The sequence below is a fragment of the Pseudomonas sp. OF001 genome (assembly GCF_904426495.1).
GTDB lineage: Bacteria > Pseudomonadota > Gammaproteobacteria > Pseudomonadales > Pseudomonadaceae > Geopseudomonas.
This window is the reverse complement of sequence record NZ_CAJGBM010000063.1, coordinates 55,066-110,540: the sequence shown is the minus strand read 5'-3', so window position 1 is coordinate 110,540 and position 55,475 is coordinate 55,066. Positions and strand designations below refer to the sequence as shown.

Annotated in this window: 54 protein-coding genes and 1 riboswitch (2 of these 55 only partly in view); of the genes, 45 read left to right on the top strand and 9 right to left on the bottom strand. The window is 68.8% G+C overall.

Going from position 1 to position 55,475, the window contains the following annotated elements:
* From RA210_RS19995 to RA210_RS19985, 3 genes are all read right to left on the bottom strand, one after another.
* Positions 1-1,225: the 5' portion of an ABC transporter permease gene (locus RA210_RS19995; protein ID WP_201487797.1), read on the bottom strand. 38 nt of this gene lie to the left of the window's left edge; only the first 1,225 of its 1,263 coding nucleotides appear in the window; it begins with the start codon at positions 1,223-1,225; its stop codon lies beyond the left edge, outside the window.
* A 3-nt stretch (positions 1,226-1,228) separates the two neighbouring features.
* Positions 1,229-1,933, bottom strand: a complete 705-nt coding sequence (locus RA210_RS19990; protein WP_201487796.1) for an ATP-binding cassette domain-containing protein — start codon at positions 1,931-1,933, stop codon at positions 1,229-1,231.
* Positions 1,934-2,003: 70 nt separating this feature from the next.
* Complete coding sequence (locus tag RA210_RS19985) at positions 2,004-2,552, bottom strand: DUF2796 domain-containing protein (RefSeq protein ID WP_201487795.1); 549 nt, start codon at positions 2,550-2,552, stop codon at positions 2,004-2,006.
* A gap of 128 nt (positions 2,553-2,680) precedes the next feature.
* On the opposite strand from RA210_RS19985, the gene RA210_RS19980 reads away from it, so the two are divergent.
* On the top strand, positions 2,681-3,043 hold the full coding sequence (locus RA210_RS19980) for a hypothetical protein (RefSeq protein WP_201487794.1): 363 nt from the start codon (positions 2,681-2,683) through the stop codon (positions 3,041-3,043).
* Here the strand turns inward: RA210_RS19980 and trxA are convergent.
* The 3 genes from trxA to RA210_RS19965 all read right to left on the bottom strand — a co-directional run bounded on the left by trxA (position 3,037) and on the right by RA210_RS19965 (position 5,295).
* On the bottom strand, positions 3,037-3,906 hold the full coding sequence (gene trxA, locus RA210_RS19975; protein ID WP_201487793.1) for a thioredoxin: 870 nt from the start codon (positions 3,904-3,906) through the stop codon (positions 3,037-3,039). The two genes, RA210_RS19980 and trxA, sit on opposite strands and share 7 nt — an antisense overlap.
* A gap of 100 nt (positions 3,907-4,006) precedes the next feature.
* Entirely contained in the window at positions 4,007-4,558 is a 552-nt protein-coding gene (gene thpR / locus RA210_RS19970) for an RNA 2',3'-cyclic phosphodiesterase (protein ID WP_201487792.1), read from the bottom strand.
* A 62-nt stretch (positions 4,559-4,620) separates the two neighbouring features.
* Positions 4,621-5,295 (bottom strand): class I SAM-dependent methyltransferase, encoded by a 675-nt coding sequence (locus tag RA210_RS19965; protein ID WP_201487791.1) that lies wholly within the window; start codon positions 5,293-5,295, stop codon positions 4,621-4,623.
* Between the two features lie 111 nt (positions 5,296-5,406).
* Between RA210_RS19965 and nrdR the strand changes: the two genes are divergently transcribed.
* The 11 genes from nrdR (at position 5,407) to RA210_RS19910 (ending at position 14,890) form a co-directional block, all read left to right on the top strand.
* Positions 5,407-5,871, top strand: coding sequence for a transcriptional regulator NrdR (gene nrdR, locus RA210_RS19960; protein WP_136491299.1), 465 nt, complete (start codon positions 5,407-5,409; stop codon positions 5,869-5,871).
* Positions 5,872-5,875: 4 nt separating this feature from the next.
* Positions 5,876-7,000, top strand: coding sequence for a bifunctional diaminohydroxyphosphoribosylaminopyrimidine deaminase/5-amino-6-(5-phosphoribosylamino)uracil reductase RibD (gene ribD / locus RA210_RS19955; RefSeq protein ID WP_201487790.1), 1,125 nt, complete (start codon positions 5,876-5,878; stop codon positions 6,998-7,000).
* An 85-nt stretch (positions 7,001-7,085) separates the two neighbouring features.
* A riboswitch (FMN riboswitch) is annotated at positions 7,086-7,243 on the top strand.
* Between the two features lie 121 nt (positions 7,244-7,364).
* Positions 7,365-8,027: a riboflavin synthase gene (locus tag RA210_RS19950; RefSeq protein WP_201487789.1), complete on the top strand. Its 663-nt coding sequence runs from the start codon at positions 7,365-7,367 to the stop codon at positions 8,025-8,027.
* Between the two features lie 36 nt (positions 8,028-8,063).
* On the top strand, positions 8,064-9,155 hold the full coding sequence (gene ribBA / locus RA210_RS19945) for a bifunctional 3,4-dihydroxy-2-butanone-4-phosphate synthase/GTP cyclohydrolase II (protein WP_136491301.1): 1,092 nt from the start codon (positions 8,064-8,066) through the stop codon (positions 9,153-9,155).
* Between the two features lie 65 nt (positions 9,156-9,220).
* A complete protein-coding gene (gene ribH / locus RA210_RS19940; protein ID WP_090306466.1) occupies positions 9,221-9,697 on the top strand; it encodes a 6,7-dimethyl-8-ribityllumazine synthase in 477 nt (158 codons plus the stop codon).
* 50 nt (positions 9,698-9,747) lie between these two features.
* On the top strand, positions 9,748-10,170 hold the full coding sequence (gene nusB / locus RA210_RS19935; protein WP_231975820.1) for a transcription antitermination factor NusB: 423 nt from the start codon (positions 9,748-9,750) through the stop codon (positions 10,168-10,170).
* Between the two features lie 10 nt (positions 10,171-10,180).
* Entirely contained in the window at positions 10,181-11,161 is a 981-nt protein-coding gene (gene thiL / locus RA210_RS19930; protein WP_201487788.1) for a thiamine-phosphate kinase, read from the top strand.
* Positions 11,148-11,642 carry a phosphatidylglycerophosphatase A family protein gene (locus tag RA210_RS19925; protein WP_201487787.1) on the top strand — a complete coding sequence of 165 codons (495 nt, stop codon included), beginning with the start codon at positions 11,148-11,150 and terminating at the stop codon, positions 11,640-11,642. The genes thiL and RA210_RS19925 overlap by 14 nt, the downstream gene beginning before the upstream one ends.
* Positions 11,643-11,696: 54 nt before the next feature.
* Positions 11,697-12,341 carry a retropepsin-like aspartic protease family protein gene (locus RA210_RS19920; protein ID WP_136488711.1) on the top strand — a complete coding sequence of 215 codons (645 nt, stop codon included), beginning with the start codon at positions 11,697-11,699 and terminating at the stop codon, positions 12,339-12,341.
* A gap of 69 nt (positions 12,342-12,410) precedes the next feature.
* Complete coding sequence (locus tag RA210_RS19915; RefSeq protein ID WP_201487786.1) at positions 12,411-13,976, top strand: thymidine phosphorylase family protein; 1,566 nt, start codon at positions 12,411-12,413, stop codon at positions 13,974-13,976.
* Between the two features lie 11 nt (positions 13,977-13,987).
* A complete protein-coding gene (locus RA210_RS19910) occupies positions 13,988-14,890 on the top strand; it encodes a ribose-phosphate diphosphokinase (RefSeq protein WP_201487785.1) in 903 nt (300 codons plus the stop codon).
* 10 nt (positions 14,891-14,900) lie between these two features.
* Here RA210_RS19910 and RA210_RS19905 read toward each other — a convergent pair whose 3' ends face one another.
* Positions 14,901-15,353, bottom strand: a complete 453-nt coding sequence (locus RA210_RS19905; protein WP_201487784.1) for a methyltransferase family protein — start codon at positions 15,351-15,353, stop codon at positions 14,901-14,903.
* Positions 15,354-15,686: 333 nt separating this feature from the next.
* On the opposite strand from RA210_RS19905, the gene RA210_RS19900 reads away from it, so the two are divergent.
* The gene (locus RA210_RS19900) at positions 15,687-16,739 is read left to right on the top strand and encodes an acyltransferase family protein (protein ID WP_201487783.1); all 1,053 of its coding nucleotides are present in this window, start codon (positions 15,687-15,689) and stop codon (positions 16,737-16,739) included.
* Between the two features lie 63 nt (positions 16,740-16,802).
* Here RA210_RS19900 and RA210_RS19895 read toward each other — a convergent pair whose 3' ends face one another.
* On the bottom strand, positions 16,803-17,369 hold the full coding sequence (locus RA210_RS19895; RefSeq protein ID WP_201487782.1) for a DUF6436 domain-containing protein: 567 nt from the start codon (positions 17,367-17,369) through the stop codon (positions 16,803-16,805).
* A 110-nt stretch (positions 17,370-17,479) separates the two neighbouring features.
* On the opposite strand from RA210_RS19895, the gene RA210_RS19890 reads away from it, so the two are divergent.
* Together RA210_RS19890 and RA210_RS19885 are read left to right on the top strand one after the other, a co-directional pair.
* Positions 17,480-18,412: an alpha/beta hydrolase gene (locus RA210_RS19890; protein WP_136488705.1), complete on the top strand. Its 933-nt coding sequence runs from the start codon at positions 17,480-17,482 to the stop codon at positions 18,410-18,412.
* Positions 18,413-18,500: 88 nt separating this feature from the next.
* Positions 18,501-19,109 carry a DedA family protein gene (locus RA210_RS19885; RefSeq protein WP_201487781.1) on the top strand — a complete coding sequence of 203 codons (609 nt, stop codon included), beginning with the start codon at positions 18,501-18,503 and terminating at the stop codon, positions 19,107-19,109.
* A 62-nt stretch (positions 19,110-19,171) separates the two neighbouring features.
* On the opposite strand, the gene RA210_RS19880 is transcribed toward RA210_RS19885, so the two are convergent.
* Positions 19,172-20,602, bottom strand: a complete 1,431-nt coding sequence (locus tag RA210_RS19880; protein WP_201487780.1) for an RtcB family protein — start codon at positions 20,600-20,602, stop codon at positions 19,172-19,174.
* Positions 20,603-20,945: 343 nt separating this feature from the next.
* Between RA210_RS19880 and mhpB the strand changes: the two genes are divergently transcribed.
* The 30 genes from mhpB to RA210_RS19735 all read left to right on the top strand — a co-directional run.
* Positions 20,946-21,902: a 3-carboxyethylcatechol 2,3-dioxygenase gene (gene mhpB, locus RA210_RS19875; protein ID WP_201487779.1), complete on the top strand. Its 957-nt coding sequence runs from the start codon at positions 20,946-20,948 to the stop codon at positions 21,900-21,902.
* A 38-nt stretch (positions 21,903-21,940) separates the two neighbouring features.
* Positions 21,941-22,810: an alpha/beta fold hydrolase gene (locus tag RA210_RS19870; protein ID WP_201487778.1), complete on the top strand. Its 870-nt coding sequence runs from the start codon at positions 21,941-21,943 to the stop codon at positions 22,808-22,810.
* Between the two features lie 47 nt (positions 22,811-22,857).
* On the top strand, positions 22,858-23,652 hold the full coding sequence (gene mhpD / locus RA210_RS19865; protein ID WP_201487777.1) for a 2-keto-4-pentenoate hydratase: 795 nt from the start codon (positions 22,858-22,860) through the stop codon (positions 23,650-23,652).
* Between the two features lie 32 nt (positions 23,653-23,684).
* Positions 23,685-24,638, top strand: coding sequence for an acetaldehyde dehydrogenase (acetylating) (locus RA210_RS19860; protein WP_201487776.1), 954 nt, complete (start codon positions 23,685-23,687; stop codon positions 24,636-24,638).
* Positions 24,639-24,649: 11 nt separating this feature from the next.
* A complete protein-coding gene (gene dmpG, locus RA210_RS19855) occupies positions 24,650-25,681 on the top strand; it encodes a 4-hydroxy-2-oxovalerate aldolase (protein WP_201487775.1) in 1,032 nt (343 codons plus the stop codon).
* A gap of 497 nt (positions 25,682-26,178) precedes the next feature.
* Entirely contained in the window at positions 26,179-27,168 is a 990-nt protein-coding gene (locus RA210_RS19850) for a YCF48-related protein (RefSeq protein WP_236574823.1), read from the top strand.
* Between the two features lie 37 nt (positions 27,169-27,205).
* On the top strand, positions 27,206-29,581 hold the full coding sequence (locus RA210_RS19845) for an efflux RND transporter permease subunit (protein ID WP_201487773.1): 2,376 nt from the start codon (positions 27,206-27,208) through the stop codon (positions 29,579-29,581).
* Positions 29,582-29,643: 62 nt separating this feature from the next.
* Positions 29,644-31,251 (top strand): DUF1302 family protein, encoded by a 1,608-nt coding sequence (locus RA210_RS19840; protein WP_201487772.1) that lies wholly within the window; start codon positions 29,644-29,646, stop codon positions 31,249-31,251.
* Between the two features lie 20 nt (positions 31,252-31,271).
* Positions 31,272-32,543 (top strand): DUF1329 domain-containing protein, encoded by a 1,272-nt coding sequence (locus tag RA210_RS19835; RefSeq protein ID WP_201487771.1) that lies wholly within the window; start codon positions 31,272-31,274, stop codon positions 32,541-32,543.
* A gap of 107 nt (positions 32,544-32,650) precedes the next feature.
* Positions 32,651-33,757: an alcohol dehydrogenase catalytic domain-containing protein gene (locus tag RA210_RS19830; RefSeq protein ID WP_136488689.1), complete on the top strand. Its 1,107-nt coding sequence runs from the start codon at positions 32,651-32,653 to the stop codon at positions 33,755-33,757.
* A gap of 78 nt (positions 33,758-33,835) precedes the next feature.
* Positions 33,836-34,381 (top strand): cupin domain-containing protein, encoded by a 546-nt coding sequence (locus tag RA210_RS19825; RefSeq protein WP_136488688.1) that lies wholly within the window; start codon positions 33,836-33,838, stop codon positions 34,379-34,381.
* A gap of 324 nt (positions 34,382-34,705) precedes the next feature.
* The gene (locus tag RA210_RS19820) at positions 34,706-35,710 is read left to right on the top strand and encodes an AraC family transcriptional regulator (RefSeq protein ID WP_201487770.1); all 1,005 of its coding nucleotides are present in this window, start codon (positions 34,706-34,708) and stop codon (positions 35,708-35,710) included.
* 161 nt (positions 35,711-35,871) lie between these two features.
* Positions 35,872-37,209 (top strand): Rieske 2Fe-2S domain-containing protein, encoded by a 1,338-nt coding sequence (locus RA210_RS19815; RefSeq protein ID WP_136488686.1) that lies wholly within the window; start codon positions 35,872-35,874, stop codon positions 37,207-37,209.
* Between the two features lie 197 nt (positions 37,210-37,406).
* Entirely contained in the window at positions 37,407-38,165 is a 759-nt protein-coding gene (locus RA210_RS19810) for an SDR family NAD(P)-dependent oxidoreductase (protein ID WP_136488685.1), read from the top strand.
* A 263-nt stretch (positions 38,166-38,428) separates the two neighbouring features.
* On the top strand, positions 38,429-39,553 hold the full coding sequence (locus RA210_RS19805; RefSeq protein WP_201487769.1) for a Re/Si-specific NAD(P)(+) transhydrogenase subunit alpha: 1,125 nt from the start codon (positions 38,429-38,431) through the stop codon (positions 39,551-39,553).
* Positions 39,554-39,589: 36 nt separating this feature from the next.
* Positions 39,590-39,904: an NAD(P) transhydrogenase subunit alpha gene (locus tag RA210_RS19800; protein ID WP_201487768.1), complete on the top strand. Its 315-nt coding sequence runs from the start codon at positions 39,590-39,592 to the stop codon at positions 39,902-39,904.
* 1 nt (position 39,905) lies between these two features.
* A complete protein-coding gene (locus tag RA210_RS19795; RefSeq protein WP_201487767.1) occupies positions 39,906-41,342 on the top strand; it encodes an NAD(P)(+) transhydrogenase (Re/Si-specific) subunit beta in 1,437 nt (478 codons plus the stop codon).
* A gap of 335 nt (positions 41,343-41,677) precedes the next feature.
* On the top strand, positions 41,678-43,015 hold the full coding sequence (locus RA210_RS19790) for a Rieske 2Fe-2S domain-containing protein (protein ID WP_201487766.1): 1,338 nt from the start codon (positions 41,678-41,680) through the stop codon (positions 43,013-43,015).
* A 61-nt stretch (positions 43,016-43,076) separates the two neighbouring features.
* Entirely contained in the window at positions 43,077-43,940 is an 864-nt protein-coding gene (locus RA210_RS19785; RefSeq protein ID WP_201487765.1) for an alpha/beta fold hydrolase, read from the top strand.
* Positions 43,937-45,340, top strand: a complete 1,404-nt coding sequence (locus RA210_RS19780) for an amidase (RefSeq protein ID WP_201487764.1) — start codon at positions 43,937-43,939, stop codon at positions 45,338-45,340. The genes RA210_RS19785 and RA210_RS19780 overlap by 4 nt, the downstream gene beginning before the upstream one ends.
* 67 nt (positions 45,341-45,407) lie before the next feature.
* Positions 45,408-46,214 (top strand): cupin domain-containing protein, encoded by an 807-nt coding sequence (locus tag RA210_RS19775; RefSeq protein WP_236574822.1) that lies wholly within the window; start codon positions 45,408-45,410, stop codon positions 46,212-46,214.
* On the top strand, positions 46,198-46,383 hold the full coding sequence (locus tag RA210_RS21950) for a helix-turn-helix domain-containing protein (protein ID WP_236574821.1): 186 nt from the start codon (positions 46,198-46,200) through the stop codon (positions 46,381-46,383). The genes RA210_RS19775 and RA210_RS21950 overlap by 17 nt, the downstream gene beginning before the upstream one ends.
* A 174-nt stretch (positions 46,384-46,557) precedes the next feature.
* Positions 46,558-47,781 carry a styrene monooxygenase/indole monooxygenase family protein gene (locus tag RA210_RS19770; RefSeq protein WP_201487763.1) on the top strand — a complete coding sequence of 408 codons (1,224 nt, stop codon included), beginning with the start codon at positions 46,558-46,560 and terminating at the stop codon, positions 47,779-47,781.
* An 11-nt stretch (positions 47,782-47,792) separates the two neighbouring features.
* Entirely contained in the window at positions 47,793-48,995 is a 1,203-nt protein-coding gene (locus RA210_RS19765) for an OmpP1/FadL family transporter (protein ID WP_201487762.1), read from the top strand.
* A 15-nt stretch (positions 48,996-49,010) separates the two neighbouring features.
* On the top strand, positions 49,011-49,502 hold the full coding sequence (locus RA210_RS19760; RefSeq protein WP_201487761.1) for a flavin reductase family protein: 492 nt from the start codon (positions 49,011-49,013) through the stop codon (positions 49,500-49,502).
* Positions 49,503-49,968: 466 nt separating this feature from the next.
* Complete coding sequence (locus tag RA210_RS19755; RefSeq protein ID WP_201487760.1) at positions 49,969-50,997, top strand: ring-hydroxylating dioxygenase ferredoxin reductase family protein; 1,029 nt, start codon at positions 49,969-49,971, stop codon at positions 50,995-50,997.
* 10 nt (positions 50,998-51,007) lie between these two features.
* Positions 51,008-52,336 (top strand): M20 family metallopeptidase, encoded by a 1,329-nt coding sequence (locus tag RA210_RS19750; RefSeq protein ID WP_201487759.1) that lies wholly within the window; start codon positions 51,008-51,010, stop codon positions 52,334-52,336.
* A 14-nt stretch (positions 52,337-52,350) separates the two neighbouring features.
* Entirely contained in the window at positions 52,351-53,112 is a 762-nt protein-coding gene (locus RA210_RS19745) for an aspartate/glutamate racemase family protein (protein WP_201487758.1), read from the top strand.
* Positions 53,109-54,557 carry an indoleacetamide hydrolase gene (iaaH, locus tag RA210_RS19740; RefSeq protein WP_201487757.1) on the top strand — a complete coding sequence of 483 codons (1,449 nt, stop codon included), beginning with the start codon at positions 53,109-53,111 and terminating at the stop codon, positions 54,555-54,557. The genes RA210_RS19745 and iaaH overlap by 4 nt, the downstream gene beginning before the upstream one ends.
* 20 nt (positions 54,558-54,577) lie before the next feature.
* Positions 54,578-55,475 carry the 5' portion of a VOC family protein gene (locus RA210_RS19735; protein WP_201487756.1) on the top strand. It continues 62 nt past the right edge of the window, so the window shows 898 of its 960 coding nt (coding positions 1-898); the start codon lies at positions 54,578-54,580; the stop codon falls past the right edge of the window.

Sequence of the window (55,475 nt, the reverse complement as noted above, 5' to 3'; positions counted from 1 at the left end):
GGTAGGCGCGCCAGGCCGGCAGCAGGCCGAGCAGCAGGGCGGCGGCGAGGCTGGCGGCGAGCAGCAGCCACTCGCGCGGGCTCGGGGCGGCGAGGGGCAGGAACAGGCCGTGGCGCGCCTGCAGGAAGTCCTGGCCGAGGGCGATGGCCAGGTACAGCAGGGCCAGGCCGAGCAGCAGGCCCGCCAGGGTCAGCACCAGGGCCTCGGCCAGCAGCAGGGCGGCGATCTGCCAGGGGCGGGCGCCGACCGAGCGCAGGATGGCCATCTCGCGGCGGCGCTCGTTGAGGCTGGCCAGCAGCGCGGTGAGCATGCCGACCAGGCCGACCAGCACCACGCAGGCCGACACCGCCAGCAGCGCCTGCTCGGCGGTGCCCATCATGCTCCATAGCTCCTGCAGGGCGACTCCGGGCAGGATCGCCAGCAGCGGCTCGCCGCGATACTCGTTGAGCGCCCGCTGCACGGCGAAGGTGGCGATGCGGTTGTCGAGGCCGAGCAGCACGGCGGTGATCGCCTGGGGCCTGAGGTCGAGCCGGCGCGCCCGGTCGGCGTCGATGCGCGCCGCGCCGCGCGCCGGCATGCCGCCCTGCCAGTCGACGTGCAGCGCCTCCATGCCGGCCAGGGAGATGTGCAGGGTGCGATCCACCGGGGTGCCGGTGCGCGCCAGGATGCCGGCCACGCGGAACGGCTTGTCGTCGTGGCGGGTCAGGCTGATCGCGCCGACGCCGTGGGCCAGCACGATCTCGTCGCCGAGCCGGTAGCCGAGGGCGCGCGCCACCTCGGCGCCGAGCACCACCTCGAACAGGTCGGCGAACGGCCGGCCCGCGGCCAACTGCAGGGCGCGGTCCTGGCCGTAGCGGTAGTGCGTGAAGTAGTCGGTCGTGGTGCCGAGCACCCGGTAGCCGCGGTGCGAGTCGCCCAGCGACAGCGGGATGGCCCACTTGACCCGCGGCAGCGCGGCGATCTGCTGGTAGCTGTCCCAGCGGATGTTGTTGGTGGCGTTGCCGATGCGGAACACCGAGTAGAGCAGCAGGTTCACCGAGCCGGAGCGGGCGCCGACGATCAGGTCGGTGCCGCTGATGGTGCTGGCGAAGCTGCTGCGGGTTTCCGTGCGCACCCGCTCGACGGCGAGCAGCAGGCCCACCGACAGGGCGATCACCAGCACGGTGAGCAGGGCGGTGGCGCGGCGGTTGGCCAGGCTGGCCAGGGCCAGGCGCAGCAGGTGCATGGCTCAGTCCTCCCTGTGGCTGGCGCGGTTGAGCTGCTGCAGCGCCAGCTCGCGGTCGAACAGCGGTGCCAGGCTGCGGTCGTGGCTGACGAACAGCAGGCTGGCGCCGGCGGCGCGGCATTCGGCGAACAGCAGCTCGAGGAAGGCCGCGCGGGCGTCGGCGTCCAGCGCCGAGGTCGGTTCGTCGGCGATCACCAGCTCCGGCTGACCGATCAGCGCACGAGCGGCGGCCACCCGCTGCTGCTGGCCGATCGACAGCTGGTCGGCGCGGCGGCCGTGCAGCGTGGCGTCGAGGCCCAGATGCTCGAGCAGGCCGGCGACGGCGGCGGCCACGCTGCCGTGGCGGCGGCGGGTGCGTTCGGCGCGCAGGGCGGAGAAGCGGCAGGGCAGGGCGACGTTGTCGCGCACCGAAAGGAAGGGCAGCAGGTTGAACTGCTGGAAGATGTAGCCGCTGTGGTCGACGCGGAAGCGGTCGCGGGCGCCGGCCGACAGGCGTGCCAGATCCTCGCCGAGCAGGCGCACGCTGCCTCGCTGCGGCAGCTGCACGCCGCCGAGCAGGCCGAGCAGGGTGGTCTTGCCGCTGCCGCTCGGGCCGTGCAGGAACAGGCGTTCGCCGACCTCCAGGCGGAAGGCCGGGATGTCCAGCAGCTCGGCCTGGCCGGGCCAGGCGAAGCCGAGGTCGGTGATGTCGATCAACGCAGGATTCATCGGGGGCCGAAGATGGCGGGCGGAGCGGACTGCTTACCGGCGCGGGTTGCCGCGGTCAAGCTGCGGCCGCTCACAGCGCCAGGCGGCTGGCGCCGGCGCGCATCTCGCCGCCCTGCTGGCCGCGCGGACCGATCAGCTGCACCTGCAGCCGGGTGGTGGCGGGGAATGCGCGGAACAGCGGGGCCGCGTCGAGGGCGTCGAGGGCCGCGGGCGCGTGGCAGTCGAAGCGGTAGCGGGCATGGATTTCGCTGTGCGCGTCGCCATGCTCGTCGTGCGCATGATCCGTGGTGGCGAACAGCGGGCTGTCCAGCTGCTGCGCGGTCAGCCGGCAGTCGGCCGCAGCGGGCAGGTCGAACAGGGCCTGCGCCTGGCCCAGTTGCTCCCGCAGGCGGGCGACCTGGCGGTGCTCCTCGGCGCTGCGCGGGGCATGCTCGAAGCCCAGCAGGTTGGCCGCCGGACTGCGCAGCTCGAGTTCGAGGACGCCGCTCTCCAGCGCCACGTCCAGTTCGCCGACGCCGTGCTCGTGGCGGCCCAGACTGGCCTGCGCGTGGGCATGCTCGTGGTCGCCGGCGACGGCCAGGGGCGACAGGAGGAGAGGCAGGATCAGCAGCAGGTGCATGGCGGGGCTCCGTTGGCCGGAAATGAGTTTGTTACGTTATAACAAGTTTTTCGCCTGGCGGGCCAGCGCCGCTTGGCGGGGACGGGCCGTCATGGGAGCATGCCGCCATCGGCATGAGGAAGCGGGCGATGCGAATTCACGGGCGGATTGGCGACTGGGCGGTGGACCTGACGGTCGAGCTGGACGGCGCGGAATGGGCGCAGTTGCGTGGGGTGCTGCCGGCAGTGGCGGACGAGGCGCCCCCGGCCGGCGCGCCCGCAACTGCTCCGGCCACCGCCGGCGACCGGCTGTGGGCGCTGGCTCAGGAGCTGCTGCGCCGCGCCGGTGCGCTGGACGGGCCGCAGCTGTTCGCCGAACTGAGCGCCCTGGCCGGCGGCGAGGAGGCGGGCAAGCGCCTGCTGGTGCGCCTGCGCCACTGCCCGCAGGTGGCGGTCGAAGCCGCTGGCGACGCGCCGGTCTACCGCTGGACCGGCGCGGCGGCCGATCAGTAGAGGGCCTGGTACAGCTTGCGGCGGTAGCTGATCACCAGCGGGTGCTCGTTGCCGAGCAGGTCGAACACCTGCACCAGGGTCTTGCGCGGCAGGTCGTCGCCATAGCCGCGGTTGCGCACGAACAGGCGCAGCAGGCTGTCCAGGGCGGTTTCGTACTGCTGGCGGGCGAGCTGGTGGATGGCCAGCTGGAAGGCCGCCTCGTCGTCGCCGGCGTCCTGGGCCAGACGGCTCTTCAGCTCTGCGGCCTCGGGCAGGCTGGCGACCTGGCGCAGGAAGGTCAGCTGGGCGCGGGCGCCGGCCAGCTCCTGCCTGTGCTCGTCGCCCTTCACCGCATCCAGCACCGCCTGCGCCTCGTCCAGCGCGCCGCGCTCGGCCAGGCAGCGCGCGTAGAGGATCAGCGCCGCGGCGTTCTGGTTGTCCTCGGTGAGCAGCTGCTGCAGCAGCTGTTCGGCGGCGGCGATCTGTCCGGCGGCGTACTGGGCGCGGGCGCTGTCCAGCAGGTCGGCCTGCGGCGCGGCCGGCTCCTGCACGTGCGGCTCGAGCATGGCGCGGATCGCCGATTCCGGCTGGGCGCCGGCGAAGCCGTCGACCGGCTGGCCGTCCTTGAACAGCACCACGGTGGGCAGGCTGCGGATGCCGAAGCGCATGACGATGTCCTGCTCGACGTCGCAGTTGACCTTGGCCAGCAGCAGCTCGCCCTGGTAGCCCTCGGCGATCTTCGCCAGCAGCGGCATCAGCGCCTTGCACGGCGCGCACCACTCGGCCCAGAAGTCCACCAGCACCGGCTTGTGGAAGGAGTTTTCGATCACCAGCTGCTCGAAGCTGGCGGTGGTGACGTCGAAGATGTACGGGGTTGCGCTCATCGGGACTCTCGCAGCGGGTGCCTGCCGCGCAGGCACGGGAAAAGTGCGTGCATGGTAAGTGGGGGCGCGCGCGGCGGGAAGCAAGGGCGGGGGGCACGGCTCAGTGCGGCGGCCGGAAGCGCGGCAGTCGCAGCCCGGGCACCAGCGGCCAGTTGCCCAGCCCGAGGTAGCGCACGCCGCGCGGCGTGTTCTCCGAGGCGTAGAGGACGAAGCGCTCGACCGGCCAGGCAAAGTCGGGGTGCGCCTCGCGCGGGCGGGCGCCGGCATGCCGCACCAGGGTCAGGTGGGCGCGCAGCGGCCGGCTGTCGAGGGCGATGCCGCTGGCCAGCAGGCGCCGCTGCAGTTCGCCGGCCAGCGCCGGCAGCTCCTCGGGCATCCGGCTCGGCTCCAGCCACAGCAGGCCCTGGCGGCCACCGCCGAGACGGTCGAGGCGCAGCTCGAAGGGCGGCGCCTCGATGGCGGCGGCGAGCAGCTGCAGTTCCTCCAGGCGTGCGCTCGGCTGCTGGCCGAGGAAGGCCAGGGTCAGGTGCAGGTTCTCCTCCGCCACCGGCTTGCCGCCCAGACCCAGGCCGTCGCGCCAGGTACAGATGGCCTCGGCAGTGTCACGCGGGCAGGGCAGGGCGAAGAACAGGCGCAGGGTGTCGGTCGGCATGGCGGCGCTCCCGGGAGGCGGTCCCCTGAGTATCGCCCTGCGCAGCGCGGCCTGCCCGCCGTTCAGCCGCGCTGCGCGTGATACAGGCTGACCTTGCGGAACTCGTGGGGCTCGGCGAGATCCGGCAGGGTGCAGGCGTCCAGCACCGCCAGGCGCCGGTACAGCGGATGCTGGAAGTCGCGCACCCGCGAGTCGGCGACCAGCGCCTCGCGGCCGCGCGACAGGAAGGCGTCCAGCAGCGGCAGGTTGGCGCGGTCGTAGAGCACGTCGGCGACCAGGATCAGGTCGAAGCGGTCCGCCTCGGCGAAGAAGTCCGTCGAGTAGCCCAGTTCCACGCCGTTCAGCGCCGCGTTGGCGCGGCAGGCAGCCAGCGCCAGCGGGTCGAGGTCGCAGGCCACCACCTCGGCGGCGCCGGCCCGCGCCGCGGCGATGCCGGCCACCCCGGAGCCGGCGCCGAAGTCGAGCACACGCCGGCCGCGCACCCACTCCGGCCGTTCGGCCAGCCAGCGCGCCAGCGCCAGGCCGCTCGCCCAGCAGAAGCACCAGTACGGCGGCTCCCCGAGGATGCGCCGGGTCTCCTCGGCGTCGAAGGCGCGGTCCATGTTGGCGGGGTCGATCAGCCACAGGCGCAGATCGCTGCCCGGCAGGTCGCTGCCCGGCAGCGCGGTGGCGGTGAGGCGCGCGGCGCCGAGCAGGGCGCGCAGCGGGTCGAGCAGTTCGGCGGGCGGGACGGGCATGGGCGGCTCCGGGCGGTTGGTCGGGCGCCCTTATAACCCGCCGGCGGCGGCTTGTCTTGGCGATGCCATCGGTTACCATGACCGCCACATCCATCCGCTGGCCGAACCACCATGCACTGTCCCTTCTGCGGCGCCCACGACACCAAGGTCATCGACTCGCGACTGGTCGCCGAGGGCCAGCAGGTGCGCCGGCGCCGCGAGTGCCTGGCCTGCCAGGAGCGCTTCACCACCTTCGAGACCGCCGAACTGGTGATGCCGCGGCTGATCAAGTCCGACGGCACCCGCCAGCCGTTCGACGAGGACAAGCTGCGCGCCGGCATGCAGCGCGCGCTGGAGAAGCGCCCGGTCAGCGTCGAGCGCCTCGAGGAGGCGATCGCCCACATCAAGCACAAGCTGCGCGCCACCGGCGAGCGCGAGGTCAGGTCGCGGGTGGTCGGCGAACTGGTGATGGACGAACTGCGCCGCCTCGACGAGGTGGCCTACATCCGCTTCGCCTCGGTCTACCGCCACTTCCAGGACCTCGACCAGTTCCGCGAGGAAATCGAGCGCCTGTCCCGCGAACCCAGCAAGGGTTGATTCCATGCAAGATGCTGCAAGGGCCTGCGACCAGGCCTACATGGCGCGCGCGCTCGAGCTGGCGCGCCGTGGCCTGTTCTCCACCCATCCCAACCCGCGCGTCGGCTGCGTGATAGTCGCCGCCGGCGGCGAGATCGTCGGCGAAGGCTGGCATGTGCGCGCCGGCGAGCCGCACGCCGAAGTGCACGCCCTGCGCCAGGCCGGCGAGCGCGCGCGCGGCGCCACCGCCTACGTCACCCTCGAGCCGTGCAGCCACCACGGCCGCACTCCGCCGTGCGCCGAGGCGCTGGTAAGGGCCGGCGTCGGCCGCGTGGTGGCGGCCATGCAGGACCCCAATCCGCTGGTGGGCGGGCGCGGCCTGGCGCTGCTGCGCGCGGCCGGCATCGAGGTGGCCAGCGGCGTGCTCGAGCAGGAGGCCCGCGATCTGAATGCCGGCTTCGTCAGGCGCATGGAGCAGGGCCTGCCGCTGGTGCGGGTCAAGCTGGCGATGAGCCTGGACGGCCGCACCGCCATGGCCAGCGGCGAGAGCCAGTGGATCACCGGCGCGCCCGCCCGCGCCGCGGTGCAGCGCCTGCGCGCGCGCTCCAGCGTGATCATCAGCGGCGCCGACACCGTGCTGGCCGACAACGCGCGCCTCACCGTGCGTCCCGACGAACTGGAGGTGGACGCCGAGCAGGCGGCGCTGGCCGCCTCCCGGCCGCCGCTGCGCGTGCTGATCGACGGCCAGCTGCGCGTGCCGCTGTCCGCCGCCTTCTTCCAGGCCGGCCCGGCGATGGTGGCCTGCTGCGACGACGACGGCCGCGCCGACGAATACCGAGCCGCCGGCCATGCGCTGCTGCGCCTGCCGCGCGGTGACGGCCACGTCGACCTGCGCCTGCTGCTCGCCGAGCTGGCCGCCGCCGGCGCCAACGAGGTGCTGGTCGAGGCCGGCCCGCGCCTGGCCGGCGCCTTCGCCCGCGAAGGGCTGGTCGACGAGTACCAGATCTTCATGGCGCCGCAGCTGCTCGGCTCCGGCGCCCGGCCGCTGCTCGACTGGCCGCTGGAGCGCATGGCCGAGGCGCCGCAGCTGGCCATCCGCGACATCCGCGCGGTGGGCCGCGACTGGCGGATCATCGCGGTGCCGGCCTGATCGCCAGCCGGCGTCATCCCCGATCCAGACGTGCTCCGCCGCGGCGAAAATGTGGTACAAAGTCCCGCGCGGCCGCCAACGGCCGCGACGTTCTCAGGGCGGGGTGCAATTCCCCACCGGCGGTGATGGCGCGCAGCGCCCAGCCCGCGAGCGCCTGCCTTGCCCCGACCGGGGACGGCAGGGTCAGCAGATCCGGTGTGATTCCGGAGCCGACGGTGACAGTCCGGATGAGAGAGAGCGGGATTCCTGCCACGGGGCGGCCCGGCCGCACCCGCGCGATCCCTTTCTGTCCAGCGCCCTGTTTTGACCAAAACAGGAGTTCGACCATGCAAGCGAATACCCCCAGCGCGGTGCGGGAGGCCTGATGTTCACTGGAATCATCGAAGCCATCGGCAGCATCCGCGCCATGACCCCCAAGGGCGGCGACGTGCGCGTCTACGTCGCCACCGGCAAGCTCGACCTTGCCGACGTCAAGCTCGGCGACAGCATCGCGGTCAACGGCACCTGCCTGACCGCGGTGGAACTGCCCGGCGACGGCTTCTGGGCCGACGTCAGCCGCGAGACCATCACCCGCACCGCCTTCGTCGACCTCAAGGTCGGCAGCCGGGTCAACCTGGAGAAGGCGCTGACCCCGACCACCCGCCTCGGCGGCCACCTGGTCAGCGGTCACGTCGACGGCGTCGGCGAGATCGTCTCGCGCGCCGATAACGCCCGCGCCATCCAGTTCCGCGTGCGTGCGCCGCGCGAGCTGGCCAGGTACATCGCCCTCAAGGGCTCGATCACCGTCGACGGCGTGAGCCTGACGGTCAACGCGGTGGATGGCGCCGAGTTCGAGCTGACCATCGTCCCGCACACCCTGCAGGAAACCATCATGGCCGACTACCAGGCCGGGCGCCGGGTCAACCTCGAGGTCGACCTGCTGGCGCGCTACCTGGAGCGCCTGCTGCTCGGCGACAAGGCCGCCGAGCCGGCCGTCGCCGGCATCACCGAGGCGTTCCTCGCCGAACACGGCTTCCTCAAGGGCTGAGAGCCCTTCCACCACAGCATTGACAAGGGGGTGCCCGTGGCACTCGACAACATCGCCGATCTGATCGAAGACATCCGCCAGGGCAAGATGGTCATCCTCATGGATGACGAGGACCGCGAGAACGAGGGCGACCTGATCATGGCCGCCGAATGCGTGCGCGCCGAGGACATCAACTTCATGGCCAAGCACGCGCGCGGCCTGATCTGCATGCCGATGGACCGCGCGCGCTGCGAGCGCCTCGGCCTGCCGCTGATGGTGCAGCGCAACGGCTCGGGCTTCGGCACCAAGTTCACCGTGTCCATCGAGGCCGCCGAGGGGGTGACCACCGGCATCTCCGCCGCCGACCGCGCGCGCACCGTGCAGGCCGCCGCCGCCCGCGACGCCAAGGCCGAGGACATCGTCAGCCCCGGCCACATCTTCCCGCTGATGGCCCAGCCCGGCGGCGTGCTGGCGCGCGCCGGCCACACCGAGGCGGCCTGCGACCTGGCGCGCATGGCCGGCTTCGGCGCCAGCGGGGTGATCTGCGAGATCATGAACGACGACGGCAGCATGGCCCGTCGCCCGGAGCTGGAGAAGTTCGCCGCCGAGCACGGCATCAGGATCGGCACCATCGCCGACCTGATCCACTACCGCCTGGTCCACGAGCGCACCGTCGAGCGCGTCTCCGAGCGGGCGCTGGACAGCGAGCTGGGCCAGTTCAAGCTGATCACCTACCGCGACGAGGTCGAGGGGCAGGTGCATCTGGCGCTGCTCAAGGGCGAGATCAAGGCCGACGAGCCGACCCTGGTGCGCGTGCACAACATGGACCCGCTGCGCGACCTGCTGTGCGTCAAGCGCCCGGGGCGCTGGAGCCTGCGCGCGGCCATGCAGACGGTCGCCGAGCAGGGCAGCGGCGTGGTCCTGCTGCTCAACCACGCGATCAGCGGCAACGAGCTGCTCGAGCTGGTCGAGCAGCAGCTCGGCGAGGCCAAGCCGGCCGAGCCGACCACCTACAGCACTGTCGGCGCCGGCTCGCAGATCCTCCGCGACCTGGGCGTGCGCAAGATGCGCCTGCTCAGCTCGCCGGTGAAGTTCAACGCGATATCCGGCTTCGATCTGGAAGTTGTAGAATACGTGACCTGCGACTGAACGCGATCAACGCACATCCTCTCGGGGCGCACTGGCGCCCCGGCTCTTTATCTGGAATCCGTCCCATGACCCTGAAGACCATCGAAGGTACCTTCATCGCCCCCAAAGGCCGTTACGCCCTGGTGGTCGGCCGCTTCAACAGCTTCGTCGTCGAGAGCCTGGTGCAGGGCGCCATCGACGCCCTGGTGCGTCACGGTGTCAGCGAGAGCGAGCTGACCATCATCCGCGCGCCGGGCGCCTTCGAGATCCCGCTGGTCGCCCAGAAGGTCGCCCAGCGCGGCGAGTTCGACGCCATCATCGCCCTCGGCGCGGTGATCCGCGGCGGTACCCCGCACTTCGAGTACGTCGCCGGCGAGTGCACCAAGGGCCTGGCCCAGGTGTCCCTGCAGTTCGGCGTGCCGGTCGCCTTCGGCGTGCTGACCGTCGACTCCATCGAGCAGGCCATCGAGCGCTCCGGCACCAAGGCCGGCAACAAGGGCGCCGAAGCCGCGCTGTCCGCCCTGGAAATGGTCAGCCTGCTGGCACAGCTGGAGGCCAAGTGAGCGAGCACGACAAGCCGGCAGGCAAGCCCGCCAAGCCGAACAAGATCGCCATGCGCCAGAAGGCGCGCAGCCTGGCCCTGCAGGCCCTGTACTCCTGGCAGATGGCCGGCCAGTCGCTCAACGAGATCGAAGCGCAGTTCCGCACCGACAACGACTTCAGCGATGTCGACGGCGCCTACTTCCACGAGATCCTGCATGGCGTGCCGCGCCTGAAGTCCGAACTGGACGAGGCCTTCGCGCCCTGCCTGGATCGTCCGCTGGAAGAGATCGATCCGGTGGAACTGGCGATCCTGCGCCTGTCCACCTACGAGATGCGCAACCGCGTCGACGTGCCCTACCGCGTGGTGATCAACGAAGGCATCGAGCTGGCCAAGGTCTACGGCGCCACCGACGGCCACAAGTTCGTCAACGGCGTGCTCGACAAGCTGGCCCCGCGCCTGCGCGGCGCCGAAGTGCGCGGCAAGCGCAGCTGATCCCTGCCCCATGGCCGGTCTCGGCGAATTCGCACTGATCCGTCAGTTCTTCGCCGCGGCCGCCTGCGCCGCGCCGGCTCCCGGCGTGGTGCGCGGCATCGGCGACGACTGCGCGCTGCTGCAACTGCCTCCCGGCGAGCAACTGGCGGTGTCCACCGACACCCAGGTCGCCGGGGTGCACTTCCCTGAACGTCACGATCCCTTCCTGCTCGCTCAGCGCGTGCTGGCCGCCGCCGCCAGCGACCTCGCCGCCATGGGCGCGGCGCCGCTCGGCTTCACCCTGGCGCTGACCCTGCCCGCCGCCGACCCGGTCTGGCTGGAGGGCTTCGCCCGCGGCCTCGACGCCATAGCGCGTGCCTGCGGTCTGGCCCTGATCGGCGGCGACACCACCCGCGGTCCGCTCAACATCAACGTCACCGTGTTCGGCGCCCTGCCGGCCGGGCAGGCCCTGCTGCGTTCGGGCGCGCGTCCCGGCGATCTCGTGTGCATCGGCGGGCCGACCGGCGAGGCCGCCGCGGCGCTGCCGCTGGTGCTCGGCGAGCGCGAGGCGCACGGCGCGGCGGATGCGCAGTTGCTGGCGCAGTACTGGACGCCGCAACCGCAGCTGGCCCTCGGCCAGGCGCTGCGCGGGCTGGCCAGCGCCGCGCTGGACGTCTCCGACGGCCTGCTCGCCGACTGCGGGCACATCGCCGAGGAGTCCGCGGTGCGCGTGGTCATCGAGGCCGCGCGGCTGCCGCTGAGCGCCGCGCTGCGCGCCGCCGCCGGCAGCGAGGCGCTGCGTCTGGCGCTGAGCGGCGGCGACGACTACGTGCTGGCCTTCACCGTGGCGCCGCACGCGGTGACGGCGCTGCAGGTCGCCGGCCTGTCCTTCCACATCGTCGGCCGGGTCGAGGCGGGCGGCGGCGTGCGCGTGCTCGACGGCGCCGGCCGCGACATCACCCCGGCAGCCGCCGGCTACCAGCACTTCGGAGGCGGCGATGGACAAGCCTGAGCGTCCGGAGCTGGCGCCGGACTCGATCTGGCGCGACCCCTGGCAGTTCATCGCCTTCGGCTTCGGCTCCGGGGCGATGCGCAAGGCGCCGGGCACCTGGGGCACCCTGGTCGGCCTGGCCTTCGTGCCGCTGCTGCAGCTGCTGCCCGACTGGGGCTACGCGCTGATCCTGCTGCTTGGGTCGCTGTTCGGCTGCTGGCTGTGTGGCAAGGTATCCCGCGACCTGGGCGTGCACGACCACGGCGGCATCGTCTGGGACGAGATCGTCGGCATCTGGATCACCTGCTGGCTGGCGCCGCCCGGCTGGCTCTGGCTGCTGGCCGGCTTCGTGCTGTTCCGCCTGCTCGACATCCTCAAGCCCTGGCCGATCAGTTGGGTCGACCGCCACGTGCACGGCGGCACCGGCATCATGCTCGACGACCTGCTCGCCGGCGTCGGCGCCTGGGGGCTGCTGCAGGGGCTGGTCTGGCTGCTCGGCTGAGCCCTCAACCACGTCCCGCCTGCCGGCGGGGCTGCGACGAAAAGGAGTTCTGTCATGCGTTCATTGCTTGCCCTGTGCGCCGGCCTGCTGCTGGCCGGCCCGCTAGCCGCCGCGCCGCAGGTGCAGGTGGTCGGCCTGTTCCCCGGCGCCGCGGTGGTCACCGTCGACGGCCAGCGCCAGCTGCTCAAGGCGGGGCAGAGCGGCCCGGCCGGCGTCACCCTGGTCAGTGCCGATGCCCGCGGCGCGGTGCTGCGCGTCGACGGCGTCGAGCGCAGTTTCGCCCTGACCCGCGAGTACAGCGCCGCCGGCTACGCCGAGCCGCAACGCCAGCAGCTGAGCATCGCCCGCGGCCTGGGCGGCCACTACTGGGTGGCTGGCTCGGTCAACGGCCAGGGCGTGCAGTTCCTCGTCGACACCGGCGCCACCTCGGTGGCGATGAACGAGGCCCAGGCCAGGCGCCTCGGTCTCGACTACCAGACCCGCGGCCAGCCGATGCAGGTCAACACCGCCGGCGGCACCGTGCCGGCCTGGCGCATGAGCCTCGACCGGGTCAAGGTCGGCAGCATCGAGCTGCTCGGTGTCGAGGCGGCCATCGTCGCCGGCGGCTCGCCCAGCGAGGTGCTGCTGGGCATGAGCTTCCTCAACCGGGTCGGCTGGCGCGAGGAGCAGGGCGTGCTGCGCCTGGAGGCCAAGCACTGATCGCCGCCCTTGCCGGCGGCGACCGCGCGGCGGCATAGTCCGGGGATCGTCTGCCCCCGGAAGCGTCCCATGAAGAAGACCCCGGCCCCCTGCGGCGCCGCGAACCTGCAGCTGCGCCGCGTCGCCATCGACACCTACCGCGAGAACGTCGCCTACCTCAACCGCGACTGCGCGGTGTACCGCGCCGAGGGCTTCCAGGCGCTGTCCAAGGTGGAAATCAGCGCCAACGGCCGGCGCATCCTCGCCAGCCTCAACGTGGTCGACGACCCGGCCATCGTCGACTGCGGCGAGCTGGGCCTGTCCCAGGACGCCTTCGCCCAGCTCGGCGTGGCCAACGGCCATCCGGCGACCATCTCCCAGGCCGAGCCGCCGTCGTCGATTCCGGCCCTGCACCGCAAGATCGCCGGCGAGCGGCTGGGGCGCGAGGACTTCCGCGCCATCGTCCGCGACATCGCCGAGCACCGCTACTCGAAGATCGAGCTGACCGCCTTCGTGGTCGCCTGCAACCAGGGCGAACTGGACCGCGAGGAGGTCTACTTCCTCACCGACGCCATGACCGGCGTCGGCCGCCGCCTCGACTGGCACGAGCACCCGGTGGTCGACAAGCACTGCATCGGCGGCATCCCCGGCAACCGCACCTCGATGCTGGTGGTGCCGATCGTCGCCGCCCACGGCATGCTCTGCCCGAAGACCTCGTCGCGGGCGATCACCTCGCCGGCCGGCACCGCCGACACCATGGAGGTGCTGGCCAACGTCGAGCTGCCGTTCGAGCGCCTCGAGGAGATCGTCCGCGAGTACCGCGGCTGCCTGGCCTGGGGCGGCACCAGCGAGCTGTCGCCGGCCGACGACGTGCTGATCGCCGTGGAGCGCCCGCTGTCGATCGACTCGCCGGGGCAGATGGTCGCCTCGATCCTGTCCAAGAAGCTCGCCGCCGGCTCCACCCACCTGGTGCTGGACATCCCGGTCGGGCCGACCGCCAAGGTGCGCTCGATGCCCGAGGCGCAGCGCCTGCGCAAGCTGTTCGAGTTCGTCGCCGGGCGCATGGGCCTGACCATCGACGTGGTGATCACCGACGGTCGCCAGCCGGTGGGCAGCGGCATCGGTCCGGTGCTGGAGGCGCGCGACGTGATGCGCGTGCTGGAGAACGACCCGCGCGCGCCCAACGACCTGCGCCAGAAGGCGCTGCGCCTGGCTGGGCGCATGCTCGAGTTCGATCCCGACGTGCGCGGTGGCGACGGCTACGCCATCGCCCGCGACATCCTCGACTCCGGCCGCGCCCTGGCGCGCATGCAGGCGCTGATCGCCGCCCAGGGCCACAAGCCGTTCGACCACAACGCCCCGGCGCTGGCACCGCTGTCCTTCGAGGTGACCGCGGCGCAGGACGGCGTGGTGGTGGCCATCGACAACCTGCAGCTGGCGCGCATCGCCCGCCTGGCCGGCGCGCCCAAGGTGCAGGGCGCCGGGGTCGACCTGCTGTTCAAGCTCGGCGAACGGGTCGCCGCCGGCGCGCCGCTGTACCGGGTCTACGCCGCCTACTCCGCCGATCTGGAGTTCGCCCGCGAGGCCAGCCGGCGCAGCTCCGGCTTCACCCTCGGCAGCGCCGAGGAACTGTCGCACCTGTTCGTCGAATTCTGAGGAGACCGCCGATGAGCGTACTGCTGCTGCATTTCGCCGACGAGCGCGAGGCTGCCGGTCGCCTGGCCGCCGCGGCCGGCCTTTCCTGCGCCGAGATCGAGCGCCACCGCTTCCCCGACGACGAGCTGCGCCTGCGCCTGCCGCTGACGGACGCCGGGGCGCTGGCCGACACCCTGGTGCTGTACCGCAGCCTCGACCGGCCCAACGAGAAGCTGGTCGAGCTGCTGCTGGTCGCCGGCGAGGCGCGCCGCCTCGGCGCACGCCGCCTGCTGCTGGTGGCGCCCTATCTGGCCTACATGCGCCAGGACATCGCCTTCCACCCCGGCGAGGTGGTCAGCCAGAAGATCGTCGGCGCCTTCCTCGCCGAGCATTTCGACGCGGTGCTCACCGTCGACCCGCACCTGCATCGCATCGCCGCGCTGTCCGAGGCGATCCCCCACGGCGCGGCCGTCAGCCTGTCCGGTGCGCCGCTGCTCGCCGGGCTGATCGCCGAGCGGCTGGAGAATCCGCTGCTGATCGGGCCGGACGCCGAGTCGCGGCAGTGGATCGAGGCCGCCGCCGCTGGCCACGGCTTCGACTACGGCGTGTGCAGCAAGGTGCGCCACGGCGATCACCAGGTCGACATCGCCCTGCCCGGGGTCGAGGTGCGCGGCCGCGCGGTGGTACTGCTCGACGACGTGGCCAGCTCCGGGCGCACCCTGGCGCGTGCTGCCGAGCTGCTTCTCGCCGCCGGCGCCGCCTCGGTGGACGTGGCGGTGACCCACGCGCTGTTCGCCGCCGACGCGCTGGACAGCGTCCGCGCCGCCGGCGTGCGCCACGTGTGGAGCAGCGACTGCATCCGCCACCCGAGCAATGCGGTGAGCGTGGCGCCGCTGCTGGCCGGGGCGCTGGCCCGCCTGGGAGTGCCGGGCTGAGGGCGGAGGGCTACAGCCAGCGGCGCACCCGCGCGCAGTAGTCGCGGTAGGCGGAGCCGAACAGGCGCTCCAGCGCCTGCTCCTCGGGGCGGATCTGCCAGCGCCCGAGGACGGCGACGAACAACGGCAGCAGCAGGAAGCTGATCGCGTTGCCGAAGCCCAGCGCCAGGGCCAGCAGGATCAGCGCATCGCCCAGGTAGATCGGATTGCGCGAGAAGGCGAATACCCCGTCGGTCACCAGGCGGCTGGCCCGCTCGGGCCTGAGCGGATTGACCGTGGTGCGAGCGCGGAACATGGTCCAGGCCGCGGCGGCCATCAGCATGAGGCCCGCCAGCAGCACCAGCGCCGCCAGCGGGCGCTGGCCGGCGAAGGCGAAGCCGCCGAACGGCAGGCGTTCGGCGATCTGCCACATGGCGGCGGCGAACAGCACCACCAGCACGGGCGGAGGGATCGGCAGGGGCATGGTGGGCAACCTCCGTGAAGTTTCGTTCATTCTCGACCGTGCAGCACCCTGCAGCGGCTCCCGGTCAGGCCCCGGGGCGGGGGGCGGAGGTTGCTGCGCAGACTTCGGCCGTGGGGAAATGCTCGTCCGCTACTGACAGTCGTCGGCACGCTGCAGGATAATGCGCGGCCCTGCAGGGCGGGGCAGGGCGAAGGTCGGTGGCGTGCAATTCGCCCGCACGACGGTTTTCTCATGGGGCCGCTGCCTCGTCGGGCCGACCGCAGGTCACCGGCGCGCATGAGGCGAGCACAGCCTGTTTTTCATTTCGCGATACGGGGAAGTCCGGGTGTCGATATGGGTTTGATCAGAATATTGTTGGCGCTTTCCGTCGTTTCGGCACACTTTTCTGCCCACCCCTTCCTGAAGTTCGTGGGTGGCGATACGGCGGTTCAGGCCTTCTTCATCATATCCGGATTCTATATCGCGATGATTTTTCCGGGGAACTATCAGAATGCGACCAGCTTCTGGAAGTCCCGCTTCTTCAGGCTGTATCCGGTCTATCTGTTCTGCGGGCTCTTCGCGTTCGGTCATCCCCTGGAGTCGTTGCAGAATCTGCTCGCCCTGCCGCCATTGGGCGGGCTCGTGGTCGCCCTGACAAACAGCACCCTGCTGTTCCAGGATGTCACCCTGTTCCTGGAGGTGCGGGACGGCGCCGTTGCCTTCACGCCGGACTTCGCCTCCTCGCTGGCGCCATTGGCGCAATATCTCATCGTGCCGCAGGCGTGGTCGCTGGGGCTCGAGATCTCGTTCTACCTGATCGCGCCATTCATCATCCACAGGCCGCTCTATCTGGTCGCCCTGCTTCTCCTGTCGTTGGCGCTCCGAGCCGTGCTCATGCACTATGGTCTGTCCCATGATCCCTGGTCCTACCGATTCTTCCCGACGGAGCTGGCCTTGTTCCTGCTCGGCAGCCTGTCCTACAAGTTCAGCCAGAAGATGAAGGAATCGGGCTGGTTGCCGGACCACCAAGGGCTGGCCCTTTTCCTGCTGGCGCTGATCACCCTGTTCATCCTGGTCTTCTCGTTCGTTCCGCTGGAGGTATGGCAGAAGAAGATTGCCCTCTATGTTCTTCTCGCGGCCGCCATTCCGCTGGTCTTCAACATGACCAAGGATGTTTCGCTGGACAACTTCGTGGGCAATCTTTCCTATCCGGTCTATTGCTGCCACCTTGTCGTGCTGAAGTGGGTTTCGAAACTTCCGGGCTGGAAGCTCTATCTGAAGGGAACCCTGCCAGGCACCCTGCTGGCCTTGCTGATAGTGATCGGCTTCGCCTATCTGCTGTATCGGCATGTCGAACTGCCGTTCGACAACTATCGGAAGAGATTCAAGAAGGCGCCGGCGGCCTGACGCGGAGCAGCCCTGCCGGTTCCCGGGGCGCTGTGCTCCGCGGTTCGCCGGCAGCGTCCGGGATCACTCGCTCGTCCACGGACAATAGCACCCCACCGCCAGGCTGCCCGTGCTCTGCACCGGCCGGCCGGCGAGCAGCGCCGCGAGCACCGGCTCGATGAAGCTGTTGCTCGAGGTGCACACCGCCCCTTCGCTGTACGGCCCGACGTAGGCCAGCCGGCCATCCCGATCCCAGATCGCCACCGCCGGGCTGGCCGGCAGTCGTTCCGCGCCGGGCAGCTCGCGCAGCGGCTGCAGGGCCTTGAGCGTCTCCGGCAACTGGCCGCGGCTGCCGGGCTTCTGCCAGACGTGGAAGCTCACCTCCTGGCCGGCGAAGCGCTGCACCAGTTCGGCCAGGTGCTGCTGGTTGCCGACGTTGCACGGGCAGGGCGGATCCCACAGGTGCACCACGCGGATCGGCCCCGGGCCGGCCAGTTCGGCCGGCAGGCGCAGGCCGGCGGCGTCGAACAGCACGGTGGTTTCGCTGAACGGACGGATGTAGCGCGCCTGGTACCACTGGTACAGGCTCCACAGTGCCACCGCGCAGGCGAGGGCGACCAGGCTGAGGACGAGGGGCTTGCGGCGGGGCATGGGGTTACCTGCGGAAAATGACGGTCAAGCTTGCCATGTCGGCGCGCTGGCCTAAAGATCAGCAGAGGCGGCCGATCAGCGCACTGCTCCGATAACCGCGGCCGAAACCCATGAACGAAACCTTCGATCCCCAGCGCCTGCGCCGGCAACTGCCGCCGCTGGCCGCCGCCGCGGCCGAGAGCGGCCCGCAGGTGCAGGCCTACCGCCGCTACTACGGCCTGCAGCATCGTCCCGACATCCACAGCCGCCTCGGCTGGGTGGAGGTCGAGGGGCGGCGGGTCGCCGTGCAGGGCTGGTGGCGCGACGATGCGCGGGCCACCGTGCTGCTGCTGCACGGCTACTACGACCACATGGGCCTGTACCGCCACGTGTTCGACTGGGCGCTGACGATGAACTTCGCCGTGCTGTCCTGCGACCTGCCCGGTCACGGCCTGTCCGAGGGCGAGCCGGCGAGCATCGACGACTTCGCCGAGTATCAGGCGGTGCTCGCCGCGCTGTTCCAGGCCGCCGAGCTGCTCAACCTGCCGCAGCCCTGGCACCTGTTCGGCCAGAGCACCGGCGGCGCCATCCTGCTCGACTACCTGCTGACCGGTGCGCCGCGCCCGGACCTCGGCCAGACCGTGCTGCTCGCCCCGCTGGTGCGCCCGCGCGCCTGGCTGCGCTCCCGGCTCAGCTACCACCTGCTCAACCCCTTCGTCAGCCGGATCGCCCGCCGCTTCAGCGACAACTCCGGCGACGCGGCCTTCCTCGACTTCGTGCGGCGCGATCCCCTGCAGGCGCAGGTGCTGCCCACCGCCTGGGTCGGCGCGCTGGCGCGCTGGATTCCGCGCATCGAGGAGGCTGCGCCTTCGGCGCGCACGCCGCTGATCATCCAGGGCGACGCCGACATGACGGTGGACTGGCAGCACAACCTCGAGGTGCTGCAGGACAAGTTCCGCGGCGCCGAGCAGTTGATCCTGCCCGGCGCGCGGCATCACCTGGTCAACGAGGATGAGGAGCAGCGCCGGCGGCTGTTCGCCCTGCTCGGCGAGCGCTTCGCCTGAGCGGCGCTGCTAGCATGGCGGCCGTTTCGATCCGCCGCGACGGCGGCACAGGCAACCCGGGCGCGCCGGCGCGAGAGAGTTTCACCCCATGTTTGAAGGCATAGTCGATTTCATCGCGCAGACGGGCTACCTCGGCGTGTTCCTGCTGATGGTCCTGGAGAACGTCTTCCCGCCCATCCCCTCCGAGCTGATCATGCCGCTGGCCGGCTTCGCCGCCGCCAAGGGCGAGCTGAGCGTCGCCGGCGTGCTGCTGGCGGGTACCGCCGGCTCGGTGTTCGGCGCGCTGCCCTGGTACTACGCCGGCTACTTCTTCGGCAGCGCGCGGCTGAAGCGGCTGGCCGGGCGTTTCGGCCGGGTGATGACCCTGTCGCCGCGCGACGTGGATACCGCCTGCGCCTGGTTCGAGCGCCACGGCTGGCAGGCCACCCTGTTCGGCCGCCTGGTCCCGGCGGTGCGCACGCTGATCTCGGTCCCCGCCGGCATGGTCGCGATGCCACTGCGCGCCTTCCTGTTCTACTCGACGCTCGGCTCGCTGGTGTGGACCGGCGCGCTGACCGCCGCCGGCTACCTGCTGCACGGCCAGTATGCGCTGGTCGCCGACTACGTCGATCCGCTGTCCAAGGTGGTGGTGCTGGTGGTGGTCGGCGTGTACCTGTACCGGCTGATCACCCACAAGGGGGCCAACGGCGAGGCCTGAAGCGCCGGCCGCGTTCGTCAACACAGCCCGAGGCCATCCTCGGGCTGTGTTGACGCCGCGCCTCAGCCCTTGACGCACACCAGCGGCCGCAGCCGCGCCACCCGCCGCGCGAGGCCGGCGCGCTCGGCGGCCTCGACCACCGCGCCGACGTCCTTGTAGGCCAGCGGCGCCTCCTCGGCGACGCCGCGCAGGCTCGGGCTGCGGATCAGGATGCCGCGCCGGGCCAGCTCGTCGACCACGCCGCGGCCCTGCCAGCGGCGCAGCGCCTCATGACGGCTCATCGCCCGTCCGGCACCGTGGCAGGCGGAGGCGAAGGCGTGCTCCGGGTTGCCGCCGCTGCCGGCGAGAATCCACGAGCCGGTGCCCATGCTGCCGCCGATCAGCACCGGCTGGCCGACCGCGCGGTACTCGGCCGGCAGTTCCGGATGGCCCGGGCCGAAGGCACGGGTGGCGCCCTTGCGGTGGACGAACAGGCGGCGGCGCTCGCCGCCCACGATGTGGCGCTCCTCCTTGCAGGTGTTGTGCGACACGTCGTACAGCAGCGGCATGGCGATGCCGGGGAACAGCTCGGCGAACGCCGCGCGCGCCAGGTGAGTGAGGATCTGCCGGTTGGCCAGCGCGCAGTTGATCGCCGCGCGCATGGCGCCCAGGTAGCTCTGCCCCAGCTCGGAGTTCAGCGGCGCGCAGGCCAGCTCGCGGTCGGTCAGCGCGATGCCGGCGCGCGGCGCGGCGATCACCATCTCGCGCAGGAAATCCGTGCCGATCTGGTGGCCCATGCCGCGCGAGCCGCAGTGGATGGTGGCCAGCACGTCGCCCACCGCCAGGCCGTAGGCCTGCGCCGCCTTGAGGTCGAACAGCTCGTCGACCACCTGCACCTCCAGGTAGTGGTTGCCCGAGCCGAGGGTGCCCATCTCGTCGCGCTGGCGGTGCTTGGCCTCGGCGGACACCTCGGCCGGCAGCGCGCCGGCCATGCAGCCGCCTTCCTCGATCCGCGCCAGGTCCTCCGGGCTGCCGAAGCCCTGCTCGACCGCCCATTTGGCGCCGCCGCGCAGCATGGCGCCCATCTCGGCGCCGGTCAGGCGCAGCGCGCCGGTGCTGCCGAGGCCCGCCGGGATGCGGCGGAACAGCAGGTCGGCCAGGCGCTCCTTGACCGCCTCGATGTCGGCTTCCCTGAGGCCGGTGTGCAGGCTGCGCACCCCGCAGGAGATGTCGAAACCGACCCCGCCGGCCGACACCACGCCGCCCGCGTCCGGATCGAAGGCCGCCACCCCGCCGATCGGGAAGCCGTAACCCCAGTGGGCGTCGGGCATGGCGTAGGCGGCGTCGACGATGCCGGGCAACGCGGCGACGTTGGCCAACTGCTCGCCGACCTTGGCGTCCATCGCCTCGAGCAGCTCGCGCGAGGCGAAGATCACCCCCGGCACGCGCATGGCGCCGTGCCGGGGCATTTCCCATTCGAAGGGGCCGCGCTGGCGGAACTGGTCGAGGTTCATGGGGCCTCCTGCCGGCCGCGTTGGGCCGCCGGCGCTGGCGTGGATGTCGTCGAGTCACTATAGGCCTGCGCAGGGCACGCGGGCGGGCCGGTCATCCGGCAGCGCCCACGCACAATCCTGCACTGCCGGGATAACGCCGTGACTCGGCGGAGCGCTGCGCGTCGGGCCGCTTCGCATAATCGGACCATTGCAGCCGCAACGCCTCTGGCGTGCCGCCCGTGCGGGCCGTCGCGACGGAGGCGTTGCCCGAGCCCGCCACGGAGTCCTGGTCCATGATCGATGCGATGCCCCCGCGCAACCCTGTCCCGTCCCACCCCGTCGTTGCCGCCGGCAGGAGGCTGGGATGAGCGTCTACCTGCAGTGCCTGTCGCACACGCCGCTGGTGGGCCATGTCGATCCGGCTGCAGAGGTGCTGGCCGAGGTGGATGCCGTGGTGGAGGGCGCCCGCGAGCGCATCGCGCGCTTCGCTCCCGAGCTGGTCATCCTGTTCTCGCCGGACCACTACAACGGCTTCTTCTACGACCTGATGCCGTCGTTCTGCATCGGCATGGCCGCCCACGCCATCGGCGACTACGGCACGGCAGCCGGCCCGCTCGCCGTACCTCGCGAACTGGCCGAGGCCTGCGCGGCCGCGGTGCTGGAGGCCGGGGTGGACGCCGCGGTGTCCTACCGCATGCAGGTCGACCACGGATTCGCCCAGCCGCTGGAGCTGCTGCTCGGTGGTCTCGACCGTTGCCCGGTGATCCCGGTGTTCGTCAACGCGGTCGCCACGCCGCTGCCGAGCTTCCAGCGCGCCCGCCTGCTCGGCGAGGCCATCGGCCACTTCGCCCGTTCGCTGGACCAGCGCGTGCTGCTGCTGGCCTCCGGCGGCCTGTCGCACCAGCCGCCGGTGCCCGAGCTGGCCAAGGTGGACGCGCGCATGGCCGAACGCCTGATGGGCGGCGGCCGCAACCTGCCGCCCGACGAGCGCGCGGCGCGCCAGCAGCGGGTGATCGATGCGGCGCGCGGCTTCGTCGACGACCCGCAGTCGCTGCACCCGCTCAACCCCGAATGGGACCAGGCGTTCCTCGACCTGCTGGCCGACGGCCGCATCGCCGAACTGGATCGCCTGGGCAACGCCGAGCTGTCGCGCCTGGCCGGCCGTTCCACCCACGAGGTGAAGGCCTGGGTGGCCGCCTTTGCGGCACTGTCGGCCTTCGGCCCCTACCGGGCCGGCGCGCGCTACTACCGGCCGATTCCCGAATGGATCGCCGGCTTCGGCGCGCTCAGCGCCCGGCCGGTCGGCCAGGCCGACGCCTGAGCCGCCCGCGCTTCCCTCCCGAGCAAGGACAACAGCCCATGACGACCACGCCCCAGACCCCGAGCGAAGCGGCCAGCAGCCGCTTCGTGCGCATCCAGGACGGCGAACTCGACCTCAACATCCACTACAACGACTGCGGCGCCGGTAGCGAGACCGTGGTCATGCTGCACGGCTCCGGTCCCGGCGCCAGCGGCTGGGCCAACTTCAACCGCAACATCGAGCCGCTGGTGAATGCCGGCTACCGGGTCATCCTCATGGACTGCCCGGGCTGGAGTCGGAGCGATTCCATCGTCTGCAGCGGTTCGCGCTCCGACCTCAACGCCCGCGTGCTCGCGGGCCTGCTCGATGCTCTCGACATCGACCGCGTGCACATCCTCGGCAATTCCATGGGCGCGCACAGCGCCATGGCCTTCGCCCTGGCCAACCCCGCACGGGTCGGCAGGCTGGTGCTGATGGGCGGCGGCACCGGCGGCGCCAGCCCCTTTGTGCCAATGCCCACCGAGGGCATCAAGCTGCTGCAGGGCCTGTATCGCGAGCCGAGCATCGACAACCTGAAGAAGATGATGAGCGTCTTTGTCTACGACAGCAGCGAGCTCACCGAGGCGCTGTTCCAGGCGCGTCTGGACAACATGCTCAGCCGACGCGACCACCTGGACAACTTCGTCAAGAGCCTCGCGGCCAACCCGAAACAGTTCCCCGATTTCGGCCCGCGTCTGGCCGAGATCAGCGCGCCGACCCTGATCGTCTGGGGCAGCAACGACCGCTTCGTGCCGCTGGACACCGGCCTGCGCCTGCTCGCTGGCCTGCCCAACGCCGAGCTGCACGTGTTCAACCGTTGCGGCCACTGGGCGCAGTGGGAGCACGCCGAGCGGTTCAACCGCCTGGTGCTGGACTTCCTCGGCCACTGAGCCGGCCGCCGCGCTTTTCCTTCCTTCGTCACTATTCGAGGCAACTCATGAGCGTGACCCAACAGACCCTGGAACAACTGGCCGCCGCCCTGCGCGGGGCCGAGGCGAGCGGGGCGGCCGTCGAGCCGCTGCGCGGGCTGATCGGCGAGGACAACGGCGCGGCGGCCTACGCCATCCAGCGCCTCAACGTCGCCCACGGCGTCGCCGCCGGCCGTCGCGTGGTCGGTCGCAAGATCGGTCTGACCAACCCCAAGGTGCAGGCCCAGCTCGGTGTCGACCAGCCGGACTTCGGCACCCTGTTCGCCGACATGGGCTACGGCGACAACGAGGTGGTGCCGTTCGGCCGCGTGCTGCAGCCGAAGATCGAGGCCGAGATCGCCCTGATCCTGGACAAGGACCTGCCGCTCGCTGACACCACCTTCGCCGAGCTGCTCGACGCCACCGGTTGGGTGCTGCCGGCGCTGGAGATCGTCGGTAGCCGCGTGCAGAACTGGAACATCCGCTTCGTCGACACCGTGGCCGACAACGCCTCCAGCGGCTGCTACGTGCTCGGCGGCCCGGCGCGGCGCATCGCCGACGTCGACCTGCGTCAGGCCGCCATGTCCATGACCCGCAACGGCGAGATCGTTTCCAGCGGCAGCGGCGCCGAGTGCCTCGGCCATCCGCTGAATGCCGCGGTGTGGCTGGCGCGCACCATGGCCCGCCTGGGCGAGCCGCTCAAGGCCGGCGACCTGATCCTCACCGGCGCCCTCGGCCCGATGGTCGGCGTGGCCGCCGGCGACCGCTTCGAGGCGGTGATCGAAGGCATCGGCCAGGTCGCCGTCAACTTCTCGGCCGAGTGATCGGCGAGCTGCGTGCACAAGAGAACGACATCATGAAAAAACTCAAAGTCGCCATCATCGGCTCCGGCAACATCGGCACCGACCTGATGATCAAGATCCTCCGCCACGGCCAGCACCTGGAAATGGGCGCCATGGTCGGCATCGACCCGGCCTCCGACGGCCTGGCCCGCGCCGCGCGCATGGGCGTGGCCACTACCCATGAAGGTGTCGAGGGGCTGACCCGCCTGCCGGTGTTCCAGGACATCGACTTCGTCTTCGACGCCACCTCGGCGTCCGCCCATATCAGGAACGACGTGTTCCTGCGCGGCCTCAAGCCCGGCCTGCGCATGATCGACCTGACCCCGGCGGCCATCGGCCCGTACTGCGTACCGGTGGTCAACCTCGAGCAGAACCTGCACGAGACCAACGTCAACATGGTCACCTGCGGTGGTCAGGCCACCATCCCGATGGTTGCTGCGGTATCGCGCGTGGCCAGGGTGCACTACGGCGAGATCGTCGCCTCCATCGCCTCCAAGTCCGCCGGCCCGGGTACCCGCGCCAACATCGACGAGTTCACCGAGACCACCTCCAAGGCCATCGAAGTGATCGGCGGCGCGCAGAAGGGCAAGGCGATCATCGTCATGAACCCGGCGGAGCCGCCGCTGATCATGCGCGATACCGTCTACGTGCTGTCCGACCTCGTCGACCATGCCAGGGTGGAGGCTTCCATCGAGGAAATGGCCGCTGCGGTTGCCTCCTACGTGCCGGGCTACCGGCTCAAGCAGAAGGTGCAGTTCGACGTGATTCCCGAATCCGCACCGCTGAACATTCCCGGCCTCGGCCACCTGAGCGGGCTGAAGACCTCGATCTTCCTCGAAGTCGAAGGCGCCGCCCACTACCTGCCGGCCTATGCCGGCAACCTCGACATCATGACTTCCGCCGCGCTGGCCACCGCCGAGCGCATGGCGCAGGCGATGCTGTCCCGGTCGCAGCTGCACAACGCGTAAGGAGATCCGCCATGACCTTCAATCCCGGCAAGAAGCTGTACATCTCCGACGTCACCCTGCGCGACGGCAGCCACGCGGTGCGCCACCAGTACTCGATCCAGAACGTGCAGGACATCGCCCGCGCCCTGGACGAGGCGCGCGTCGATTCCATCGAAGTCACCCACGGCGACGGCCTGCAGGGCTCCTCGTTCAACTACGGCTTCGGTGCCCACACCGACCTGGAGTGGATCGAGGCCGCCGCCGAGGTGATCGAGCACGCCAGGATCACCGTGCTGCTGCTGCCCGGCATCGGCACGGTGCACGACCTCAAGGCCGCCTACGACGCCGGCGCCCGCTCGGTGCGCATCGCCACCCACTGCACCGAGGCGGACGTCTCCAAGCAGCACATCGAATACGCGCGCAGCCTGGGCATGGACACCGTCGGCTTTTTGATGATGAGCCACATGATCCCGGCCGAGCAGCTGGCCGCCCAGGGCAAGCTGATGGAAAGCTACGGCGCGCAGTGCATCTACATGGCCGACTCCGGCGGCGCGATGAACATGAACGACATCCGCGACCGCATGCGCGCCTTCAAGGCGGTGCTCGATCCGGCCACCCAGACCGGCATGCACGCCCACCACAACCTGTCCCTCGGCGTCGCCAACTCCATCGCCGCGGTGGAGGAGGGCTGCGACCGCATCGACGCCTCGCTGGCCGGCATGGGCGCCGGTGCCGGCAACGCGCCGCTCGAGGTGTTCATCGCCGCGGCCGAGCGGCTGGGCTGGAACCACGGCACCGACCTGTACCGCCTGATGGACGCCGCCGACGACCTGGTGCGTCCGCTGCAGGACCGCCCGGTGCGCGTCGACCGCGAGACCCTCGGTCTCGGCTACGCCGGCGTCTACTCCAGCTTCCTGCGCCACGCCGAAGTGGCCGCCGCCAAGTACGGCCTGAAGACCCTGGATATCCTCGTCGAGCTGGGCCGCCGGCGCATGGTCGGCGGCCAGGAAGACATGATCGTCGACGTGGCGCTCGACCTGCTCGCCGCCGGCAAGGGCCACTGAGCCTCCAGGGCAAACGCAGGCCTGGTCAATACGCTGTAGGGGCGAATTCATTCGCCAAGATGCCGCGCCAAGGCGAACGAATTCGCCCCTACAGACCGGGAAAGTGGCCTCATGCGCTTGCCCTGCGCTGATCCTCCCCCCAACCGGCACGGCCCGCGCTGGTCGTGCCCGCCTCTTGCCCCGCAGCCGTGCAGAGCACGCCGGCCGGCCTTGCGGGGCCTTCTCCAGCGCTCTCCCTGTGCAGCGCCCGGTCGGCCACGCCGCGCCGGAAAAACCGCTGCACCGCCTATCCGGACGATGCACGCCAAGGCGCATTAATGTGCGCCCACGGGACAAGCCGCGCAGTGGGCGGATAGTTGGTCCCACGGGGTGCTCATAAAGTGAGGTCAACGTCAACCCAGCGGACTTGACCCATGTCAACACTGATAAATATCGATCAAGCCTCATCCCAGGTGGTGTCCCGTCCGGGCCTCGTCCAGCGCGGCACAAAGGTGCTCATGACGGTACTGCCTTGGGCCATCATCGGCGGCCTGCTGTGGGCGGGCCTGTTCATCAAGCCGCAGCCGGTCGGCGCCACCGTGACACCGCCGCTGCTCGAGCGCCGCGACCACTTCTACGGCCTGGCCCTGTCGCCGGCCGGCGAGGTCTGGGTCAGCGGCTCCGGCGGCAAGATCCTCGCCATCGCCGCGGACGGCCGGGTCAGCCGCCTGGCCACCCCGACCCAGCGCACCCTGCAGGACATCGCCGTATGGGATGACCGCCATGCGGTGGCGGTCGGCAACGACGGGGTGATCCTGTTCAGTGCCGACGGCGGGCAGAGCTGGCAGGCCGCCCAGGACGTGCCGCGCTCGGAAGTCGCCAACAAGCTCAACCGCGTGCGTATCGCCGCCGGCGGCCTGGCCATCGCCACCGGCGAGATGGGCGCGCTGCTGGTCAGCCGCGACCACGGCCGCAGCTGGCAGCGCCTGCGCGAGGAGGAAGACGTGGCCTGGAACGACGTGGCCATCCTCGACGGCGGCCGCCTGCGGGTGGTCGGCGAGTTCGGCCGCATCCTGCTCAGCGACGACCAGGGGCAGAGCTGGGAGGAGGTCGCCAGCCCGGTGCCGGCCTCGCTGATGTCGGTGCAGTTCCGCGATGCGCTGAACGGCGTGGCGGTCGGCCTGGAAGGCGCCCTGCTGGTGACCCGCGACGGCGGCCGCCAGTGGGACAGCGTCGAGCTGGGCATCAAGGACCACCTGTTCGACGTGCTCTGGGACGCCGGCAAGAGCCGCTGGTTCGCCAGCGGCGCGCTGGGCCGCTGGGTCAGCAGCGGCGAACCGCACCGCTGGGTCAGCAGCAGCGCGGCCTGGTACTGGCAGACCGGCACCCTCGACGAGCGCAACCTGGCCTGGCACACCCGCGCCCTGCTGGTCGGTTCGAACATCTGGCTGGCCGGCGCCGACGTCGGCCGCTGGGATGGCCGCCAGTGGTCGCCCGTGAACCCCTGAAACGCCTTTCCTGGCCCCTCTTCTGCGAGATACGACCATGATCGAACGCATAGCCGAATTCTGTATCCGGCGGCGCGCCTGGGTGACCGGCGTCCTGCTCTTCCTGACCCTGATCCTCAGCTGGTTCGCGCTGCACATCGAGGTGCGCACCGTGTTCGAGGACATGCTGCCCTCGCGCCACGAGTACGTTAAGACCCACGAGAAGTTCAAGGACACCTTCGGCGGCTCGAACATGGTCACCATCATGTTCGAGGTGGAGGAGGGCGACATCTTCCAGACCGCCGTGCTGGACAAGGTACGTACTGTCACCCTGGGCCTGCGCGAGGTCTCGGCGGTCAACCAGTACCAGATCACCTCGCTGGCCTCGAAGAAGCTCAAGGAAGTGCGCGCCTCCACCGCGGGCATCGAGAGTCGCCCGCTGATGTGGCCCGACCTGCCGGCCGACGCTGAGGCGATGGCCGAGCTGAAGCGCTCGGTGCTGCGCAACCCGATGGTCTACGGTCCCTATGTGTCCAAGGACCTGCAGGCCACCCTGATCACCGTCGACTTCATCGACCAGCAGGTCGACTACAGCAAGGTATTCCACGAGGTGCGCGCGCTGATCGCCAAGGTCGAAGACGGTAGCGTGAATATCCGCGTGGTCGGCGACCCGATCCTCTACGGCTGGGTCAACCACTACCTGCCGGAAACCATCCAGCTGGTCATGGCAGCCCTGGCGGTGACTCTGATCATGCTGTTCGTCCTGCTGCGCACCTGGCGTGGTCTGTTCCTGCCGCTACTGGCTGGTGTGGTCAGCGCGGTGTGGGCGCTGGGCATCTGCCGTCTGCTGGGCATCCACTTCGAGCCGCTGGTAATCGTGGTGGCCATGCTGATCACCTCGCGGGCGGTGTCGCACTCGGTGCAGATCGTCAACCGCTTCGACGACGAGATCGAGCTGCTGCCGCCGGGCAGCGACACCTCGCGGATCGCCGCGCGGATCGCCCTGGCCGACCTGTTCCGTCCGGGCATGCTGGGGGTGATTGCCGACGCCGCGTGCATGGCGGTGGTGGCGCTGAGCCCGATCCCGATGCTGCAGAAGCTGACCGTACTGTCGGTGGTCTGGGTGATGACCCTGACCGTCAGCGCGGTGATCCTCACCCCGGTGCTGCTGTCGTTCATCCGCAAGCCGCACGGCATGGCCCATCCGCTGAACTGCCTGCCGGCGCTGCGTAAGGTACTTGACCTGGCTGTTGTGGTCAGCCTGTCGCGGGCCCGCTACGCGGTGCTCGGTGTCAGCCTGGTGGTGGTGGTTAGCGCCGGCCTGTACTCGCTGAACCTCAAGATCGGTGACGCCAACCCCGGTTCGCCGATCCTCTGGCCCGAGGCGCAGTACAACCAGGACTCGGCGGCGATCAACGCGCGCTTCGAGGGTGTCGACCGCATGTTCGTGGTGCTCGGCGACGACAGCCGTCCCGACCTGATCAAGGGCAACGAAGCCCTGCAGGCGATGAACAGCTTCCAGCGCTTCATCGAGGCACAGCCGGAGGTCGGTGGCTCGGTGTCGATCGCCGACGTGCTGCCGCAGGTCAACGCCAGCCTGCGCGAGGGCAACCCGCGCTACCTGGAGCTGGGCGACAGCGGCAGCCTCAACGGCAGCCTGATGGCCATGCTCGACTCGGTGTCCGAGCCGGGCGACATCTCGCGCTTCGCCGACGAGCAGTACGCCAACGGCTCGGTCACCCTGATGTTCCGCGACCGCCAGGGCGAGACCATTCGCACCGCTGTGGCGCGCATCAAGGAGTTCATCGCCAACCATCCGCTGAGCGAGGGCCAGTGGCACCTGGCTGGCGGCCTGATCGGCGTGATGGCCGCGGTCAACGAGATCATCCTGTCCAGCCAGATCGAGGCGATCGCCCTGGCCCTGCTGGTGCTCGCCGTGCTGTGCACCATCGTCTACCGCTCCAGCGTCGCCGGCATGCTGTTCATGGTTCCGGTGATCATCTCCAACATGCTGACCTTCGCCTTCATGACCTGGAAGGGCATCGGCATGAACATCAACACCGTGCCGGTGGCAGCGCTCGGTATCGGCCTGGGGGTGGACTACGCCTTCTACATCGCCGACCGCATCAAGGAAGAGATCGCCATCGGCAGCAGCCCCGAACACGCCATCCGCCAAGCCCTGCACAGCTCGGGCATGGGGGTCATCGTCACCGCCAGCGTGCTGATCCTCGCCACCCTGCTGTGGTGGGTTTCCTCGCTGCGCTTCCAGGCCGAGATGGGCCTGCTGATGGCCATCTGGCTGAGCGTGTCGGCGTTCTCCGCGCTGTTCGTCATGCCCGCACTGATCTATGTCACCCGCCCGCGCTTCATCTTCGGTGAGCGCGCGCAGGAGTCGGCGACCAGTGTCCAACCCGCCCCGTTCCAGCCGGCCTGAGACGGGATAACAAAAACAAGAAACCATCGGTTCCTCGCTGCCAACCACTCTGGGGATAACACATGAACAAGCACGGCATCGTGGGTGCGCTCCAGCGCACCCCTCTGGACAAGCTCGCGCTGGCGATCGCACTGGCGACGGTCGCTTCGACCACCCTTGCCGAAGACCGCTTCAAGTACGACGGCTACCTGCGCCAGGAAATGTCCTGGAACATGAAGAACTGGGAGGACACCCCGGGCTACGACGACAAGGGCAAGCTGTCGATGGCGCGCAGCACCGCGCGCCTCAATCTGGAGTGGCAGGCCACCGACGCGCTGACGGTAGTGGCCAAGCTGCGCGCCTCCCGTGAGGTGAAGACCAACTTCCTCGAACACCTCGAGGAGATGGGCGCCAACAACTACCGCGAGGCCGACGGCCAGGGCGACATCATGGATCTCTACAACGATGAAGAGATCCGCGAGCTGTACGTCGACTTCCCGGTCGGTGAGCGCCTGCAGTTCCGCCTCGGCAAGCAGCAGATCGCCTGGGGCGAGACCGACTTCTTCGCCGCTAACGACCTGGTGCACGGTTTCGACAACACCTGGCGCAGCTTCCTCGAGCCGGCCAACGAGGAACTGCGCAAGGCCAACATCATCGCCAAGATGAACATCGACGTGCCGGAGCTGGACGGCGGTCTGGAGGTGTTCGTGCGTCCGGGTTGGGACCGCAAGGAGGATATCGGCACCGAGCTGGACATCTACGGCGGACGCTGGTCGAGCCATCCTACCGCTGGCGTCGACTTCCGCAATATCGACCCGTACAACTTCGAGAACGACGAGGGTGACTACCGCGACGTCACTGGTGGCATCCGCTGGAGCGGCCTGTACGGCGACACCAACTACTCGTTCTCCTACCTGAAGACCTTCTACCCGTCGCCGATCCTCAATGCCTCCAACAACCTGGCATTGTTCGGCATGCCAGGCGTGCCGTCCGGGGCGGAGACCAAGGGTACCGATCAGACCCGCGGTCCGGCTGGCGAGATCATCTACCCGATGGTCGACATCTTCGGCTTCACCGCCAGCCGCTACTCCGGGTGGGCGGACGCGGTGTTCAGTACCGAGGTGGCCTACATCAAGGACGCGCCTTACCAGATCCTGCAGTCGCCGCCGACCCTGATCAGCCAGGCCGTAGCCCCCGGCTTCGACGGCTACACCACCAAGGACGTGGTCGCGCTGATGCTGCGCATGGACAAGAACATCGCCGCCACCCAGGACTGGCTGGGCACCGAGAAGCCGATGTTCTTCTCGGTGCAGCTGTTCGACAAGTGGGTGCAGAACTACGACGAGGACGACGCGCTGCTCTACAGCGTCGGCTGGGGCGGCAAGGTCAAGGAGCACTCGGTGCTCGCCACCGGGATCTTCGACCTCAGCTACAACAGCGGACGCATCCGCCCCAATCTGGTGGTCGGCGCCGACCTCAGCAACGGCGGCGGCTTCGCCGTGCCCTCGGTCACCTTCGAGCTGTCCAGCAAGCTGCGCTGGAAGGTCGAGTACGACGCCTTCTGGGGCAGCGACGCGCGCGACGGCAACAAGTGCGGCTTCCCGAATGCGGCCTCCTGCGACAACGCCACGCTGTTCGACTACTTCAACAACCGCGACCAGCTCTACACCAGCCTGACCTATCTGTTCTGATCCCCACCGGAGAGACCCCCATGAACGCATTCCGCTTTCCGCTGCGCCACACCCTGACGGCCGCTCTCCTTGCCGCGAGCGGCGGCCTGTCGACCCTCGCCGCCGCTGCCGAACTGCCGGCGGGCACGGTGATTTCCGCCGCCAACCTCGACCAGATCAAGAACGACACCTTCGAAGGTCACAGCATCGCCAGCCTGCTCACCGAGAAGATGGAATGGCGCATCCGCAACAGCGGCTGGAAGCTGCCGCTGGCCAAATCCCAGGAAGTGCCCCTCGATCCGCGTTGGGTCAAGGCCTCGCAGGCCAACGAGGGCAAGGCCGTGCTCAACAAGGAAGCCTGCCGGGTGGACAACTGGGGAGCCGGCGCACCCTTCCCGAACGTCGATATGAATGACCCACAGGCCGCGGAGAAGCTGGTGTGGAACTGGCATCTCGGCCAGTTGCTCGGCGACGTTTCCCAGGTGCCGCAGTTCACGCAGCTGCTGATTGACGGCAAGAAGGGCGTGCACGCCGAGCCGGTCGCCGAGTTCAGCCGCTACACCATGAAGGGCCGCCTGACCAGCGAGCAGACGGTGGAGGGCGACGGTAGCGAGCGTGGTCGCCAGCTGCTGTACTTCAAGTCGCCCTCTGACATGAAGGGCCTCGGCACTTATACCGTGATGTACGACTCGGACAAGGTCAACAGCGTGTGGGCCTACATTCCCGCCGTGCGCCGGGTGCGTCAGCTGTCCGGCGGCGCCTGGATGGACCCGGTCGGCTCCTCCGACCAACTGCAGGATGACCTGGATGGCTTCAATGCACGGCCGTGCTGGTACCCCGAGTACAAGCTGCTCGGCAAGCGCTGGGTGCTCGCCGTTGCCAACAGCAAGACCGGCCTGTGGAATCCTGACGGCAAGAGCTTCGCCGAGAAGTATCCGGTGATGGATGACGCTGAGCCCTACTGGAACATGAACAACAACAACTTCGAGCCGCGCGAGGTATACGTCATCGAGGCGACTACTCCGTCGGTGCACCCGTACAGCAAGAAAGTTTTGTACATGGAGGTGAAGTACCCGCGGTTCTATTACGTTGAAGCCTACAACCGAAAGGGCGAGTTCTGGAAATTCATGGAGTTTCATACTTATTCAAACATGGCCGACGGTGGTGATATCCGGCTTACTGCCAGTGCGGTCATCGACTTCCAACGCAACCATGCGACGTTGTCGATGATTGACACCAAGTCGTGGAGGACCAATTTCGACGCTAAGGCCAGCGACTTCTCCCTGCAGACCCTGCAGCGGGTTGGCCGCTGATTTAGCGCCACGCCTGGCGGGGCCGGTTCGCGCCGGTCCCGCTACTCCCTTCCATACAGAGCGGTCCGGCGGCCTTAGCAGCCGTCCGGCCAGCGGAGAGCAGCAATATGCAGACCATGAAAGCCGCACGCCTGCACGAAATCGGTGCGCAATTCGTTCTCGACGAGGTACCGCGCCCGCAGCCTGGCGCCCACGACGTGCTGGTCGCGGTCGAAGCCAGCACGGTGATCCCCAACCTGAAGAACGTCACCACCCACTTCCCCGAGTGGTATCCGTTCCTGCCGCTGCCGGCGCTGCCGGCGATCTTCGGCCTCGACTCGGCCGGCACCGTGGCCGCGGTCGGTTCGGCGGTCACCTCCTTCAAGCCCGGCGACCGCGTCTACGTCAATCCCGGCATCGGCTGCGGCGAGTGCCGCCACTGCAAGCAGGGCGAAGCGCCGCGTTGCGCGGCCTTCACCTTCCTCGGCTACTTCGGCTTCGGCTCCGGCTCGCAGGCGATCTTCGAGAAGTACCCCTACGCCGGTTACGGCGAGTACATGACCGCGCCGGCCACCAACCTGGTGCGCCTGCCGGACAACCTGTCGTGCGCCCAGGCCACCCGCTTCGGCTATCTCGGCACCGCCTACTCGGCGATCCGCAAGGCCGCCCTGCGCCCGGCGCAGAGCATCCTGATCCTCGGCGCCAGCGGCACCCTCGGCGTCGGCGCCACCCTGCTGGCGCTGGCCTTCGGCGCCGCCAAGGTGGTGGTCGCCGCCCGCGACCGCGCGGCGCTGGAGCGTCTCAAGGAGCTGGACCCGCGGCGCGTCGAGATCGTGCCGATCGGCGCGCGGCCGATCCGCGAGCAGGTGCTGGAGCTGCTGCCGGACGGCGTCGACGCCATGCTCGACACCCTCGGCGCCAAGGCGCCGGCCGCGCTGTCGGTGGACGCCATGGGCGCGGTCGGCCGCGGCGGGCGCATCGTGCAGATCGGCGGGGTGGCCGGGCCGATCCCCATCGATCCTCATCCGTTCATGTGCCAGCAGCTGCAGTACATCGGCTCGCTGTGGTTCACCACTGCCGATGGCGACGAGATGGCCCGCATGGTCGAGTCGGGCATCCTCGACCTGGCGCTGCTCGAGGAGCGTGCCTACCCGCTGGCGCAGCTCAACCAAGCGCTCGAGGACATCCAGAGCCAGGCCAACGGCTTCACCAACTTCCACATCGTCCACGGCTGACCTTCAGCCCCTGCGGCGACGCGGGCCGTCGGCGTCAGCCAGCGGACCGCGTCTGCGCTACCACGGAGCATCATTGCCATGAAATCCCAGCGCATCATCACTGGCCACGATCAGGCCGGCCGCTCGATCGTCGCCAGCAGCGGCCCGCTGCCCAGCGTCGGCGAGTTCCGCCAGTTTCCCGGCTTTGCCGTCGAACTGATCTGGCAGACCGCCCCCGGGCCCATTCCCGCACATCCCGTCGACCCGACCAGCCCGCCGCCTTCGGTACTGCCGGCGCCGGGCGGCAGTTGCGCGATGCGCGTCACCTTTCCGCCCGCCGTCTCGGCCATGCCGGTGGACTTCGATCCCCAGGCGGCCGCCCGCGAGCTGTGCGAGCGGCTACCTGGGCTGGGCGAGCTGTTCGAGGCCGACGCCCCCGGCTTCCATCGCTCCGATACCATCGACTACGGCGTGCTGCTGGAAGGCGAACTCACCCTAGAGCTGGACGAGTGCACCAGGGTGCTGCGCCGAGGCGACGTGGTGGTGCAGATGGGAACCCGGCATGCCTGGCGTAACACTGGTAACAGCCCGGCGCGCATGCTGTTCGTGATGGTGGGCGCAATTCGCGGGCAGGCGGTTGCGTAATTTCAAAATGATCTAATGCCGGGCAAAAACAGGGAGTTTTACGCTTAACTGTAAGCAAACATGCTGAAAAACAGGGTTTGCCACGGCTGGTCTCTTTCTTGCTTTGAACTACGGATGAGCACGATCCTGCCGGTTGTGTTACGTGGTTTTCCCGGCAGTTTCGAGGCTCCGCGCATGATCAGGCAACAGACCTGGCTTGGCGTTTGCTTCGTGATGAATCACTTCCGAACGGCGTGCGTGCCCGTTCAGCGAGTTGAAGTGAGGAGGCCGACGATGAATAGCGACCATGCGCCTTATAACAATAAAGATAGAGGCTGAACCAATATGCAAAATCTGGCTTTTCCCACTGCTACCCCCCCAGACGCCGTTCTGGCCAAGTTCGAGATATGCCACACCCAGGATCTAGAAGAAGCGCGCAGCTGGGGCGAACACATTTTCTGCGAGAACCGTCTTCACAGCCAAAGCAGCCAGCTTGAGGTCGATATGCGCGTATATTACAGGCGCTTGGGTGGCATTGGCGTGGGGCGCATGAGCTTTGGCGGCGACATTACGATTGACCCCAGCGTGTTCGATGATTTTGCGCTGATCCAGATGCCGATTCGAGGCCAGGAAGTGATCGAGTTCGGCAGCCGGCAGATTTGCTCGACGCCTAGTCAGGCCTCGGTGATCAACGCCCACCTGCCGTGCCGCATCCACCATCGCAAGGGCACCGAGAAGCTGATCATGCGCGTCGATCGCAGCCTGCTGGAGCGCATCTGTCAGCAGCACCTCGGGCGCACCCTGGCCAAGCCGGTCGAGTTCCACCCGGACATGCCGCTGGATACCGCGGAAGGGCAGCGCTGGATGCGCATGGTCGGCTGGATCTACGACAACCTGTCCCACGATGAGGGCAGCCTGCCGCCGCTGCTTGCCGCGCAGTTCGAGCAGGCGATGGTCACCGCGCTGCTGACCTGTCAGTCCAACAACTACAGTAGCGAGCTGTGTGCCGACCAGGCGCAGTCGATCGCCCCGGCATTCGTCAAGCGGGTCGAGCGCTACATCGAGGAGCATGCCCACGAGCCGATCTCCATCGTCGAGATGGCCGAGCATGTCGGCGTCAGCAGTCGCTCGCTGTTCTCCGGTTTTCGGCGCTTCCGTAACACCTCGCCGATGCTGTACCTGAAGGAGGTGCGCCTGCGCCGCGTGCACGAGGAGCTGCAGCAGAGCAGCGCCGGCAGCACCACGGTCACCGCGGTGGCCTTCCGCTGGGGCTTCAGCCACCTCGGTCATTTCACCACCGACTACAAGCGCCGCTTCGGCGAAAGCCCCTCGGAAACCCTCGCGCGCTGAGCGCACGGACACGGACGTCCAGCTGTTCGCTTTTTTTGCACTGCCGGGATAACCCCCTCGGTCATTGGAGCGTCAGCCCGCCCCCTGCTTCTTAGGATGACTATCAAGGGTGCCGCACAGGGCGGTACCCACTCTCCAAGTCAGCCTTCCGGGGGTTTCCAATGTCCGACCAGCCGATCATCCGTCGCCGCCAAGTCAAGACCGGCATCAGCGATGCCCGCGCCAACAACGCCAAGACCCAGAGCCAGTACCAGCCGTACAAGGACGCCGCCTGGGGCTTCATCAACCACTGGTACCCGGCGCTGTTCACCCACGAGCTGGCCGAGGACCAGGTCGAGGGCATCCAGATCTGCGGCATCCCGATCGTCCTGCGCCGCGTCGACGGCAAGGTGTTCGCCCTCAAGGACCAGTGCCTGCACCGCGGCGTGCGCCTGTCCGAGAAGCCGATGTGCTTCAACAAGAGCACCATCTCCTGCTGGTACCACGGTTTCACCTTCGATCTGGAAAGCGGCAAGCTGGCGACCATCGTCGCCAACCCGGACGACAAGCTGATAGGCACCACTGGCATCACCACCTATCCGGTGCATGAGGTGGCCGGGATGATCTTCGTCTTCGTCCGCGAAGACGACTTCCCGGACGAGGACGTTCCGCCGCTGGCCAACGATCTGCCGCTGCGCTTCCCGGAGAACAGCGAGCGTTATCCGCACCCCCTATGGCCAGCGGTACCCAGTCTGCTCGACGAAAACGCCGTAGCTCTGGGCATCCACCGCACTGGCTACACTAACTGGCGGATTGCCTGCGAGAACGGCATCGACAATGGCCACTTGTTGCTCCACAAGGACAACACCATCGTCCACGCGATGGAATGGGTGTTGCCGCTTGGAATGCTGCCGACTGGTGACGATTGCATCGAGGCGCTTGAGGGCGAAAACGAGCCCAAGGGTATGTTGCAATGGTTGGCTACCGACCGCTGGACACCGGTTCTAGAGAACAAGGAGCTGGGCCTGAAGGTTTCGGGGGTGAATGCTAGGCCGTATCGCACCTCGATCACCCTGCCGGGGCTGGTGGCGGTGGAGAACTGGCCGGGTGAGCACATGACCCAGATCGAATGGTTCGTCCCGATCACTGACGACACTCACGAGTACTGGGAAGTCATCGTCCGGGTTTGTAACACGCAGGAGGAGCTTGAGCAGCACAAGCATCGATACGAGCGTGTGTACAAGCCATTGTGTCTACACGGCTTCAACGACTGCGATATCTATGCCCGCGAGGCAATGGAGAACTTCTACGCAGATGGCACCGGCTGGGATGACGAGCAGATGGTCGCCACCGATATTTCGCCAATCACTTGGCGAAAAGTGGCCTCGCGCTGGAATCGTGGCATCGCCAAGCCGGGGCGGGGTGTCAGCGGCGCGCTGAAGCATACCAGCCTGATCCTCAAGGACACTGCTGACGGACACCGTCCGGGCTACAAAGTACGCAAGATCCAGGAAGATTGATCAAGCAGATCGCCCCACCCTGTTTTGGGGCGGGCGTAATCCTGAAACCTGCACTATTGGGATAATCGCAGGACTCAGCGGAGCGATAACGGGGTTTCTCCTGCCGATAATCGAAATGAGCTTGGCAGTGCCAGATGAATTGGTTCGGAAGGTGCTCGCCTGCTCATGATATCTATTTACCTTGAGAGGTTTGCTATATGAATCTGTCTTACGAACTTCAGGATAAGGTGGTAATTGTAACTGGGGGCGGCAGTGGCATGGGTCGTGACGCCAGCCTGGCTCTGGCCAAGGCCGGAGCTCGTGTAGTGATCGGTAACCGCAGCGCCAAGGTAGGAGCTGATCTGGTCGAGGAAATCGTCGCTGCTGGTGGTCAGGCTTTGTTCCGTGTGACCGATGTTTCTAAGGCAACCGACTGCGAGGCCTTAGTGGCTCTGGCCATGGAGAAGTACGGCCGGGTCGACGGGGCGTTCAACAATGCCGGCCTGCAGCGTGAGTTCAACGATGTGCACGAGACGCCTGTGGAGGATTTTTCCGATGTCATCGACATCAACCTCAAGGGCATCCTGTACATGATGAAGTACGAGACGGCCGCGATGCTGCAGAGCGGTGGGGGTGTCATCGTCAACAATGCCTCGATCTTCGGCCTCAAGGCGATGCCCAAGACCGCCTACTATGTGGCGGCCAAGCACGGCATTGTCGGCGCCACTCGAGCGGCCGCGCTGGACTATGCCACCCGTGGCATCCGTGTCAACGCGATCTGCCCAGGGCCGATCAAGACGCCTAGCTTCGACCGCGTCACTGGTGGTGATGAGCACATGTACGATGACGGAGTCCCCATGCATCGTATCGGGCGGCCGCATGAGATCAGTGCGGCAGTGCTCTGGCTGCTTTCCGACCATTCCTCCTACACCACCGGCACTACTCTATCGGTGGACGGTGGTATGTCGGCTGAGTAACTGCGTGTGCCGTCCTGCGCCCTGGCAAAACGAAGTGCCAGGGCGCTTTTAAATAGTCGGCAGCACTATTGTAGGTCATATTGAGGGCGTTCTTATATGGACGGATCTCTGGGGCCTATGTGGGGGATTTGTTTATCTGTGATTCGGGGCGCGCTGAGTCCATTTTTTCGCGCCTTTCGGAGAAATCCCTGATATATAAAATAGATAAACGTAATAACCCTTCAGGCTGCTGGTGAAAGTTATATTGCCATGGAGGTTTGCCTGTGCAGATCGGAATCCCTTTCGAGACCCACGCCGGGGAGACCCGCGTGGCTGCCACGCCGGAAACGGTCAAGAAACTCATCGCCCAGGGCCACCAGGTCATCGTGCAGAGCGGTGCCGGCGGTGCCGCCAGCATCCCCGACGATGCCTACGCCGCCGTCGGCGCCCACCTCGGCGATGCCGCTGCCGCGCTGGGCGCCGCCCTGGTGCTCAAGGTGGTCGCTCCCAGCGCCGCCGAACTGACCCTGATGCAGCCCGGCGCCGTGCTGGTCGGCATGCTCAACCCGTTCGACAGCGACAACCTGGCGCGCATGGCCGAACACGGCATCACCGCCTTCGCCCTCGAGGCTGCGCCGCGCACCTCGCGCGCGCAGAGCCTCGACGTGCTGTCCTCGCAGGCCAACATCGCCGGCTACAAGGCCGTGCTGCTGGCCGCCCACCACTACCCGCGCTTCATGCCGATGCTGATGACCGCCGCCGGCACCGTGAAGGCCGCCCGCGTGCTGGTGCTCGGCGCCGGCGTCGCCGGCCTGCAGGCGATCGCCACCGCCAAGCGTCTCGGTGCGGTGATCGAGGCCTCGGACGTGCGTCCGGCGGTCAAGGAGCAGATCGAGTCGCTGGGCGCCAAGTTCGTCGACGTGCCGTTCGAGACCGACGAGGAGCGCGAGTGCGCCGAGGGCGTCGGCGGCTACGCGCGGCCGATGCCGGCGTCGTGGATGGAGCGTCAGGCCAAGGCGGTGCACGAGCGCGCCAGGCAGGCCGACATCGTCATCACCACCGCGCTGATTCCGGGCCGCAAGGCGCCGACCCTGCTCCACGAGGCCACCGTCGCCGCGATGAAGCCGGGCTCTGTGGTCATCGACCTGGCCGCGGCCCAAGGCGGCAACTGCCCGCTGACCGTCGCCGATCAGGTGGTGGTGCGCCATGGTGTGACCCTGGTCGGCCACAGCAACCTGGCCGCGCTGGTGCCGGCGGATGCCTCGGCGCTTTACGCACGCAACCTGCTGGACTTCCTCAAGCTGGTCATCGACGGCGAAGGCAAGTTCCACCTCAACCGCGAAGACGACATCGTCGCCGCCTGCCTGATGTGCGAAGGCGGCCAGCTGGTCCGCCGCAACGCCGCCTGATTCCGCCCAGCGACTCCAATTACAAGGACAACAACCATGGACCCGATCTCCGACGGTCTCTACAACCTGATCATCTTCGTGCTGGCGATCTACGTCGGCTACCACGTGGTGTGGAACGTCACCCCCGCGCTGCACACCCCGCTGATGGCGGTGACCAACGCCATTTCCGCCATCGTCATCGTCGGCGCCATGCTGGCCGCCGCGCTGACCGAAACCGGCCTGGGCAAGACCATGGGCACCCTGGCCGTGGCCCTGGCCGCAGTCAACGTGTTCGGCGGCTTCCTGGTCACCCGGCGCATGCTGGAAATGTTCAAGAAGAAGGCGCCGAAGGCGCAGGCCGAGGCGCACTGAGATGAGCATGAACCTGATCACCCTGCTCTACCTGATCGCCTCGGTGTGCTTCATCCAGGCGCTGAAAGGCCTTTCCCACCCGACCAGCTCGCGTCGCGGCAATGCCTTCGGCATGGCCGGCATGGCCATCGCCGTGTGCACCACCGTGGCGCTGATCTACAAGCTCGCCGCCCAGGCCGGCAGCAGCGCCGGCATCGGCTATGTGCTGGTCGGCCTGCAGGCCGGCGGTAGCGCCGGCATGCTGATGGCCAAGCGCGTGGAAATGACCAAGATGCCCGAGCTGGTCGCCTTCATGCACAGCATGATCGGCCTGGCCGCGGTATTCATCGCCATTGCTGCGGTGGTCGAGCCGCAGTCGCTGGGCATCGTCGCCGCGATCACCGATCCGATCCCGGCCGGCAACCGCCTGGAGCTGTTCCTCGGCGCGGCCATCGGTGCCATCACCTTCTCCGGTTCGGTGATCGCCTTCGGCAAGCTGTCGGGCAAATACAAGTTCCGCCTGTTCCAGGGTGCGCCGGTGCGCTTCAGCGGCCAGCATCAGATCAACCTGGTGCTCGGCCTGGCGATCATCGCCCTCGGCCTGGCCTACACCTTCACCGGCAACCTGACCGCGTTCGCCGTGCTGGTGGCGCTGGCCTTCGTGATCGGCGTGCTGATCATCATCCCGATCGGCGGCGCCGACATGCCGGTGGTGGTGTCGATGCTCAACAGCTACTCGGGCTGGGCGGCCGCCGGCATCGGCTTCTCGCTGAACAACTCGATGCTGATCGTCGCCGGCTCGCTGGTCGGTTCCTCGGGCGCGATCCTCTCCTACATCATGTGCAAGGCGATGAACCGCTCGTTCTTCAACGTGATCCTCGGCGGCTTCGGCGCCGAAGCCGGTGCGACCGTGGCCGGCAGCCAGGAGCAGCGCCCGGTGAAGAGCGGCTCGGCCGACGACGCCGCCTTCCTCCTCGGCAACGCCGACAGCGTGATCATCGTTCCCGGCTACGGCCTGGCGGTGGCGCGCGCCCAGCACGCGCTGATGGAGCTGACCGAGAAGCTGACCCACCGCGGCGTGACGGTGAAGTACGCCATCCACCCGGTGGCCGGACGTATGCCCGGGCACATGAACGTGCTGCTGGCCGAGGCCGAGGTGCCCTACGAGCAGGTGTTCGAGATGGAAGACATCAACCCCGAGTTCGGCCAGGCCGACGTGGTGCTGGTGCTGGGCGCCAACGACGTGGTCAACCCCTCGGCGAAGACCGATCCGAAGTCGCCGATCGCCGGCATGCCGATCCTCGATGCGTACAAGGCGCGCACCGTGATCGTCAACAAGCGCTCGATGGCCAGCGGCTACGCCGGGCTCGACAACGAGCTGTTCTACATGGACAAGACCATGATGGTGTTCGGCGACGCCAAGAAGGTGGTCGAGGACATGGTCAAGGCGGTCGAGTAATGTGAGTTGCCCTGCTGCACATCTTATTTATTTGTGCAGCCCTTCCTCCACGGTCGCAGCAGGCGACCGTTTTTTGCTTTTCCATCGGATTGATGGAAATAGAGTTGAAAGCAAAGTGAGGGAATTGAAGATCGTAAAGCATCCAATCAGTCTACTTAGTTGGCTGCGCGCGTTTTGATTACGCAGAAATTAGGTTAATCCCCCGCTTTATTTTGCGCTGCCGGGATAACCGCTTCGGCAATTGGAGTGCTAGGAGTTCGCCCCCTTTTTAGTATGATTTTTACAGCTGCCAAATTAGGCGATACCACTGTTAAGTCTGCCTTTGAGGAGTGCCAATGTCCGAAAAGCCCATCATCCGCCGTCGCCAGGTCAAGAACGGTATCAGCGATGCCCGTGCCAACAACGCCAAGACCCAGAGCCAGTACCAGCCGTACAAGGACGCTGCCTGGGGCTTCATCAACCACTGGTACCCGGCGCTGTTCACCCACGAGCTGGGCGAGGACCAGGTCGAGGGCATCCAGATCTGCGGCATCCCGATCGTCCTGCGCCGAGTCGACGGCAAGGTGTACGCTCTCAAAGACCAGTGCCTGCACCGCGGAGTGCGCTTGTCCGAGAAGCCAATGTGTTTCAACAAGAGCACCATCTCCTGCTGGTACCACGGTTTCACCTTCGACCTGGAAAGCGGCAAGCTGGCGACCATCGTCGCCAACCCGGACGACAAGCTGATAGGCACCACTGGCATCACCACCTATCCGGTGTATGAGGTGGCCGGGATGATCTTCGTCTTCGTCCGCGAAGACGACTTCCCGGACGAGGACGTTCCGCCGCTGGCCAATGATCTGCCGTTTCGCTTCCCGGAGCGCAGCGAGCAGTTCCCGCACCCGCTGTGGCCGGCCTCGCCCAGCGTGCTGGACGACAATGCGGTGGTTCACGGCATGCACCGCACCGGCTTCGGCAACTGGCGGATTGCCTGTGAGAATGGTTTCGACAACGCGCACATCCTGGTGCACAAGGACAATTCCATAGTCCATGCCATGGACTGGGTGCTGCCGCTCGGCTTGGTGCCGACCGGCGACGACTGCATCAGCGTGGTCGAGGAGGAGGGCGGGCCCAGGGGGCTGATGCAGTGGCTGTTCACCGACAAGTGGGCACCGATCCTCGAGAACCAGGAGTTGGGCCTCAAGGTGGAAGGCCTCAAGGGGCGCCACTACCGTACCTCGGTGGTGCTGCCCGGCGTGCTGATGGTGGAGAACTGGCCGGAAGAGCACGTGGTGCAGTACGAGTGGTACGTGCCGATCACCGACGATACCCACGAGTACTGGGAAATCCTGGTGCGCGTGTGTCTCACCGACGAAGACCGCAAGAAGTTCAAGTACCGCTATGACCATATGTACAAGCCACTGTGCCTGCACGGATTCAACGATTGCGACCTGTACGCCCGTGAGGCCATGCAGAACTTCTATTCCGACGGTACCGGCTGGGACGATGAGCAACTGGTGGCCACCGACGTCTCGCCGATCAGTTGGCGCAAGCTGGCCTCGCGCTGGAACCGCGGCATCGCCAAGCCCGGCCGCGGTGTAAAGGGTGCGATCAAGGACAGCAGCCTGATCTTCAAGGAAACCGCAGACGGTCACCGTCCCGGCTACAAGGTCCGGCAGATCGTCGACGAGTGATATCCGACCCCAGGCATGCCGCGCTGAGGCGTGTCATGCCACCTTCCGCAGGGAAATTCCGATGCACAACCTAGCCCTTCCCCCCAGTCGTTTCGTCACGGTGGACGGCGTGCGCCTGCACTACCGTGTAGTCGACGGTCCTGCCGACAGCCTGCCGGTGATCTTCACCCACGGCGGCGGCCCCGGCAGCACCGCCTGGAGCAATTTCCGCCTCAGCGCGCAGGCCTTCGCCGCCCGCCACACCTGCTACTTCCTCGACTTCGCCCAGTACGGCGGCTCCGACATGGTGCCGGTCGAGGGGCCGGCGCTCGCCTGGCACGCGCGCAAGCTGCTGGGCTTCATGGACGCGCTGGGCATCGAGCGCGCCCATCTGGTCAACCAGTCGTTCGGCGGCTGCGTGGCGATCCGCTTCGCCGCCGACCATCCCGAGCGGGTCGGCCGCCTGGTCATGATCGGCTCGCAGCCGCTGGCGCATGGCGTGCTGCAGCCGCTGCCGCTGTTCAGCAAGCACGCCGCGACCCTGATGTCCGACTACTACCTCGCCGGCGGCGGGCCGAGCCTCGACAAGATGCGCGAGCTGATCTGCCGCTACGAGCTGCACGACGACCGCAAGCTCGACGCGGAGACTCTGCGCCTGCGCTACGAGGCCAGCGCCAACCCCGCCTACCTCGAACTGCTCGGCACGCCGGGCGCCTTCGGCGAGTGGGAGGATCTGACTGCGGTGTTCGCCCAGGTGCAGGCGCCGACGCTGATCCTCTGGGGCCTGCACGACTGGTTCGGCGGCATCGACGTGCCGATGCTGATGCTCAACCGCTTCGCCGACGCGCGCCTGCACGTCATGGGCAACGCCGCCCACCACCTGCAGAGCGAGTGCCCGGACGAATTCAACGCCGTGGCGACGGCCTTCATCGGAGGCTACGCATGAACACTCCCAGCGATCTGCACTACCTGGAGATGCACGAGCTGTCGTTGCTGATCCGTACGCGCAAGCTGTCGCCGGTCGAGGTCGCCGAGGCCCAGCTGGCGCGCATCGAGCGCCTCGACGGCGCGCTGCACAGCTACGCCCACGTGGCGGCCGAGCAGGCCATGGCGCAGGCGCGCCAGGCCGAGCAGGAGCTGATGCGCGGCCAGTGCCGCAGCCCGCTGCACGGCATCCCGCTGGCGGTGAAGGACCTGTTCCACACCGCCGGCATCCCCACCGCGGCGGGCATGGCGATCCACCGCAACTTCATCCCCGGCGAGGACGCCACCGTGGTGGCGCGCCTGCGCGAGGCGGGCAGCGTGCTGCTCGGCAAGCTGCAGATGACCGAGGGCGCCTTCGCCACCCATCACCCGGCGTTCGCCGCGCCGGTCAATCCGTGGGGCGCCGGCCACTGGGCCGGCGCCTCGTCCAGCGGCTGCGGCGTGGCCACCGCCGCCGGGCTGTGTTACGCCGCGCTGGGCACCGACAGCGGCGGCTCGATCCGCTTTCCCTGCGCGGCCAACGGGCTGACCGGGCTCAAGCCTACCTGGGGCCGGGTCAGCCGCCACGGCGCCTTCGAGCTGGCCGCCAGCCTCGACCACGTCGGGCCGATCACCCGCAGCGCGCGCGACGCGCTGTTCCTGCTGTCGACCATCGCCGGCCACGATCCGCTGGATCCCACCTCGCTGCCCAGCGTGTGCCTGGAGATCCCCGGCATCGAGGAGTCGTTCCGCGGCCTGCGCATCGGCGTCGACGAGGACTGGCTGAGCGACGGCGTCGACGAGGAGATCGTCGAGGCCCTCGACGAGGTGCTGACCATGATCCGCGCCGGCGGCGGCAGCCTGGTGCGCGTGCGCATGCCGGATACCCGCGCGGTGAGCGGCAACTGGGAAAGACACTGCGGCGTGCAGACCGCGGTGGCGCACGCGGCGACCTACCCGAGCCGCGCCGGCGAATACGGCCCGGCGCTGAGCCGGCTGATCGACGGCGGCCGCGCGCTGTCCGGCATGGACTACCAGCGCGTGCTGCTCGACGCGCAGCGCTTCCACGGCGAGCTGGAGTGCGTGCTCAACGAGGTCGACCTGCTGCTCGCGCCGGTGCAGCCCTGTGCCGCGCCGACCCACGAGCAGCTCGGCGCGCTGGCCCAGGACCCGGAGGCCAACCGCCGGCTGATCCAGTTCACCGCGCCGTTCAACGTCAGCGGCCACCCCTGCCTGAGCCTGCCGATCGGCTTCACCACCGGCGGCCTGCCGATCGGCGGCCAGTTCATCGCCGGCAAGGGCGGGGAGGGCGTGCTGTGCCGCGCCGGCATGGCGCTGCAGAAGGTCAGCGACTGGCACAAGGTGCGTCCGGCCGGGCTGTGACGGGCGGGCCGGGTCCGGCGCAGGGGGCGTAGCATTCAGGTTGCCAACTGGGGGAGGGGAGCCGGTCATGAATGCCACCAACCGGGTCGAAGAGCTGTGTTCGCAGGATCCCGACGAGACCCGCCAGCTGGTGGCGTCGGTGTTCTGCGAGCATCGCCTGGAAGTCCGCCAGGCGCCGGCCGGCCTCGACTACCGGCATCATCACCTGCGCACCGGGCACCTCAGTTTCAGCCGCATGGGCTATGGCGCCGAGGTGCGCGTCTCGCCCGGCGAGCTGGGCTCGTTCTATCTGGTCCAGCTGCCGCTGGCCGGGCATGACCGGCAGCGGGTCGGGCGGCACGAGCTGCTCAGCGACAGCCGCTGCGGCAGCGTGCACGGGCCGGACGAGCATCTGGCGATGCACTGGAGCGCCGACTGCCACAAGCTGGTCGTGCGCATCGAGCGGGGCGCGCTCGAGCAGCATACCGCCGCGCTGCTCGGCTGTGCGCTGCACGATCCGCTGACCTTCGCCAACCCGATGGATCTGGGCTGCGCCCACGGCGCCGCCTGGGGCCACACCGCCCGGCAACTGTTCGACGAGCTGCAGCGCGCGCCGCAACTGTTCGCGCTGCCGCTGGTGCGCACGCAGTTCGAGCAGACGCTGATGACCACCCTGCTGGCCTGGCAGCCCAACAGCCTCAGCGCACGCCTGGGCGAGCCGGCGGCCAGGGTGCTGCCGCGCCACGTCAAGCTGGCGGTGGACTTCATGCGTGCCCATCCCGAGCAGTCGATCAGCGTGGAGACGCTGGCGGCCATCAGCGGGGTCAGCGGCCGCTCGCTGTACAACGGCTTCCAGCAGTTCCTCGGCGTCAGCCCCCATGCGCTACCTGCGTGATCTGCGCATGGAGCGGGTGCGCGAGGATCTGCTCGATCCGCGCCAGCCGCGCAGCGTCACCGCGATCGTCACCCGCTGGGGCTTCTTCCAGCTCGGGCGGTTCGCCATCGAGTACCGCCGGCGCTATGGCGAGACGCCTCGGGAGACCTTGCTCAAGGCCCGCATCTAGTGCCTTTTGCCGCCGTTTGGGCGGCATTTCTGCCCGAAAATGGTGCGTTTCATATTTCTGCAATTTCCGCATGCTGGCTGCGGAAACTGCATATTCGCCCCGTCCGCCTTGCTCCACATTGGCAGCCGACTGCACCCGCAGTCCTTGGCAAACCTGATGATGGAGCTGCAGCGCATGAGAAAGATAACAATCGTTGGCGCCGGACAGGCCGGTCTGCAACTGGGCATCGGCCTGCTCAAGCAGGGCTGCGCCGTCACCCTGATCTCCAACCGCACCGGCGCGGAGATTTCTGCCGGCCGGGTGCTGTCCAGCCAGTCGATGTACGACATGGCACTGGAGTTCGAGCGCGAGCTGGGGCTGGCGTTCTGGGACGACAGCTGTCCGCCCACCACCGGCGTGCACCTGCGCGCCGGCAACGAGCAGGGGCTGCTGATCGACTGGCGGGCGCGCATGCCGGCTCCCGGGCAGTCGGTCGACCAGCGCATCAAGATGCCGCGCTGGATGGCCGAGTTCGAGCGCCTCGGCGGCCGCCTGGTGATCGAGGAGGCGGGCCTCGCCGAGCTGGAGCGCTATGCCGCCGCCAGCGACCTGGTGATCGTCGCCAGCGGCAAGGGCGAGATCGGCAAGCTGTTCGAGCGCGACGCCGAGCGCAGCGCCTTCGACCGTCCGCTGCGCACCATCTCGCTGACCTACGTGCACGGCATGCTGCCGCGCGAGGACTACAGCGCGCTGAACATCAGCGTCAACCCGGGCATCGGCGAGTACGTCAACTTCCCCTGCCTGACCCACAGCGGCGCGGGCGACATCATCAACCTCGAGTGCATCGAAGGCGGGCCGATGGACCGCTGGGACGAGGTCACCACGCCCGAGGAGCACCTGGCCCTGGCCGTCGAGCTGATCGAGCGCTTCTTCCCCTGGGAAGCCTGGCGCTGCCGCGACCTGCGCCTGACCGATGCGCTCGGCACCCTGGTCGGCCGCGTCACTCCCACCGTGCGCAAGCCGATCGGCTACCTGCCGTCCGGGCGCACCGTGCTGGGCATGGCCGACGTGCTGGTGCTCAACGACCCGATCACCGGGCAGGGTTCGAACAACGCCAGCAAGTGCGCCAACATCTACATGAACGCCATCCTCGAACAGGACGGCGCGGCGTTCGACGACGCCTGGAAGACGGCGACCTTCGAGCGCTACTGGGACTACGCGCAGTGGGTCGCGCGCTTCACCAACACCCATCTGCTGCCGCTGACCGAGCCGGTGCTCAAGGTGCACGGTGCCTGCGCCGACCGGCCGGAACTGGCCGCGACCTTCGCCAATGCCTTCAACGATCCGAAGATCCTCACGCCCTGGTACTACGACTCCGCCGCGGCCGATCGCTTCATCGCCTCGTTCGCCGCTGCCTGAAGGACGCCGTCATGCTCGAACACAACCACAAGCGGCGCTCTGCAGCCGCGTTCGGCGTCCTTGCCGCGTGCCTGCTGCCCCTGCAGATCGCCCAGGCGACCCAGGGCACCATGCCCCATGGCTACGGGGTCAAGTCCGAAGGCATGGGCGGCGTGGTCATCGCCCTGCCCCAGGATGCCCTGGCCGGCGCCTCCAACCCGGCCGGCATGGTGCTGGTCGGCGACCGCCTGGATCTCGGCGTGGCCTTCCTCAAGGTCGACAACGGCGCGGAGTTCGCCGGCACCACCGTCAGCGGCGTCGAGGACCGCGACCTCTACGTCATCCCGCAGTTCGGCGCCAACAAGATGCTCGACGAGCGCAGCAGCCTCGGCCTGTCGCTGGTGGGCAACGGCGTGGGCACCGCCTATGGCGACGATGCCAACTTCGGCGGGCTGCAGGAGCCGGGGGCCGAGTTCCAGCAGATGGTCGCCACCCTCAGCTACGCCCGCCAGCTGGACGAGCGGCACAGCGTCGGCCTGGGCCTGATCCTGGTGCGCCAGGTGCTGGACATCGACGGCACCGCCAGCATCGGCCTGCCGCAGGGCCGCGACGAGGCCCACGGCGCCGGCCTGCGCCTTGGCTGGATCGGGCGCCTGACCCCCGAGCTGAGTTTCGGCGCCAGCTACTCCACCCGCGGCTACATGTCGAAGATGGACAAGTTCGACAGGCTGCTGGCCGAAGGCGGCGACCTCGACCTGCCGTCCACCTGGGCGCTCGGTGTGGCCTGGCAGCGCGGGCCGCTGACCCTGGCCGCCGACGTGCAGAAGATCCTCTGGAGCGACGTCCGCTCGCTCGGCAACCCCGGCGTGGGCCGCGCCACGGGCGCGCCGGGCGACTCCGACGGGCCGGGCTTCGGCTGGCGCGACCAGACGGTCTGGCGGGTCGGCGCCGCCTGGGCGCTGAGCGAGCGGCTGACCCTGCGCGCCGGCTACAACGACGCCAACCAGCTGCTCGACAGCCGCGACACCTACCTGGGCATCCTCGCGCCGTCGGCCAACCACCGCCACGTTACGGCCGGCGGCAGCTACCGGCTGGGCAACGGTCACGAGCTGTCGCTGGCCTACGCCCGCTCGTTCAAGGACAAGGTGCACGGCGACGGTCCCGGGCCGAACGCCGTCAGCTCGCCCTACATGGGCCAGCACTGGCTGTCCGTCGGCTATGGCGTGGACTTCTGAGCAGGAGCGGCAGCGATGATCGAAAGCAGACAATTGCGCCAGGCGCTCGGCCAGTTCGCCACCGGCGTCACCATAGTCACCACCCGCGACGGCGAGGGCCGGCCGGTCGGCGTCACCGCCAGCAGCTTCAACGCGGTGTCGCTGGAGCCGCCGCTGGTGCTGTGGAGCATCGGCCGGAACGCCTTCAGCTACCCGGCGTTCGCCGAGGCCGGGCACTTCGCCGTGCACGTGCTGGACGCCGGGCAGCGCGGGCTGTCCGACCGTTTCGCCCAGGCCTCGACCGACAAGTTCGCCGGCCTCGAACTCGGCAGCGGCCTCGGCGGGGTGCCCCTGCTGCCCGGCTGCCTGGCGTCGTTCGAGTGCAGCACCGCGCACCGCTACGAAGGCGGCGACCATCTGATCCTGGTCGGTCGGGTGCTGCGCATGGACGTGGCGCGCAGCGCGGGGCAACCCCTGCTGTTCCATCGTGGCCGCTATGCGCAGCTGGTCTGCCCGGAAACCGCGTGACGCCGCCTGGGCCGTCTGCCGCGGGCGTTTCCTGCGGTGGCGGGATAAGCACGCAACCCATTGGAGTGCTGGCCCCGCCACCGCTTCCTATGATCGGGCCATGGCAGCGAAGACTCGCTGTCCTGCCTGGCCAGCCCCGCTCGCCGACCGGCACCAGTTTCGTCCCGACAGTCTCGCGCTGACTGTCCCATGTTTGCCCGTGCCGTTGCGGCACGGGTTTTTTTTGCCCGCGATTCGCCTTCCAGCCCCCGTGTTTGCTGCCCGTCGCGATATCCGACCACGGCAGCAGGAATTTGCACTGGCGGGATAAGCCGGTAACTCGCGGGAGCGCCCGCCCGGGAGGCGCTTCCTATGATCGGGGCAAGTCAGCAGTAACCGGGCGGCCGTTCCAGCCGCCATCCAATCCAGGCGCCCAGCACGCCACCGCTGCTGGTCGCCGATGCCTGTAAGACGGAGGCAACCGATCATGAAAGACGCAATCCACCAGGTCACCGTGAACTTCGCCGACGGCGTCAGCCGCAGCTTCGCCGTGCCCGCCGAGGCCAGCATTCTCGATGCCGCCATCGAGGCGGAAATCCCGCTGCTCTACCAGTGCCGCTCGGGCGGCTGCTCCAGCTGCATGGCCCAGCTCGCCGACGGCGACGCGCGCACCCGGCCCGGCGCCAGCTCGTCGCTGCTGGCCAGCGAGTACGCCGCCGGCCAGCGCCTGCTGTGCCTGTGCCAGGCGCAGTCGGACTGCACCTTCAGCGTGCCCTACGGCAGCGAGGTCGGCTCCAGCGCGGCGAAGGAAGTGCATGCCTTCATCGATTCCATCGAGCGCATCGCCGTCAACGTGGTGCGCCTGACCCTGGAGCTGGCCGACGGCGACTGGCTGGAGTTCCGCCCCGGCCAGTTCGTGCAGATCGAGGTGCCCGGCTTCGGCGTGCTGCGCAGCTACTCGCCGTCCAGCACCCTGGCCGACCTGCCCCGGCTGCAGCTGCTGGTGCGCCTGCTGCCGGGTGGGGCGATGTCCAGCTACCTGGAGGAGAAGGCCCAGGTCGAGGACGTGCTGACTCTGCGCGGCCCCTACGGCGCGTTCTTCCTGCGCGAGGAGCACCGCCGCGCGCCGCACATCTTCGTCGCCGGCGGCACCGGCCTGGCGCCGATCCTGTCGATGATCGACACCCTGCGCCAGAACGGCGGCAAGAAGCCGCCGATGCTGCTCAGCTTCGGCTGCGCCACCCCGGAGGTGCTGTTCGGCCTCGACGACATCGAGCTGCGCCAGCAGTGGCTGCCGAGCCTGGAGGCGCGCATCTGCGTCGACCGCGAGCCGACCGCGGGCCTGCACCACGGCAGCCCGGTCAGCGCCCTGCGCGAGGGCGACGTGGTCAGCCCGGACACCGTCGCCTACCTGTGCGGCCCGCAGCCGATGATCGACGCCGCCACCGCGCGGCTGGTCGAGCTGGGCGTCGCCCCGCAAAACATCTTCAGCGAACAGTTCGTGGCCAGCCACTGAGGAGCCTCCCATGCAACCGACCGTGTCCGTGCCGTTCTCGGCCGAGCAGATGAAGTGGTACGAGCAGGCCTGCGCGCGCATCGACCCCAAGCGCCTGCAGTACCTGTTGTTCGACCTGACCAACATCCACAGCCCGACCGGCGCGGCCGGCGCGGCCAGCCAGTTCATGGCCCGCCACCTGGAGTCGGTCGGCCTGTCGGCGCGCTACCAGCCGATGAGCGCGACCAGCGGCAACGTGCTGGCCGAGCGCCGCGGCAGCGGCGGCGGTGCCAGCGTGCTGCTCTACGCGCCGATCGACACCCACCTGGAGGAGGGCGACGAGGCCCAGGAGATCCTCACCGGCAAGGCGCCCGAGGCCGACATGCAGATCACGGCGCGGATGATCGACGACTGGGTGTTCGGCCTCGGCGCTTCCAACCCCAAGGGCATGGTCGCGACCCTCACCGAGGTGGCCACCGCGCTGATCGAGGCCGAGGTGCCGCTGGTCGGCGACCTGCTGGTCGGCATGGCCGACGGCGGCATGCCGGTGGACATCGCCGGGCGCGACCACGCCGGCATGTCCAACGGCGTGTTCCACCTGCTCAATCGCGGCGGCTCGCCGGACTTCGCGGTGATCATGAAGCCGTGGAACTGGGTCTACCACGAGGAGCCGGGCATGGCCTGGTTCAAGCTGCGCGTGCACGGCACCCTCGGCTACGCCGGCGTGCCGCGCGACATCCCGGGCTTCCGCAGCTCGGTGGTGCCGGCGGCCACGGTGATCCAGGAGCTGGAGCGCTGGATCATCGACTACGCCGAGCGCAACACCTCCGGGCAGATCAAGCCGCACGGCTGGATCGCCGGGGTGCGCGGCGGCGACGTGCAGCGCCCGGCCTTCCCCTCGGCGGTCACCGAGATCTTCTTCGACGTGCGGGTCAATCCGCGCAGCAGCCCGGCCGATGTCAAGGCGCAGTTCGCCGCCTTCGTCCGCGAGCTGCAGGCGCAGCGCCCCGAACTGGATCTCGACTGGGAGATGTACGGCTCGGTGGCCGGCGGCAGCACCGACCCGCAGAACTGGATCATCCAGTCGTGTCGGCGCGGCTGGGAGCACATCGAGCACCGCCCGCACGGCCAGGCCGACCTGCTCGGCGGGCAGACCGACGGCGCCGCGCTGCGCCGCCTGGGCATCCCCACCGCGCGCATCGGCTGGCCGTGGCCGGCGCAGGGCGCGCCGCTGCCGGTGGCCGAGGGCCTCGGCGGCATGGGCGCCACCTACGTCCCCGACCTGATCCCCTGCGCGAAGAAGATCATGTACGCGCTGATCGACACCCTGACCCGCCCGCGCCACGAGCTGGGCCTGTGAGGAGCAGCGCGACTATGAGCAAGCGCATCAAGATGATCTTCCCGGTGCCGATGAGCGAGGCGACCCGCCCGCTGGTGGAGTCGCAGCTGCCGCCGGGCCTGATCCGCCCGGACATCGAGGTCAGCTTCGTCGGCGCCGGCCAGGTGCTGACCCTGGCCGACAGCTACTACGACATGGCGATCATGGAGCAGGCGGTGATCGCCGCCGGCATCCAGGCCGAGGCGGAGGGCTTCGACGCGGTGTGCATTAACACCGTCAGCGATTCCGGTCTCGCCGCCCTGCGTTCGCGCCTGAGCATCCCGGTGCTGGCGCCGGGGCAGAGCGCCTTCCACCTGGCCAGCATGCTCGGCCACAAGTTCAGCATCCTGACCATGTGGCCGCGCTGGTTCCCGCTGTACCGCAAGACCCTCAAGGAGTACGGCCTGGAGTCGCGGCTGGCGTCGATCCGCGCGATCGACGTGCGCCCGGACACCGAGGCGCTGCTGCAGGGCAAGGAGGAAGTGGTGTTCGGCCGCCTGTTCGAGGAGGCCAAGCGCGCCATCGCCGAGGACGGCGCCGACGTGATCGTGCTCGGCTCGACCACCATGTACCAGTCGCACGCCTTCCTCGCCGAGCGCCTGCCGGTGCCGGTGCTCAACCCCGGCCAGGTCGCCTACAAGCTCTGCGAGCTGTTCCTCGACCTGGGCCTGGCGCACAGCAAGTTCGCCTATCCGAGCCCCGAGGCGTTCAAGGACGCCGCCTTCGATTTCTTCTCCGCTACCGGGAGCCGCCCATGAAACTGCCCGTGTTCGCGCAGGCCGCCTGCGCCACCGACCTGACCATCGCCGAGGCGCTCGACGCCTTCCGCACGGGGCGCCTGAGCAGCCGCCAGCTGGTCGAGGCCTGTCTCGCCCGCGCCGAGGCCGCTCGCGAGCTGAACGTGTTCGTCACCCTCGACGCCGCCGGCGCGCTGGCCGCCGCCGATGCCGCCGACGCGGCGCGCCGTGCCGGCCTGCCGCTCAAGCCGCTGGCCGGCATCCCCATCGTGGTCAAGGACAACATCCACGCCGCCGGCCTGCCGGCCACCGCCGGCACCCCGGCGCTGGCCGACTTCGTCCCGGCCGAGGATGCGCCGACCCTGCGTCCGCTGCGCGAGGCCGGCGCCATCGTGCTGGGCAAGACCAACATGCACGAGCTGGCCTTCGGCGCCACCGGCTACAACCCGGCGTTCAACACCGGCGAGCTGCTCGGCGTGCGCAATCCCTACGACTTCACCCGCATCGCCGGCGGCTCGTCCTCCGGCAGCGCGGCGGCGCTGGGCGCGCGCATGGCCCTGGCGGCGCTGGGCACCGATACCGGCGGCTCGATGCGCATCCCCTGCGCGCTGAACGGCTGCGCCTCGCTGCGCCCCAGCCACGGCCGTTACTCGGGACGCGGGGTGATCCCTATCGCGCCGAGCCGCGACACCGTCGGGCCGATGGCGCTGTGCATGGCCGACGTCGCCCTGCTCGACGGCCTGATCAGCGGTGAGGCCGCGCTGCCGCCGGTGACCCTGGCCGGCCTGCGCCTGGGCATCGCGCCGGGCTTCTGGCGCGACCTCGACGCCGACACCCGCGCGGTCGCCGAGGCGGCGCTGGACAGGCTGCGCGCCGCCGGGGTGACCCTGGTGGAAGTCGCCGAGGAGCGCCTGCAGGAGCTCACCCAGCCGATCGGCACGCTGGTGGTGATCCACGAGGCCCGCCCGGCGATGCAGGCCTGGCTGCGCGAACAGGGGCCGGGCATCGACATCGACGAACTGGCCCGCGGCATCGCCAGCCCGGACGTGCAGGCGATCTACCAGCAGCTGGTGCTGCCGGGTCGGGTGCCCACGGCCGGCGGACTGGTCGATTCCGCGCCGCTGTACGCGGCGGCCATGGCCAGCGGCCGTCCGGCGCTGCAGGAGCACTACGCCGAGCTGTTCGAGCGCCATGCGCTGGACGCCTTCATCTTCCCGACCACCCCGGTGGTGGCGCCGGCGGCCGGCCCCGAGGTCAACGAGCCGGCCTGCTTCGAGCGGCTGATCCGCAACACCGAGCCGTCGGCCAGCGCCGGCCTGCCGGGCATCCAGCTGCCGGCCGGCCTGGGCGCCGCCAGCGGCCTGCCGGTCGGCCTGGAGCTGGACGGCCCGGCCGGCAGCGACCGCCGCCTGCTGGCCATCGGCATCGCCCTGGAGGCGGTGCTGGGCCGCATCCCCCGCGCCTGAAACCATTGGAGAGCAGACAGATGATCAAGGCACTGAGTTACGTGGTGGTGCACACCCCGCACCTGGCGGAGTGGCTGAAGATGGCCGGCGAGCACATCGGCATGCAGGTCGAGATCGTGCAGCCGGGCGAGTGTGCGCGGCTGCGCGTGGACGAGAAGGCCCAGCGCTTCGTGCTGCAGGCCGTCGACGGCGAGTCCTCGATGGTCATGGGCCTGGAGGCCAGCGATGCGGCCGCCTTCGCCCAGGCACGCCAGGCGCTGCAGGAGGCCGGCTACCAGACCCGCCAAGGCAGCCGCGCCGAGTGCGAGCTGCGCGCAGTGGACGACCTGTTCCACTTCGACGATCCGGACGGCTGCCGCGTCGAGGTCGCCTTGGGCCTGCAGGATGCCGCCACGCCCTTCGTCCCCGGCCGCCCGCTGGGCGGCTTCCGCACCGGCGAGCTGGGCCTCGGCCACGTCGCCTTCATCACCCCGAAGTTCGAGGAGATGTGCCACCTGTACAAGGAGGTGCTGCAGTTCCGCCTCAGCGACTACACCAGCGTGCCGTTCCGCGTCGAGTTCCTCCACGTCAACCCGCGCCACCATACCCTGGGCATCGCCTACACCGGCGGACCGCGCAAGCTGTACCACCTGATGATCGAGTACAACGACTTCGACGACCTCGGTCGCGCCCATGACCTGGCGCTGGAGAATCCCGACTCCATCGGCGTCACCTTCGGCCGCCACATCAACGACCACATGACCTCGTTCTACCTGAAGAACCCCGACGACTGGATGCTCGAGCTGGGCTGGGCGGGACGCACCATCGGCCCCGACTGGCAGGTGGAAGAGCTGTCCGGCATGAGCCTGTGGGGTCACGACCGCACCTGGCTGCCGGCCGACAAGCGCGAGCATGCCCGGCAGATTCTCAAGGACCTGT

Excerpts from the sequence above, each read along its gene's own strand:
- RA210_RS19815 (WP_136488686.1), top strand. The coding sequence starts at position 35,872 with ATGTCCGACCAGCCGATCATCCGTCGCCGCCAAGTCAAGACCGGCATC.
- RA210_RS19965 (WP_201487791.1), bottom strand. The coding sequence starts at position 5,295 with ATGCCCGTCCCGCCCGCCGAACTGCTCGACCCGCTGCGCGCCCTGCTC.
- RA210_RS19870 (WP_201487778.1), top strand. The coding sequence starts at position 21,941 with ATGACGACCACGCCCCAGACCCCGAGCGAAGCGGCCAGCAGCCGCTTC.
- RA210_RS19755 (WP_201487760.1), top strand. The coding sequence starts at position 49,969 with ATGAAAGACGCAATCCACCAGGTCACCGTGAACTTCGCCGACGGCGTC.
- RA210_RS19905 (WP_201487784.1), bottom strand. The coding sequence starts at position 15,353 with ATGCCCCTGCCGATCCCTCCGCCCGTGCTGGTGGTGCTGTTCGCCGCC.
- RA210_RS19860 (WP_201487776.1), top strand. The coding sequence starts at position 23,685 with ATGAAAAAACTCAAAGTCGCCATCATCGGCTCCGGCAACATCGGCACC.
- RA210_RS19910 (WP_201487785.1), top strand. The coding sequence starts at position 13,988 with ATGAGCGTACTGCTGCTGCATTTCGCCGACGAGCGCGAGGCTGCCGGT.
- RA210_RS19890 (WP_136488705.1), top strand. The coding sequence starts at position 17,480 with ATGAACGAAACCTTCGATCCCCAGCGCCTGCGCCGGCAACTGCCGCCG.
- RA210_RS19950 (WP_201487789.1), top strand. The coding sequence starts at position 7,365 with ATGTTCACTGGAATCATCGAAGCCATCGGCAGCATCCGCGCCATGACC.
- RA210_RS19880 (WP_201487780.1), bottom strand. The coding sequence starts at position 20,602 with ATGAACCTCGACCAGTTCCGCCAGCGCGGCCCCTTCGAATGGGAAATG.
- mhpD (WP_201487777.1), top strand. The coding sequence starts at position 22,858 with ATGAGCGTGACCCAACAGACCCTGGAACAACTGGCCGCCGCCCTGCGC.
- nusB (WP_231975820.1), top strand. The coding sequence starts at position 9,748 with ATGCGCCAGAAGGCGCGCAGCCTGGCCCTGCAGGCCCTGTACTCCTGG.
- ribD (WP_201487790.1), top strand. The coding sequence starts at position 5,876 with ATGCAAGATGCTGCAAGGGCCTGCGACCAGGCCTACATGGCGCGCGCG.
- RA210_RS19760 (WP_201487761.1), top strand. The coding sequence starts at position 49,011 with ATGATCGAAAGCAGACAATTGCGCCAGGCGCTCGGCCAGTTCGCCACC.
- RA210_RS19885 (WP_201487781.1), top strand. The coding sequence starts at position 18,501 with ATGTTTGAAGGCATAGTCGATTTCATCGCGCAGACGGGCTACCTCGGC.
- RA210_RS19745 (WP_201487758.1), top strand. The coding sequence starts at position 52,351 with ATGAGCAAGCGCATCAAGATGATCTTCCCGGTGCCGATGAGCGAGGCG.
- RA210_RS19915 (WP_201487786.1), top strand. The coding sequence starts at position 12,411 with ATGAAGAAGACCCCGGCCCCCTGCGGCGCCGCGAACCTGCAGCTGCGC.
- iaaH (WP_201487757.1), top strand. The coding sequence starts at position 53,109 with ATGAAACTGCCCGTGTTCGCGCAGGCCGCCTGCGCCACCGACCTGACC.
- RA210_RS19780 (WP_201487764.1), top strand. The coding sequence starts at position 43,937 with ATGAACACTCCCAGCGATCTGCACTACCTGGAGATGCACGAGCTGTCG.
- RA210_RS19895 (WP_201487782.1), bottom strand. The coding sequence starts at position 17,369 with ATGCCCCGCCGCAAGCCCCTCGTCCTCAGCCTGGTCGCCCTCGCCTGC.
- nrdR (WP_136491299.1), top strand. The coding sequence starts at position 5,407 with ATGCACTGTCCCTTCTGCGGCGCCCACGACACCAAGGTCATCGACTCG.
- RA210_RS19775 (WP_236574822.1), top strand. The coding sequence starts at position 45,408 with ATGAATGCCACCAACCGGGTCGAAGAGCTGTGTTCGCAGGATCCCGAC.
- RA210_RS21950 (WP_236574821.1), top strand. The coding sequence starts at position 46,198 with ATGCGCTACCTGCGTGATCTGCGCATGGAGCGGGTGCGCGAGGATCTG.
- RA210_RS19790 (WP_201487766.1), top strand. The coding sequence starts at position 41,678 with ATGTCCGAAAAGCCCATCATCCGCCGTCGCCAGGTCAAGAACGGTATC.
- RA210_RS19840 (WP_201487772.1), top strand. The coding sequence starts at position 29,644 with ATGAACAAGCACGGCATCGTGGGTGCGCTCCAGCGCACCCCTCTGGAC.
- mhpB (WP_201487779.1), top strand. The coding sequence starts at position 20,946 with ATGAGCGTCTACCTGCAGTGCCTGTCGCACACGCCGCTGGTGGGCCAT.
- RA210_RS19830 (WP_136488689.1), top strand. The coding sequence starts at position 32,651 with ATGCAGACCATGAAAGCCGCACGCCTGCACGAAATCGGTGCGCAATTC.
- RA210_RS19900 (WP_201487783.1), top strand. The coding sequence starts at position 15,687 with ATGGGTTTGATCAGAATATTGTTGGCGCTTTCCGTCGTTTCGGCACAC.
- RA210_RS19750 (WP_201487759.1), top strand. The coding sequence starts at position 51,008 with ATGCAACCGACCGTGTCCGTGCCGTTCTCGGCCGAGCAGATGAAGTGG.
- trxA (WP_201487793.1), bottom strand. The coding sequence starts at position 3,906 with ATGAGCGCAACCCCGTACATCTTCGACGTCACCACCGCCAGCTTCGAG.
- RA210_RS19985 (WP_201487795.1), bottom strand. The coding sequence starts at position 2,552 with ATGCACCTGCTGCTGATCCTGCCTCTCCTCCTGTCGCCCCTGGCCGTC.
- RA210_RS19835 (WP_201487771.1), top strand. The coding sequence starts at position 31,272 with ATGAACGCATTCCGCTTTCCGCTGCGCCACACCCTGACGGCCGCTCTC.
- ribH (WP_090306466.1), top strand. The coding sequence starts at position 9,221 with ATGACCCTGAAGACCATCGAAGGTACCTTCATCGCCCCCAAAGGCCGT.
- RA210_RS19920 (WP_136488711.1), top strand. The coding sequence starts at position 11,697 with ATGCGTTCATTGCTTGCCCTGTGCGCCGGCCTGCTGCTGGCCGGCCCG.
- RA210_RS19770 (WP_201487763.1), top strand. The coding sequence starts at position 46,558 with ATGAGAAAGATAACAATCGTTGGCGCCGGACAGGCCGGTCTGCAACTG.
- RA210_RS19820 (WP_201487770.1), top strand. The coding sequence starts at position 34,706 with ATGCAAAATCTGGCTTTTCCCACTGCTACCCCCCCAGACGCCGTTCTG.
- RA210_RS19800 (WP_201487768.1), top strand. The coding sequence starts at position 39,590 with ATGGACCCGATCTCCGACGGTCTCTACAACCTGATCATCTTCGTGCTG.
- thiL (WP_201487788.1), top strand. The coding sequence starts at position 10,181 with ATGGCCGGTCTCGGCGAATTCGCACTGATCCGTCAGTTCTTCGCCGCG.
- RA210_RS19980 (WP_201487794.1), top strand. The coding sequence starts at position 2,681 with ATGCGAATTCACGGGCGGATTGGCGACTGGGCGGTGGACCTGACGGTC.
- RA210_RS19845 (WP_201487773.1), top strand. The coding sequence starts at position 27,206 with ATGATCGAACGCATAGCCGAATTCTGTATCCGGCGGCGCGCCTGGGTG.
- thpR (WP_201487792.1), bottom strand. The coding sequence starts at position 4,558 with ATGCCGACCGACACCCTGCGCCTGTTCTTCGCCCTGCCCTGCCCGCGT.
- RA210_RS19825 (WP_136488688.1), top strand. The coding sequence starts at position 33,836 with ATGAAATCCCAGCGCATCATCACTGGCCACGATCAGGCCGGCCGCTCG.
- RA210_RS19850 (WP_236574823.1), top strand. The coding sequence starts at position 26,179 with ATGACGGTACTGCCTTGGGCCATCATCGGCGGCCTGCTGTGGGCGGGC.
- RA210_RS19810 (WP_136488685.1), top strand. The coding sequence starts at position 37,407 with ATGAATCTGTCTTACGAACTTCAGGATAAGGTGGTAATTGTAACTGGG.
- RA210_RS19925 (WP_201487787.1), top strand. The coding sequence starts at position 11,148 with ATGGACAAGCCTGAGCGTCCGGAGCTGGCGCCGGACTCGATCTGGCGC.
- RA210_RS19795 (WP_201487767.1), top strand. The coding sequence starts at position 39,906 with ATGAGCATGAACCTGATCACCCTGCTCTACCTGATCGCCTCGGTGTGC.
- RA210_RS19990 (WP_201487796.1), bottom strand. The coding sequence starts at position 1,933 with ATGAATCCTGCGTTGATCGACATCACCGACCTCGGCTTCGCCTGGCCC.
- RA210_RS19785 (WP_201487765.1), top strand. The coding sequence starts at position 43,077 with ATGCACAACCTAGCCCTTCCCCCCAGTCGTTTCGTCACGGTGGACGGC.
- dmpG (WP_201487775.1), top strand. The coding sequence starts at position 24,650 with ATGACCTTCAATCCCGGCAAGAAGCTGTACATCTCCGACGTCACCCTG.
- RA210_RS19765 (WP_201487762.1), top strand. The coding sequence starts at position 47,793 with ATGCTCGAACACAACCACAAGCGGCGCTCTGCAGCCGCGTTCGGCGTC.